The organism is Arenimonas oryziterrae DSM 21050 = YC6267 (genome assembly GCF_000420545.1).
Lineage (GTDB): Bacteria > Pseudomonadota > Gammaproteobacteria > Xanthomonadales > Xanthomonadaceae > Arenimonas > Arenimonas oryziterrae.
Genome location: NZ_ATVD01000004.1, coordinates 170482 through 213176, shown reverse-complemented (window position 1 = coordinate 213176; position 42695 = coordinate 170482). Strand labels below are relative to the sequence as shown.

43 protein-coding genes and 2 pseudogenes (1 of these 45 running past the window's edge) are annotated in these 42695 nt (G+C 64.6%); 27 read left to right on the top strand and 18 right to left on the bottom strand.

The window, feature by feature from the left end; genetic code table 11:
* The 4 genes and pseudogenes from G467_RS18185 to G467_RS18075 form a co-directional block, all read left to right on the top strand.
* Positions 1–376 (top strand): annotated as a pseudogene (locus G467_RS18185) (transposase); the annotation flags it as partial.
* 719 nt (positions 377–1095) lie between these two features.
* Positions 1096–1815 (top strand): transposase, encoded by a 720-nt coding sequence (locus tag G467_RS16635; protein WP_022969972.1) that lies wholly within the window; start codon positions 1096–1098, stop codon positions 1813–1815.
* Between the two features lie 205 nt (positions 1816–2020).
* Positions 2021–2353 (top strand): hypothetical protein, encoded by a 333-nt coding sequence (locus G467_RS0111930; protein WP_026802634.1) that lies wholly within the window; start codon positions 2021–2023, stop codon positions 2351–2353.
* 62 nt (positions 2354–2415) lie between these two features.
* Positions 2416–2874 (top strand): hypothetical protein, encoded by a 459-nt coding sequence (locus G467_RS18075; RefSeq protein ID WP_155844888.1) that lies wholly within the window; start codon positions 2416–2418, stop codon positions 2872–2874.
* Here G467_RS18075 and G467_RS18070 read toward each other — a convergent pair.
* A complete protein-coding gene (locus tag G467_RS18070) occupies positions 2871–3062 on the bottom strand; it encodes a hypothetical protein (protein WP_155844887.1) in 192 nt (63 codons plus the stop codon). The genes G467_RS18075 and G467_RS18070 overlap by 4 nt on opposite strands.
* 26 nt (positions 3063–3088) lie before the next feature.
* On the opposite strand from G467_RS18070, the gene G467_RS0111925 reads away from it, so the two are divergent.
* Positions 3089–3586 carry a hypothetical protein gene (locus tag G467_RS0111925; RefSeq protein ID WP_155844886.1) on the top strand — a complete coding sequence of 166 codons (498 nt, stop codon included), beginning with the start codon at positions 3089–3091 and terminating at the stop codon, positions 3584–3586.
* A gap of 90 nt (positions 3587–3676) precedes the next feature.
* Positions 3677–3925: pseudogene (locus G467_RS18515) on the top strand (hypothetical protein); the annotation flags it as partial.
* 870 nt (positions 3926–4795) lie between these two features.
* Here G467_RS18515 and G467_RS0111910 read toward each other — a convergent pair.
* Both G467_RS0111910 and G467_RS16630 read right to left on the bottom strand, forming a co-directional pair.
* The gene (locus G467_RS0111910) at positions 4796–5569 is read right to left on the bottom strand and encodes a LytR/AlgR family response regulator transcription factor (protein ID WP_022969966.1); all 774 of its coding nucleotides are present in this window, start codon (positions 5567–5569) and stop codon (positions 4796–4798) included.
* Positions 5566–6654, bottom strand: coding sequence for a sensor histidine kinase (locus G467_RS16630; RefSeq protein WP_022969965.1), 1089 nt, complete (start codon positions 6652–6654; stop codon positions 5566–5568). Before G467_RS16630 ends, G467_RS0111910 begins: the two co-directional genes overlap by 4 nt.
* Positions 6655–6860: 206 nt before the next feature.
* On the opposite strand from G467_RS16630, the gene G467_RS0111900 reads away from it, so the two are divergent.
* Complete coding sequence (locus tag G467_RS0111900; protein ID WP_022969964.1) at positions 6861–7820, top strand: nuclear transport factor 2 family protein; 960 nt, start codon at positions 6861–6863, stop codon at positions 7818–7820.
* Here G467_RS0111900 and G467_RS16625 read toward each other — a convergent pair.
* Positions 7795–8691, bottom strand: coding sequence for a sterol desaturase family protein (locus tag G467_RS16625; RefSeq protein ID WP_022969963.1), 897 nt, complete (start codon positions 8689–8691; stop codon positions 7795–7797). The two genes, G467_RS0111900 and G467_RS16625, sit on opposite strands and share 26 nt — an antisense overlap.
* The gene (locus tag G467_RS17600; protein WP_022969962.1) at positions 8691–9167 is read right to left on the bottom strand and encodes an SRPBCC family protein; all 477 of its coding nucleotides are present in this window, start codon (positions 9165–9167) and stop codon (positions 8691–8693) included. Before G467_RS17600 ends, G467_RS16625 begins: the two co-directional genes overlap by 1 nt.
* Positions 9168–9308: 141 nt before the next feature.
* Between G467_RS17600 and G467_RS0111885 the strand changes: the two genes are divergently transcribed.
* The 3 genes from G467_RS0111885 (at position 9309) to G467_RS16615 (ending at position 12600) form a co-directional block, all read left to right on the top strand.
* Entirely contained in the window at positions 9309–9812 is a 504-nt protein-coding gene (locus G467_RS0111885; RefSeq protein WP_022969961.1) for a hypothetical protein, read from the top strand.
* A gap of 84 nt (positions 9813–9896) precedes the next feature.
* Entirely contained in the window at positions 9897–10985 is a 1089-nt protein-coding gene (locus tag G467_RS0111880) for a helix-turn-helix domain-containing protein (RefSeq protein WP_026802633.1), read from the top strand.
* Between the two features lie 88 nt (positions 10986–11073).
* Positions 11074–12600 (top strand): S41 family peptidase, encoded by a 1527-nt coding sequence (locus G467_RS16615; RefSeq protein ID WP_022969959.1) that lies wholly within the window; start codon positions 11074–11076, stop codon positions 12598–12600.
* Here the strand turns inward: G467_RS16615 and G467_RS0111870 are convergent.
* From G467_RS0111870 to G467_RS0111855, 4 genes are all read right to left on the bottom strand, one after another.
* A complete protein-coding gene (locus G467_RS0111870) occupies positions 12572–13690 on the bottom strand; it encodes a TFIIB-type zinc ribbon-containing protein (protein WP_211214064.1) in 1119 nt (372 codons plus the stop codon). The two genes, G467_RS16615 and G467_RS0111870, sit on opposite strands and share 29 nt — an antisense overlap.
* An 85-nt stretch (positions 13691–13775) precedes the next feature.
* Positions 13776–14849, bottom strand: coding sequence for an SPFH and helix-turn-helix domain-containing protein (locus G467_RS0111865; protein WP_022969958.1), 1074 nt, complete (start codon positions 14847–14849; stop codon positions 13776–13778).
* A gap of 72 nt (positions 14850–14921) precedes the next feature.
* Positions 14922–15872, bottom strand: a complete 951-nt coding sequence (locus G467_RS0111860; protein WP_022969957.1) for a hypothetical protein — start codon at positions 15870–15872, stop codon at positions 14922–14924.
* 18 nt (positions 15873–15890) lie between these two features.
* Positions 15891–16328, bottom strand: a complete 438-nt coding sequence (locus G467_RS0111855) for an FKBP-type peptidyl-prolyl cis-trans isomerase (RefSeq protein ID WP_022969956.1) — start codon at positions 16326–16328, stop codon at positions 15891–15893.
* Between the two features lie 119 nt (positions 16329–16447).
* On the opposite strand from G467_RS0111855, the gene G467_RS0111850 reads away from it, so the two are divergent.
* Together G467_RS0111850 and G467_RS18425 are read left to right on the top strand one after the other, a co-directional pair.
* Positions 16448–16723, top strand: coding sequence for a GNAT family N-acetyltransferase (locus tag G467_RS0111850; protein WP_022969955.1), 276 nt, complete (start codon positions 16448–16450; stop codon positions 16721–16723).
* A gap of 102 nt (positions 16724–16825) precedes the next feature.
* A complete protein-coding gene (locus tag G467_RS18425; protein WP_051130469.1) occupies positions 16826–17167 on the top strand; it encodes an I78 family peptidase inhibitor in 342 nt (113 codons plus the stop codon).
* Between the two features lie 27 nt (positions 17168–17194).
* Here the strand turns inward: G467_RS18425 and G467_RS0111840 are convergent, their stop codons facing one another.
* Positions 17195–18325: a GGDEF domain-containing protein gene (locus G467_RS0111840; protein WP_026802631.1), complete on the bottom strand. Its 1131-nt coding sequence runs from the start codon at positions 18323–18325 to the stop codon at positions 17195–17197.
* Positions 18326–18504: 179 nt separating this feature from the next.
* Between G467_RS0111840 and G467_RS0111835 the strand changes: the two genes are divergently transcribed.
* Positions 18505–18918, top strand: a complete 414-nt coding sequence (locus tag G467_RS0111835) for an LIC_13387 family protein (protein ID WP_026802630.1) — start codon at positions 18505–18507, stop codon at positions 18916–18918.
* Between the two features lie 6 nt (positions 18919–18924).
* On the opposite strand, the gene G467_RS0111830 is transcribed toward G467_RS0111835, so the two are convergent.
* The 5 genes from G467_RS0111830 to G467_RS0111810 all read right to left on the bottom strand — a co-directional run bounded on the left by G467_RS0111830 (position 18925) and on the right by G467_RS0111810 (position 24778).
* Positions 18925–20910: an AsmA family protein gene (locus tag G467_RS0111830; RefSeq protein WP_022969951.1), complete on the bottom strand. Its 1986-nt coding sequence runs from the start codon at positions 20908–20910 to the stop codon at positions 18925–18927.
* 8 nt (positions 20911–20918) lie between these two features.
* Positions 20919–21149 carry a putative cation transport regulator ChaB gene (chaB, locus tag G467_RS0111825; RefSeq protein ID WP_022969950.1) on the bottom strand — a complete coding sequence of 77 codons (231 nt, stop codon included), beginning with the start codon at positions 21147–21149 and terminating at the stop codon, positions 20919–20921.
* A 59-nt stretch (positions 21150–21208) separates the two neighbouring features.
* Complete coding sequence (locus tag G467_RS0111820; protein WP_026802628.1) at positions 21209–21451, bottom strand: hypothetical protein; 243 nt, start codon at positions 21449–21451, stop codon at positions 21209–21211.
* Between the two features lie 162 nt (positions 21452–21613).
* Positions 21614–22597, bottom strand: coding sequence for an alpha/beta fold hydrolase (locus G467_RS16605; protein ID WP_022969948.1), 984 nt, complete (start codon positions 22595–22597; stop codon positions 21614–21616).
* Positions 22598–22864: 267 nt separating this feature from the next.
* Positions 22865–24778 (bottom strand): CASTOR/POLLUX-related putative ion channel, encoded by a 1914-nt coding sequence (locus G467_RS0111810; RefSeq protein ID WP_022969947.1) that lies wholly within the window; start codon positions 24776–24778, stop codon positions 22865–22867.
* Between the two features lie 170 nt (positions 24779–24948).
* Here G467_RS0111810 and G467_RS0111805 point away from each other — a divergent pair, with 170 nt between their 5' ends.
* From G467_RS0111805 to G467_RS0111775, 7 genes are all read left to right on the top strand, one after another.
* Entirely contained in the window at positions 24949–26724 is a 1776-nt protein-coding gene (locus G467_RS0111805) for a M1 family metallopeptidase (RefSeq protein WP_022969946.1), read from the top strand.
* Between the two features lie 9 nt (positions 26725–26733).
* Positions 26734–27339 carry a YdeI/OmpD-associated family protein gene (locus G467_RS0111800; protein ID WP_022969945.1) on the top strand — a complete coding sequence of 202 codons (606 nt, stop codon included), beginning with the start codon at positions 26734–26736 and terminating at the stop codon, positions 27337–27339.
* A gap of 41 nt (positions 27340–27380) precedes the next feature.
* The gene (locus G467_RS0111795) at positions 27381–29063 is read left to right on the top strand and encodes a hypothetical protein (protein ID WP_155844885.1); all 1683 of its coding nucleotides are present in this window, start codon (positions 27381–27383) and stop codon (positions 29061–29063) included.
* A 28-nt stretch (positions 29064–29091) separates the two neighbouring features.
* Entirely contained in the window at positions 29092–29784 is a 693-nt protein-coding gene (locus tag G467_RS0111790; protein WP_022969943.1) for an NAD-dependent epimerase/dehydratase family protein, read from the top strand.
* A complete protein-coding gene (locus G467_RS16600) occupies positions 29768–30751 on the top strand; it encodes a glycosyltransferase (protein ID WP_022969942.1) in 984 nt (327 codons plus the stop codon). The genes G467_RS0111790 and G467_RS16600 overlap by 17 nt, the downstream gene beginning before the upstream one ends.
* The gene (locus tag G467_RS0111780) at positions 30741–31133 is read left to right on the top strand and encodes a GtrA family protein (protein ID WP_034219296.1); all 393 of its coding nucleotides are present in this window, start codon (positions 30741–30743) and stop codon (positions 31131–31133) included. The genes G467_RS16600 and G467_RS0111780 overlap by 11 nt, the downstream gene beginning before the upstream one ends.
* 66 nt (positions 31134–31199) lie before the next feature.
* Positions 31200–32753: a POT-type proton-dependent oligopeptide transporter gene (locus G467_RS0111775; protein WP_022969940.1), complete on the top strand. Its 1554-nt coding sequence runs from the start codon at positions 31200–31202 to the stop codon at positions 32751–32753.
* A 16-nt stretch (positions 32754–32769) separates the two neighbouring features.
* On the opposite strand, the gene G467_RS17590 is transcribed toward G467_RS0111775, so the two are convergent.
* The 3 genes from G467_RS17590 to G467_RS16590 all read right to left on the bottom strand — a co-directional run bounded on the left by G467_RS17590 (position 32770) and on the right by G467_RS16590 (position 37317).
* Complete coding sequence (locus G467_RS17590; protein WP_022969939.1) at positions 32770–34446, bottom strand: serine/threonine-protein kinase; 1677 nt, start codon at positions 34444–34446, stop codon at positions 32770–32772.
* Positions 34447–34449: 3 nt separating this feature from the next.
* Positions 34450–36222: a M14 family metallopeptidase gene (locus G467_RS0111765; protein ID WP_022969938.1), complete on the bottom strand. Its 1773-nt coding sequence runs from the start codon at positions 36220–36222 to the stop codon at positions 34450–34452.
* Between the two features lie 111 nt (positions 36223–36333).
* Positions 36334–37317 carry an NAD(P)H-binding protein gene (locus G467_RS16590; protein WP_022969937.1) on the bottom strand — a complete coding sequence of 328 codons (984 nt, stop codon included), beginning with the start codon at positions 37315–37317 and terminating at the stop codon, positions 36334–36336.
* A gap of 97 nt (positions 37318–37414) precedes the next feature.
* Between G467_RS16590 and G467_RS16585 the strand changes: the two genes are divergently transcribed.
* From G467_RS16585 to G467_RS0111725, 7 genes are all read left to right on the top strand, one after another.
* Positions 37415–37981: a GbsR/MarR family transcriptional regulator gene (locus G467_RS16585; RefSeq protein WP_022969936.1), complete on the top strand. Its 567-nt coding sequence runs from the start codon at positions 37415–37417 to the stop codon at positions 37979–37981.
* The gene (locus G467_RS16580) at positions 37978–38445 is read left to right on the top strand and encodes a thiol-disulfide oxidoreductase DCC family protein (RefSeq protein ID WP_022969935.1); all 468 of its coding nucleotides are present in this window, start codon (positions 37978–37980) and stop codon (positions 38443–38445) included. Before G467_RS16585 ends, G467_RS16580 begins: the two co-directional genes overlap by 4 nt.
* 57 nt (positions 38446–38502) lie before the next feature.
* Positions 38503–39408, top strand: coding sequence for an acyltransferase (locus tag G467_RS0111745; protein WP_022969934.1), 906 nt, complete (start codon positions 38503–38505; stop codon positions 39406–39408).
* A 62-nt stretch (positions 39409–39470) separates the two neighbouring features.
* A complete protein-coding gene (locus G467_RS0111740) occupies positions 39471–40142 on the top strand; it encodes a glutathione S-transferase (protein ID WP_022969933.1) in 672 nt (223 codons plus the stop codon).
* A 50-nt stretch (positions 40143–40192) separates the two neighbouring features.
* Positions 40193–40804: a rhomboid family intramembrane serine protease gene (locus G467_RS0111735; RefSeq protein WP_022969932.1), complete on the top strand. Its 612-nt coding sequence runs from the start codon at positions 40193–40195 to the stop codon at positions 40802–40804.
* Between the two features lie 38 nt (positions 40805–40842).
* On the top strand, positions 40843–42219 hold the full coding sequence (gene dbpA / locus G467_RS0111730; protein WP_022969931.1) for an ATP-dependent RNA helicase DbpA: 1377 nt from the start codon (positions 40843–40845) through the stop codon (positions 42217–42219).
* A gap of 202 nt (positions 42220–42421) precedes the next feature.
* On the top strand, positions 42422–42695 hold the start of the coding sequence (locus G467_RS0111725; protein WP_022969930.1) for an FAD-dependent monooxygenase. It continues 1307 nt past the right edge of the window; only the first 274 of its 1581 coding nucleotides appear in the window; the start codon lies at positions 42422–42424; its stop codon lies off the right edge, out of view.

Below are 42695 nucleotides of genomic sequence, written 5' to 3'. Positions count from 1 at the left end.
CGCGTGTTATCGCTACATAGAACTCAACCCGGTGCGCGCCGGCATGGTGACGAGTCCCGCCGACTATCGCTGGTCGAGCTTTGCGTGCAACGGCCACGGCGTGTTCGATCCGCTAGTACGTCCGCATTCCGCCTACCAACAAATCGCCAGCGATGACGAGCAGCGACGCGTGCTCTACCGCGACCTGGTCTCGCAAGGCGTCAGCGAAGACGACCTGGCTGCCATCCGCCTGTACGCCCAGCGCCAACGTGCCTTGGGCTCCTCACGCTTCCAACAATCGATAGAAGGCATGCTTGGACGGCGCGCGGGACTTGGAAAGCCGGGTCGCCCATCAACAGGCAAGCCCTTTCCTCCAAGCGATGAAAGCGTTTCTTAGAAAAGGTACTCTGACCCCTGTTTTACAGCTGGAAATGTCGTGCGACAGTTTGATATCAATTGGGACAGCAACTGGACTCCGGAGTGACTATGAACAGGTTTCTTTGTCTATTGCCAATTGCTGTCTGCGGATTGACGAGTTGTGACTATCAATCTACTCGAAGTAGCCCTGCGGACACTGCTGATGCCATCGTTCTCGAAGTAAAGCGCCCATTTTTCTACTTTGGCGCTGTACAGGCTTGGACAAAGATCGTTGTCCGGAGCCCACGAGATAGTGTTCAAGTTTTCTATCTTGCAAACAAATCTGAATCGCAGGCTGTACCTGTCGTGGGGCAGCGCTGCGACTTCTACCATAGCAAGCAAGAGATACAGGATATGGTTGGGGATGATGTTGTGGAGAATCCAATCACTGAACTGGTCGTTACAAAATTCGACTGCCGGTAGCGCCTTCGAAGAAAAACAACGGACTTTCAGCTTGGATCGGGGAGCAGATGGGAACGGCACGGCTTTCTGGGACACGCGCTGCAGGCCCCGATCTTCCGACACCGCGTGACGCTTGGTAAGTTCAGGCGCGAAAACAGGGGTCAAAAACAGGGGTCGGAGTACATTTTCCGAGGGGATTGATCGGTGATGGCTGACCCGGGGTTTCCTGGGGTGCGGATGCGGTGGTGAGGGCGGGTGCGGGAGGCTGGTCTCTGGAAAAGTTTCCGAGATTGGACCATGCCGCGAACGCAACGACTCGACATCGCCGGGGTGGCGCAGCATGTCGTGCAACGCGGCAATGATCGCCAGCCCTGTTTCTTCCGGGAGATCGACTACCTGCGCTATCTGCAGGAGTTGCGCGAGGCATCGATCAAGCTCGATTGCCGCGTCCATGCTTATGTGCTGATGACCAATCACGTCCATCTGCTGGTCACGCCCGGTGCCGCCGGAGCGATCGGACGGTTGATGCAGACGTTGGGTCGACGCTACGTTGGCGCGCTCAACGACACCCTCGGGCGCACGGGCACGCTCTGGGAAGGGCGCTACAAGGCGAGTCTGGTCGACAGCGAGCGCTATGTCCTCGCGTGTTATCGCTACATCGAACTCAACCCGGTGCGCGCCGGCATGGTGGCAAGCCCCGCCGACTATCGCTGGTCGAGCTGTGCGTGCAACAGCCAGGGCGTGTCCAATCCGCTAGTGCGTCCGCATTCCGCCTACCAACAAATCGCCAGAGATGACGAGCAGCGCCGCGTGCTCTACCGCGACCTGGTCTCGCAAGGCATCAGCGAGGACGATCTGTCTGCCATCCGCCTGTACGCCCAGCGCCAACGCGCCTTGGGCTCCGCACGCTTCCAGCAATCGATAGAAGCCATGCTCGGACGCCGCGCGGGACTGGGAAAGCCGGGTCGACCGTCAACTGGCAAGCCCTTTCCTCCAAGCGATGAAAGCGTTTCTTAGAAAAGGTACTCTGACCCCTGTTTTCAAACGCTGATGGTTGGATAGAGACAATGCATTCCGCTTCCTTGCTTCTATTGTTGCTCCTAGCCACCGCCTCCGCCCAGACACAATCGGCCAGCGACTGGCTGCCGATGTCCGCCGAGCAACCTGACGGTCAGGATTGGCTAACGAATCGCCTTCACGCTTCTTGAGTGCGTATCTGGACATGGATGGCGATGACAGGCGCGACAGGGCGACCCTCGTCGCGCGCCGCGATGCCAGCCAGTCCGCCATTCAAGTCTGTTTCGGCGGCAAGTCGGGGGCCGGACGGTGCAGGGTCATCGCGGTGCAGGAGGGGCTCGCCATCGACATGGGCCTTTCCGCCATGCCCGCGGGTTGCCACTCCTACTTCGAGGACGACAAGGGCAAGTCGTCGAATGGCAAGGACCTCTGTGCGCGTACGGAAGCCCTGGCATATTTCAAGGTCGGAAGCGCCAGTTCGTTCTTCGTCTACGAGCCGCAGACGGGGAAATTCGGGCGGTATTGGGATTCGGATTGAGCTCAAAAAACGTGGACGCAGTACATTTTCCCATCCTTGTTCTCTCCTGAAGGTCTGATCGAATGAAGCAGCTTGCGATGGGGCTGGGATCACTGGTGCTGATGCTTCTCCAGTGCGCTTGCAGTTCTCTGGTCATCGAGGACTTGCCAGTCAGGAGTGTTGCCTATGTATCAGTTTGCAGAATCAATGAAGATCCCCAAGAATTTGAAAACAGGATTGTGAATATCAGAGCGAACTACTCCGTCGTAAAAGGCTATGCGTCTTTCTTCGAAGAAAGCTCTTGTGAGAGGGGAGGGGTTCTTCCAGAGGGATACAATACAAGTGCGGATGAAAGCGTCGCCGCATTCGATCGTGCAGGCGACAAGTTATGCGAGGAACACGGCAAGACGGGTTTGTGCACCTTGAGCGCAAAAGTTGACATTGAAGGTGAAGTGGCTAGAGATACGGAAGGGACACTGATGGTCAATGTTCGAAAGGTCTTCTCTTACAGCTATCTGACCATTGGCGGGAAAAAACCTTAGTGCAGGAATGAAACAAAGCCAGTGGCTAGACCCGTTTTCTGCCTCGGCGGATGAATTCCATCAAAGATCGCCTTCGCCAGGGGTCTTGGGCCGCATTTTCCCCCTTGTTCCATGCTGCTTTTTTCGAAGGTGACCAGTGAAAGCATTCCTTTCGATTTGTGCAATGATTTCACTTTGTTGCTGCGCATCGACTTCTGCCGGGCGCGGATCGTCAGTGGCCGAAAGCATTGCGAATTCGATGAAGCAATCCGTCGGCGCGCATCCTGTGCCCGGTGGCTGCGCCGAGTCCCTCGACGCGGAATTTCTGAGCCGAGTTTCGTCACTGGAAAGGGCAAGAGCCCAATTCGACCAGCCTTACCTGATCTATTTGGCGGTGGGCGGCGGCTATCTTCGTGTGGACGCCTATTTCATCGGGAAACTCGAGGACGGACGTGCAGTGATCGTCTCCGCGGAGTCCGGTCAAGTTGTCGACATTGATCGGCAGGACTACGAGGGAAATATTGTCGATGCCAAAGTGACGGCCTCCGTTTGGCGCACGCCGCAGGACGGATCATCACATGATGAGTGCAGATTTATCGTGGTCGGGAGTGGCGGCCGTACCGTCTCGGAGGCCTTGCTTCCTCTGAATGAAGAAGATGGCTTGCTGGACGCGTCCGAAGACGAGCTAAACGCCCAAGTCATGGACTTGTTGGACAAGTATTCCATTGAGTAGGGTTCAGAGCGAATGAGGGAAAACGTACTCTGACCCCGGTTTCGGGAAGAGGTTGGCGAGGAGGGTGGGGAAGAATTTTCTGCCTATCGGCTCGGCTACATCTATTTCAAGGGGCTCGGCGTCGAGGCGGATCCGCGCATCGCCTTCCGCTATTTCAGAAGCATAGGTCTGCGGGGGCATGCGCGCGCGCTGCTGATGGCGGGCGTCATGCTCCACAACGGTAACGGCGTCACCCGGAAGCGCCGCTCCGGAAGAGCCATCCTGTGGGCTTCTGTAAAGAACTCCGAGCTGGGCATCGCCAGCCGGGTCTGGCCCTTCTTCCTGTTGCTGTTCCCTTGAGGGAAAACGTACTCTGACCCCTGTTTCCCGATGCTCGGACGCCGCGCGGGACTGGGAAAGCCGGGTCGACCGTCAACAGGCAAGGCTTTGCCGCCAAGCGATGAAAGCATTTTGTAGAAAAGGTACTCTGACCCCTGTTTTGAAAACTATGCCCGGCATGACAAATAGCGACATCGTGAAAAAGGCGAGGGAGTATGACCAGAATTAGCTATGCAAGGCTGTGCTTCTCGGGCGTTTCTCTGCTATTTGTTTCTTATGCATCCTTTGCGACTAGCATTCTTCCTGCAAGTATCATTTCTTTAGTTTCCCGAGGCGCCGATTACGAAGGGAAAGTTGTTATTGTTGAAGGATATGTCTGCAAGAACAAAGATTCGAAGGGCGGCCTCTTCCTGACTTTGGATGATTGCCATAATTCCAACTACAGCAACGCGGTCGCAGTGGATGGCTTGTCGCACCATTCGGATGCACTAGTTTCTGTGAGGGGGGTGTATCGCGACAGATCAAATGTTGTTCTTACCGATGATCCGTATCAATGGGGAATGATTGAGACGGCTTACGAGCTGTGGCGAAGAGACGTTAAGAGATGCGAATAGTCTTCTCGAAGACGCGGGTCCGAGAGCGGGGAAAGATCGGTATTTTCCTAGTGCGGCACCGAACCCGCGGGCCTCGTTCGATCCGGCCAGAAATAGGTTCCTCAAAGACCGCCTTCATTGGCGGTCTTCGCTTTTGTGGCGAAAAACCTACTTGGGAAAGGCCTTGATTCTTTGTGTACACGCAGCAGGAAAATAGCTCCTGGTACTGAGCGTGCACTAGTCTCGCCGCGATGCTTTAGGGGCTGGTCGCGGTCATGCCCGCTCCTACGAGGGGCGGTTAGCCCTCGATCTTGAGGTATTCGCCCAAGGCCGCGCGGAAGTTGCGGCTGAGGGTCAGTTTGCCGCCATCGGCCATCATCACCAAGTAGTCCCCGCCGAACCAGGGCAGCAGTTTGCCGATGTGGTCGATGTTGACGATGCTGGAGCGGTGGATGCGGCGGAAGATCGCCGGGTCGAGGCGCGCTTCCATGCCGCGCATGCTTTCGCGCATGAGGTGGGCGCCGGTGCTGGTGTGCAGGCGGACGTAATTGCCTTCCGCGGTGACGTAGTGCAGGTCGGCGAGGCGTACGAGCTGGCGGGATTCGCCGGTGCGCACAAGCAGACGGTCGGGATACTTGCGGTCCTTGCTCAGGCCATCCAGCACATTGAGCAGCTGCGATTGCAGCGCGTCTTCGCGCTCGCGGCCGAGGCGCGCGCGCACGCGGCGCATCGTGCGCCGAAAACGGTCTTGGTCGAACGGCTTCAACAGATAATCGATCGCGTTCGCATCGAACGCAGGCAGGGCGTAGTGGTCGTACGCGGTCACGAACACCGTCGCCGGCATCGCGTCCGTGCCGATCGCCTGCACGACGCCGAAACCGTCCAGCTCCGGCATCTGAACATCGAGAAAGACCAGGTCGGGCTGCAGTTGTTCGATCGCTTCCACGGCGAGCAGCCCATTGCTCGCTTCGCCGACGATCTCGACATCCGCCTCTTCGGCAAGAAACTGCTGCAGCCGGCGCCGCGCCGGCACTTCGTCGTCGACGATGAGGGCACGGATGTTGCCGGTCATGCCGCGAGTTTCTTAGGCGTGTGCGTCAGCGGCATGCGCACGCGCGCGATGGTGCCGCGACCCTGGCGCAGCAGCTCGAAGCTCTGGTCGGCGCCGTACAGGGTTTCCAGGCGCGAGCGCGTATTGTTCAGGCCGATGCCCATGCCCGGCTGCGGCGCCTGCGTGCTCTGCGCGCCGGGGCCGTCGTCTTCGACTTCCAGCAGCAGCTCATTGGCCTGCGAATACGCACGAATGACGATGCCGCCGCCGTCGGCGCGCGGGGCGATGCCGTGTTTGATCGCGTTTTCGACCAGCGGCTGAAGCAGAAACGGCGGAATCGCGCTGTCGCCCAGATCCTCGGGAATCGCCCACTCGATCGACAGCCGGTGTTCGAAGCGCAGCTTCTCGATATCCAGGTAGGCCTCGAGAAACGCGACTTCCTGCCGCAAGGGCACGACCTGGGTGCCGAACTGCTGCAGGGACATGCGCAGCAGTTCGCTCAGGCGCGTGAGCATGCGGTCGGCGGTCGGCACGTCGTAATGCATCAGCGACGAGATCGCATGCAGGGTATTGAACAGGAAATGCGGCTGCAGCTGCGTGCGGAGCGACTGCAACTGCGCCTGCACGAGTTTGGCTTCCAGCTGCGAGGCCTGCACGGCGCGCTGTTTTGACAGGCGTTGTGCGTCGAGCCCCTGAATGACCGCGATCATCAGGCCGTAGGTCATCAGCCCTAGATGGAAGCAGGTCTGGAACGCGTAGATCGCGATCTCCAGCAGGCTTTTGCTCTTGACCATGCCCAGGCCGCGGAAGGTAATCCAGTGGCCGAGCGTGATGTCGGCGAGCGTAAACAGCGAACCCGCGAGCAGGTGCAGAATCCAGGGCCGCCAGTGCATGCGGATCGGATGGCGACGGATGAAGGGAATCGCGACCAGGCCCAGGCAGCCCCAGAGAAAAAAATGCGTACCGTTGAACACCACCAGAAACCCCAGCGGCGCATTGAACACGTCGCGCATGGTGTTGTAGAACGCGGCGGCGCCCCAGGCGGCCCAGTACCACGGGTTCGTGGCCAGGCGCAGATCGAGACGCGGGGGCGGAGCAGGGTTCATGCGGGGTGATTCCGGAAGCGAGGGCCAAGCTTGCAGGCTTTTCGCCTGATTTTCGATGGCGGCGGGCCCGGATTCGTCACGACTCGTCCCGATCCAGCGGCTTTTGCACGCCGGATTGGCAGATTGGCGGCGTCCCTGGCCCATCCGGCTGCGGGAAGGCCCCCGTTCCGATCTGCAACGCGGCCCCGCCGCATGGAGAACTCCCGATGCAACTCACGTCCCCGCACGCCCTGCGCGTCGCACTCGCCGCGGCCCTGTTCGCCGCCTTCGGCAACCGCGCCGCGGCCACCGAAGGCTTCAGCAACCACCCCACACCCGGCTACCAGGATCACGTCACCGAGCAACTCAACAAGACCCTGGTCACCCTGTTCAGCAACGCGATGCTCAGCCACACCGACATCGACAAGCTGCGCCTGTTCTTCGCGCGCGATCTGATCCAGCACGACCCGGCGATCGCCGACGGCCGCGACGCGATGATCCAGTGGATCAGCGCGCAGCGCGCCCTGACGCCCGCGCGCACGCTGACGATCAAGCACATCCTCGCCGACCGCGACCTGGTCTTCGTGCATTCGCAGCTCTCGCCGACGCCGGCGAACGAGAAGAGCGGCCGCAACCGCTACGACTTCTACCGGCTTGATCGCGGCGTCATCGTCGAGCATTGGGCCGTCAGCGCCGGTGTCGCCGCGCAGACCGCGAGCGGCAATTCGCAGTTCTCGAACCTGTATTCGTATCCCGGTACCGAACCGGTGGTCACCGAGGTCCGCGAGGAAGCGAACCGCCTGCTGGTGTCGGAGCTGTCGAACGAGGTCTTCGACCAGCGCCGGTTCGGCCTGCTGAACCGCTTCTGGTCGACGGGCTATCTGCAGCACAACCCGTACGTCGAGAACGGCCGCACCGCGCTGGCCGAGGTCATCGAATACATCGCGCCGGAAGGCTCGAACTACCGCATCGTGCGCTCGATGTCGGACGGTGATCTGAGCGTGGTTTGTTCGCAGAATACGGATCCGGGCGTGGATGCCACGAACGAATTCACGGGTGCGGCGGTTTGTGATTTGTATCGCGTCGCTGACTTCGAGTTGGTCGAACATTGGGACGTCGCGCAGGGCGTGCCGGCGACGACGGCCAACGGCCATTCCATGTTCAGCGATCTGTATCGCCGGCGTTGAGGGCAGGGCGTGGGTCCCGGAATTCGATCCGCGGCTCGCGCGGCGTTTCCGAATGCCCGCGCTCGGGCGGTCCGAACAGCTGTTTGAAGCGCGACCCCAGGCTTTGCTGGGGTCGCGCGGCATCGCGGAACATCGCGATCCACTCATGAAACGTCAGCGTGATCGGGTTGTGCGTGCGGATCGGCGTGACCACGCCGTACTCGCAGGGCACCGCCGGGTCTTCCTCGACGAAACTGCCGAACAGCTTGTCCCAGATGATCAGCACTCCGGCGTAATTGCGGTCGATGTACTTGGGATTGCGCGCATGGTGCACGCGGTGATGCGAGGGCGTGTTGAACACCCTTTCGATCCAGCCCAGCTTGCCGACGGCCTCGGTGTGCACGAAGAACTGGAAGCCGAGATTGATCGCGACGACCGCGATGATGTTCTTCGGCTCGAAGCCCAGCCAGGCCAGCGGCAGCCAGAACAGCCACATGCCCGAGATCGGATAGGTGAGGCTTTGCCGGAACGCCGTCGACAGGTTCAGGCGCTCGGACGAGTGATGGGTGACATGCGAGGCCCACATCCAGCGGATGCGGTGGTGCGCGCGATGGAACCAGTAATAGAAAAAATCCTGCGCGACAAACAGTCCGGCAATCGTCCAGGCCGACCCCGGCAGATCGAACAACCGATGCTGGTACACCGCGTAGTAGAGACCGATGACGAGCAGCCAGGCGATGGCATCGGCGCCCTGGTGCATCAGCGCGAGCGCGGCATTCGACAAGGTGTCGCGCAGGCTGTAGACGGGGCGGCGATCTTTCCAGTACCAGGCTTCGACCGCGATCAGGCCCAGGAATACTGGCGCCATCGCGAGCAGGATCCAGCTCTCCATCAGGCCTTGCCTTCCAGCGCCTGCGCCATCGCGTCGAGGCAGCGGCGCATCGCGCCCTGCATGAACAGTTTGAGCAGGGGCAGGCACAGGGGATACGCGAGCGGGGAGGTCAGGGTGAACGTGTACCGCCAAGTCACGTCGGACACGCCGGCGGTTTCGGTGATGCGCCAGTCGGCTTCGCCGAGCGTCACGAGCCAGGAGAACGGTGCGCTGAATCCGGTCAGCGCGTAGGCATGGCGGCTGGGTGCTTCCAGAGCGGTCACGCGCTCGCTGAGGATCGAGCCGTCGGCGTTGTACACGCGCCGGGTGCTGCCGACCGCGAGTGGGGCGTCGACGTCGAGCACGACGGCGCGGACCGCAGAAATCGGCCCGTAGCCGGGAAACACCGACGGAAAGCGCTCGGCATCGATGCACAGCGCGTACGCGGCAGTCGCCGGGGCGTGGATCTGGCGGTGGGCCTGGAGGTGGATCTGCATGGGACGAAGTCTCGCGCCGCGCGTCGCGGGCGTCCAGTTTTTCGCATGAACGGCAGCTCGCGCAAGCACGAACGGCCTGCACATTCGGCCGGCCCAGGGGCTATGCTCGCTCCCAGCTCCCCGCCGTTACAGGATGTCGCGATGCATGTGCTGTCGAAAACGCTGTTGCTGGGACTGTGCCTGACCGCGGCGGGACCGCTCGCTGCCCAGACCACCGTCGCCGGTGCTCGTAAGCCGGCACCGCCGGCCGTGGCCAAGGCCCCGGAGATCACCCAGTGCGGCCAGCAGACGCTGGAAATGTGCACGCAGCAGCGCGTGCAGGAACTCAAACGCTACCGCGATGCGATGCTGCGCGGCGCCGGCGTGATCACCACGACCGCGAATGTCGAAGAGGCCCGGCGCATCGCCGCCTACGACGCTTGGCTCACCGACATCGGTACGACTGCGGGCCATGTCGCCGATCGCGGCGAGACCGCTTTGCGCAGTCGCGGCGCGCTGGCCGAACGCGACCGCGTGCAGTTCAACCGCGACTACATCACCCTGATGACGCGTATGCGCACCGAGAACAAGAAGCACGACACCTCGGCGGGCGCGATGAAGCGCAAGGCCGAGATCGTGCGCACGACGCTCGGCAACGACCGCTGAGCCCGGCCGGCTAGACCTGGCCGTCACGGCCGTCTGCCTAGGCTGCATCGACCTCGGGGGCGGCGCAGCATGATCAAGTTCGGAATGTGGAGCACGCTGCTGCTGGCCGGCAGCCTGCACGGTTTGGTGGTTGCAGGCCTGCTGTGGGCCGCGCCGCGCAATCGTCTCGCGAACCGCTTCCTCGCCACCTTGCTGGTCACGGTAGTGCTGCTGATCACGCCGTACACGATCGGTTATGCCGGTTTTTACGATGCCTGGCCCTGGCTGAGTTTCGCGCCGCTGTATTGGCAGCTCGCGTTCGGGCCCTTGCTGTATTTCTACGTGCGTTCGCTGGGCGATCCGGTGTTGCCGGCCGGTTGGCGCTGGCATTTTTTGCCCGCCCTGGTGCAGGGTGCGTACTACGGCGTGGCCTTCTGTCTGCCGCTGCAAACCAAATGGGTCTGGAACGACAGCGGGCATCTGAGCTATGTGATGCCGGCCTTGAACGCACTGACCCTGGTGTCGGTAGCGACGTATTGGACGCTGGCCTTGCGTCGGCATCGCAACTATCAAGCCTGGCTCGAAGCCAACAGCGGCCAGCGCGAGGAACTGCGGCTCGGCTGGCTGCGCGGATTTCTCTGGGCGGTCGCGGTGGTCGTGGTCCTGAATCTGGGTTTCCAGGTCGTCGATACCGCCGTGACGCGCCTGGACTACTTCGACTACTTCCCGTTCTATCTCGTGCTGAGCTTGCTGGTGTATTACCTCGGCATCGAAGGCTGGCGGCATGCGGGCCTGCGCTTTCCGCCGATGCAGGCGGCGAGCGTCGAGCCGGCAGCCGACGCGGCCGGCGAACGCGACTGGCGCGCGCTCGGCGAACGCTGGGCTGCGCAGGTGGCGGCGGCCGGCTGGTGGCGCGAACCGGAACTGAGCCTGGCCGATCTCGCGCGGCATCTGGGCACGAACAGCAATTATCTGTCGCGCGCGCTCAACGAGGGCTTGGGCCAGAGCTTCAGCGATTTCATCAACCGCCTGCGTGTCGAGGAGGCCCAGCGCCGTTTGCTCGGGCCCGGCGAGGTGCTCGCGATCGCGCTCGATGTCGGCTTCGGCTCCAAGGCCAGCTTCAATCGCGCCTTTCGCGCCTGCACGGGCCAGACGCCAACGGCCTGGCGCGCTGAGGCGCGGCGTTCGATCTGAGCATCGCGGGGGCTCTCGCTATGGTCCTCCCCCAGACTTGGTCTTCACGGAGGCTTGCCTAGGCTGCGGCGGACTCAGGGGGTGGGCGATGATTCCGTGGAAAAAGTTCTGCAACGGCTGGCTGGAACGCGGCCTGCTCGTTTGTCTCCTGGTTGCCCCCGCGGCGTTCGCCGCCACGCCGGCCACGCCGCTATTGCGCAGCACCGACCTGCAGGCGGACGTCGACGTGCTCGAACGCGCGTATGCCGAGTTGCATCCCGGGCTCTATCGCTACAACACGCCGGCGCAGATGACGGAGCACTACCGGGTCCTGCGGGACAAGTTCGACCACGACCAGCCCCTGGCCGACGCGTATCTGGCCTTTTCGGAATTCGCGGCGACGCTCCAGTGCGGCCACACCTACGCCAATTTCTACAACCAGTCCAAGGCCGTACGCGAGGCCCTGCTGGAGAATGCCAACCGGGTGCCGTTCCAGTTCCGCTGGCTCGAGCGCCGCATGGTGATCACCCGCAATCTGTCGACGGAGGCGTCCCTGGTCCCCGGAACGCAGGTGCTGTCGATCAATGGCATCGCCACGGAAGCTATCCTCGCGCGTCTGCTGACGATCGCGCGCGCCGACGGCGGCAATGAAGCCAAACGCATCGCCTATTTGGAAGTGCAGGGCAACGACCGCTACGAGGCCTTCGACATCTATCTGCCGCTGTTCTTTCCGCAGATTGGCAGTACGCAGACGCTGCAAGTGCAGGTGCCCGGCGAAACCGCTGCCCGCACCGTGACCGTACCCGCGCTCTCGTATGCGCAACGATTGGCGGCACGACCGGTGTCCGACGAGGACGACGGCGCCCCTGCCTGGACCATTCGCTACCGCGATGACGACATCGCGGTGCTCGACATGCCGACCTGGGCCCTTTACGACAGCCCTTGGGACTGGAAGGCGTTTCTGCAAACGAACTTCGCCGAGCTTTCCCGTCGTGGCGTGCGCGCCCTGATCATCGATCTGCGCCGCAACGAGGGCGGGCTCAGTGTCGGCGATGAACTGCTCGCGCATCTGATCACAGAGGTCTTGCCGGTCCCCGGCTATCAACCGCGCGTGCGCTATCGCCAGGTGCCGGCCGATCTGCTGCCGTATCTCGATACCTGGGATGCCTCGTTCAAGGACTGGGGTGACCAGGTCGAGCCATTCGACGATCGCTTCTTCGTGCTGCATCGCTACGACACGGCGCCGGGCGGAGAGGCGATCACGCCGAAGGCGCCGTACTTCAACGGGAAGGTCTTCGTGCTCGTGGGAGCGACCAACAGCTCGGCGACGTTCGAGTTCGCCATCACCGCGCAACGCGCCAAGCGAGTGACCTTGGTCGGCCAGCCCACCGGCGGCAATCAACGGGGCATCAATGGCGGCGCGTTCTTCTTCCTGCGCCTGCCCAAGTCGGGCATCGAGCTGGACCTGCCACTGATCGGGCAATTTTCGACGGTGGCAAGACCCGATGCGGGCGTGACTCCCGATATCGTCGTCGCGGTACGTGCGGACGACATCTTCGCCGGGCACGATGCGGAAATGGACGCGGCCCTGTCCGCCGCGAACGACGCTATTCCGAGCCGCCAAACACGCCGATGAAGATCATCAGGACGATCAGTGCGGTCAGGCCGGCGAAGAAGATCTTGACCCAGCTCCATGGCCGTTCGCCGGCGATCGCGCCGGTGTAGCCGTTCGCGAGCACCTGGTAGCTGCGCGAGCCGTAGGTGTAGGTCACCAGCCAGACCGGCACGAGGATGTGCTTGAACGTGCGGCCCTGGTATTGCGCATTCACCTGCAGGTTGCGCTGCGTGTCGCCGGGCACGGCGGCTGAGCAAAGGGCCTCGACCTGGGACTGCATGCTCGCCATGTTCTGCGCCGAGGCTTTGTTCAGATCGACCTGGTAGCGCTCCACGGTCCAGCCGCGCACGAATTCGGGCGAATAGGGCTTGAGGTCGCTGACGGTGGGGAAGGGCTCGACTTTCGTCAGCAGTTCCGGATGCACACCCGCGGTACCCGCGACGAGTTCGTCGTCGAAAAAATGCGCGAGATCGCCGCTCGCGTCTTCCCAGCGCGTGTGCCGCACCTGACGCGTCTGCGTGCGGCCCTGGCCGTCGCGGTAGGTTTCGGTTTCGTAATAGTAGTAGCCGGCTTCCGCGGTCCAGTGCGCCTGCACCTGTGAGTCGAAAGTCCAGTAGGGCAAGTAGACGCCGTGCAGGGTGTCGGTGAGGGCGGCAGTTTTCAGCCGGTTCGGCGCGAACCAGCGCGAGCCGTACCACTTGCGGATGATGTCGCGCACCTGGCCGTCGCTGATCTTGAACGGCAGCAGGCTCTGCGGCGTGATCGCGTCGCGTTCGGCCTCATGCGCAATGATCGAGGGCGAGCCGCAGAACTCGCAGCGCGAGGCGACCTTGCCGTCGACGAAGACCGAGATCGCGTGACAGCTCTGGCACATGACCTCGCGACGGTCCCCGCCCCAGTCGCGGCTGACGAACGGATTCTTCAGCGCGGCGGCGAGGTCGTTCTCGACGATCGTCGCGCCCAGGTCCGCGGCCTGCGCCGGCGACCAGGGCACGATCGTGCCGCAGTACGGGCAGGCCAGCGATTGTTTCGCGGCATTCCACTGCAGATCCCCGCCGCATTCGGGGCAGGGATGTTTGCCGACCACGGCCGGATTTTTTTCCATGAGCACTTAGGTTCCTCGCATGCCCGGCCCGCCGGCCTGCATGCCGGCGGGCGTTCGCGGGCTCGCGGCTGGCGCCGCTCGAAAGCCCCGCTCACCCACGCAAGAATTCGTCCAGCGCGCCCTTGGCGATGCGATACGCGTTGCCGATCTTGCGGGCTTTCAGGTCGCCCGAGGTGATCGAGGCGAGCACGTCTTCCACCGAGACGCCGAGCACCTGCGCCGCCTGTTCGGGCGTGAGCACTTCCAGACCCGCGGCGGGTGCGGCGGCAGGCACCGGTGGTGGCGTCGCGCCACCTGGCGCCTGGCCCGGCTGCTGCATGCTGCGCATCATTTCCTGCGCCATGCCGAAGCCCATCGCCATCTGTGCGGGCATCGTCGCGGCCGAGCTGGCGTCGCCGCCGGCGGCCATCGCCTGGCCCATCTGGTATTTGACGTAGTCGTTGAGGTTGCCGATGACGCCCATGCTCGAGCGCTTGTCGATCGCCTGTTCGACTTCCGGCGGCACGGAAACGTTTTCCAGCAGGAAGCTGGTGATCTCGATGCCGTACTTGGCGCTGACCGCCGGGTTGATGATCGGCAGCAGGGCATCGCCCATTTCGGAATAGCGCGAGGCGACGTCGAGCGCGGGCACGTTCGCGGTGGCGAGCGCGTCGGTGAACACGCTGACGATGCGCGAACGCATCGTGTCGGCAAATTCGTCGAGGCGGAAATTCTGGTCGGTGCCGGCGACTTCGCGCAGGAACTTGGGCACGTCGACAATCTTGAAATCGTAGGTGCCGAACGCGCGCAGGCGCACGACGCCGAAATCCTTGTCGCGCATCATCACCGGGTTGGACGTGCCCCATTTGTTGCCGGTGAACAGTCGCGTGTTGACGTAGTAGACGTCGCATTTGAACGGCGACTTGAAGCCGTATTTCCAGCCGAGGATGTCGGACAGGATCGGGATGTTCTCGGTCGAGAGCGTGTGCTTGCCGGGGCCGAAGGCGTCGCCGTACTTGCCGGCCGCGACGAACTGCACCTGCTGCGATTCGCGCACGATGAGCTGGGCGCCGTTCTTGATTTCCTTGTCGTCGTCCGGATAGCGGAACGACAGCGTGTCGCGCGAGTCGTCGGTCCACTCGATGATTTCCAGCAACTGGCCTTTGACCAGATCGAGAATGCTCATGACTCGCTCCTTGAATGAATGGGCTGGCTCGCGGTGAAGCTGCCCGGGGAAACCGATTCTAGTCGGCGCAGCTTACGTTGCAATGCCCGGCCATTCGAAAGGCACGGCGATGCGTTCGAGGCGGCGCTGGCAGAATGGGCAATTCACCGCATTGCCGCCGCCATCGAGCAGCAGATGCGTGCCGCAGCCGTCGCAGGCCAGGCGCCGGTCGACGCGCAGCTGATGGCCGCAACTGTCACAGACCACGCGTTTGGCGCCCGGAAACACCTCGACGGCTGCCTTGCAATGGCCGCAGGCGGCGTTTTCGCCGTGCAGGGGCGGGGCGGTGACGTATTCCTGGGCCAGGCCCGTGCGTTCGAGCAGGGCCTTGGCATTGGCCTCGTCCAGATACGGCAACCAGCCCTGCACGAACATCGCCTGCGACATGCGTTTCTGCAGCGCGGGCGGCGCCATATCGGGATGCGGGGTGATCTGCGACTGCACGGCGTCCGACAGCGCGTACTCGAGCGAGGCCAGCACGGCGTCCAGCACGGGCGCGAAACTGTCGGGATGCACGCGCGGCGGCACGCCGGGCTTGCCGGTGATCCATTTGATCGCGACGGTCGCGGCATTCATGCGCTCGCTCAACGCGACCGACTGCGGATCGAAGGCCGCGACCGTGCCCGCGTCGGCGAGATTGGCGACATACGCCGCCTTGTACTCGGCATCGCGCACGCGCGGCGGCACGGCGTTCGGGCAGGCGTCGACCCAGGCTTCGTACAACTTCAGCTGCAGGTCGCGATAGGTCTTGCGGTCGCCAGCGGCGAGCGCGGCAGCAGTTTTCTTTTGCAGCGCGGCGACCAGGTTCTGATAGACGGGGCCGGGCATCTGCTGCGGAATTTCGCAGGCTTTGCGAAAATCGTAGTCGGCCAGTGAGCCGCAGAAATCGCAATACACGTACGCCGTTTGCGAGGGTCGCGATTTCGGCGCGCCGCAGGTGGGGCAGCGGCTGGCGAGGTAGCGGGTTTCGGCGTTGTGGGTCATGCCAGTCCGGTTCAGAGGCTATTTGCGTGGGCGGACATCGACGAGTTCGACGTCGAACACCAGCGAGGCCCCCGGCGGAATGACGCCGTTGCCGGCACCCTCATCGCCATAGGCCTTGTCGGGTGGAATCATCAGGGTGCGCCTGCCGCCGACGCGCATGCCCTCGATGCCTTCGTCCCAGCCGCGGATCACCTGGCGGCCACCGAGGAAGAACACGAAGGGCTCGCCACCGTGGTCGAAGGAACTGTCGAACTTCTCGCCATGCTTGTCCGCCGCCTTCTCGTCGTACAACCAGCCCGTGTATTGCACAACGACATCCATGCCCGGGCCGGCCACGGCCCCGGTGCCGACCTTCTCGTCGATGAGCATGAGCTCGGCGACGCGGCCGCCGGACGGGGTGGGGGCGGTGCAGGCGGCGAGGAGCAATGCGATCACAAAGGCAAAGAAGACGCGCATTCGTTGGGTTCCAAGCAGAAGAGTCGCAACGATATCAAGTTGCGCAGGCCCTGGCCTGCGTCTTCCTTGTCTGGTTCAAGCGCACTACCATGCTCTAACTCGCCTTCCCGGATATCTCCATGCCCCTCGACATCCACCACGATCGCGACCACCGCCGCTTCACCGCCGAGGTCGATGGCATCACCTGCGTGCTGGAATACCACTTGGCGGCGAACACGATGACGATCACCCATACCGGTGTGCCGCAGGCGGTCGGTGGGCGGGGCATTGCGGGCGAGATCACCCAGTTCGCGTTCGACACCGCGCGTTCGGAAGGCTGGAAGGTCGTGCCCGCCTGCGCTTATGCGGCGGCCTATGTGCGGCGGCACCCGGATGTTGCCGACCTACTGGCTTGAATCAGGGCGCGACAGGGGCGTTCACGTGGCTGACACCATGGCCATTGCATCGTGCCGGTTGAAAGCGTTGCCTTCAGACCACGCAAACTCAGGAGACAGGAAATGTCCCGTCATGCATTGTTCCCCGCCGCCCTCATGTTCAGCGTCGCTCTCGGCGCCTGTGCGATGAGCAACCAGCCCAACTCCTCCAGCGCCACCGCGCCGCCCAACGACATTCCGACCAATGGCCAGAGCGATGCGACCGCCTGCGATCCGGGCAAGGCCCAATGGACCCTCGGTCAGGCGGCGTCCGAATCCGTGCTCAACAAGGCGCGCGACGATGCCGGCGCCAAGTACGCCCGCGTGCTCAAGCCCGGCCAGATGGTCACGATGGAGTTCAACGCCACGCGCTTGAACCTGCGCGTCGACGACAAGAATCTCGTCACCAGCGCGACCTGCGGCTAGCGGGTCGGCCGACGACGGTGCCGGGGCCTAGACGGGTTCCCGGCAGACGCGGTCGCGGCCTTCGCTCTTGGCGCGATACAGCGCGCCATCGGCGGCGCGGTACAGACCGTCGCCGCCTGTTTGCCGGGCAGGATCCAGACTGGCGACGCCGATACTCACGCTCATGCGCAGGCGGCCTTCGCGCAGTGTCAGCGGATCCTCGGCCAGGCTCTTGCGGAAATCCTCGGCGGCCCGGAACGCTCGCGGGCCATCGCGGCCGGGCAACAGGACCGCGAATTCCTCGCCACCCACGCGCGCCAGATACCGGTCCGCGTCTGGAAACTGCTGGCGCATACGCTCGGCGAAACGCACCAGGCAGGCATCGCCCACGGCATGCCCGTATTCGTCGTTGATGCGCTTGAAGTGGTCGATGTCCATGAGCAGCAGCGACAGTGTTTCCTCACCCTCGCCGGGCGTGCACAGGCGGTCGAGCACATGGCTGAAGTGCCGGCGGTTGTCGAGGCCGGTCAGGCCGTCGGTGCGGCTGAGTTCTTCGTAGCGGTCGCGTTGCAGGCGCAGCTCGCTGTCGATGCCCAGGCGCCGCTGATATTCGGCATGGCTGCCGATCAGCGCGAGCACGACATAGATCAGATACACCGTCATCGCCGTCGCATTGATGCGCTGCTCGGGATCGCGCCACAGCCAGAACAGGGCGGGCAGGTAGATCAGCGCGATGCCGGCCAGTGCGCGGCCGCGGCGCATGCTGAAGGTATGCGCCATCGCGGTGGCGTAGGCGATCGTGCACAGCAGGGCGGCGGTGCGCGCCGGGGCGAAGCTCGCTTCGGCCAGGGTCCAGCCGAGCACGGCGCCCCACAGGCCGGCGGTGAGATAGACGATGAGCCAGCGCTGGTCCAACCAGCGTTGCTGTTTTTCCGGCACGGGCAGGGGCGTGGTGCGCAGGAAGCGCAGTGCGGCGAGCACCACGAACGCCGCCGCGATCAGCGCGCCGAGCAGGGGATTCCTGACGTAAACCGGGGCATTGGCCGCGATCAGCAGCCAGCCGGCGAGATAGAACAATCCGCCGAGCGCGATGCGCTCGCGCGTGTCCGCGACTTCCTGGGTCAAGCGCAGGTCCACGGTCGCGAGGACGGTCGGGACGGGCGGTGATGACGGGGACATGGAAGCGCGACTCTCCCGGAAACGCCGGTCTGCAGGCCGGTCTGCGCCGATTGTTGCATGGCTTTCGGGCCCCGGCGTGAGGGCGTCGCCGGCCGGTTCGCCGATCCGTGAGGCGCCGCACGTTCGGCAATTCCCGGTCCGCCGCGCATACTCGTGGCGACCGACCGGAGGCGATGCGCATGCTCGAACAAATCCTGCTGGTGACCGGCGCGGCGATCTTCGGCCTGCTGGGCACGCTGCATCTGCTGTACACGTTTTTCACCAACAAGTTCGACACGCGCAATCCGGCCGTCGGCGAGGCCATGAGGGCGACCTCGCCGGTGCTGACCGGGCACACGACGGTGTGGAAGGCGTGGATCGGCTTCAACGGCAGCCACAGCCTGGGCGCGATGATGTTCTCGGCCGTATACCTGCTGCTCGCGATCGGACACATGGATTGGCTGCGCGTGGCGCCGGTTTTCGTCTGGTTGGCCGTCGTGAACTGCCTGGCCTACCTGGTGCTCGCGATCAAATACTGGTTCCGCATTCCGCTGACCGGCATCGCGATCTCGACAGTCTGTTTCCTGATCGCGGCGCTTCGTCTGGGCGTCTGAGCGGGCCTACTTCTTCTGCGGCAGCGGTTCGCAGGCCGAATCCTTGCCCGGGCCGGTTTCGAACAGGGCGAGCAAGGCCGCCGGGGGCGCGAGGCTGGCGAGCGCCAGGGCACCGCCGCCGCGGAAAACCAGGGCCTTGGCATCGGGCCGGAACGAGGGATCCTTGAACGTGCCGCCGATGATCAGGGGCGAGCGCAGCGAGAACAGGCTGTGGTCCTTGGGCTTGGGCTTGAGATGCAGGTCGAGCGACTCGTCGTCGAGACTGATCGTGCCTTCGCCGAGAATCGCCGTATCGCTGGTATCGAAAACCAGGCGCTTGGACGTCATGAGCCCGTCGTCGACGTCGAAATCTGCGAACGCACAACGGATCGGGACCGTGCGGTCCTTGCCGATGAGGAATTTCAGCGACTCGTAGATATCCAGGCCCGCGAATTCCATGAGCAGGTTGCTGATCTGGCCCTTGCCCATCATCAGCCCGACCTCGCCATCGGACGACGCGAGCATGCGCGCGACCGAATTGCCGCGCGCCGTGAGCGCGATGCTGCCGCCGATGCGGCCGGTGCTCGATTCGGTGAGTTTGGCATCGGGAAAGAGCTTGGGCAGGGACAGGCCGCGCGCGGTGATCTGCGCGGAACTGCGGATGACGGGTTCGCGCGCGTCCAGACGAATGCGGCTCTCGATTTCGCCGCCGGCGGCACTGAAGTTGAGCGGGTCCAGACGCAGCACGCCGTCATCGACGAACAGATGCGCGGTCATCGCCTCCAGCGGCAGCGAGGGCGCGTGGAGATGCTCGGCCTTCAGGCTGACATCGGCGTCCATGTTGCGCAGCTTCTCGAGATGGAACTCATCATCGGGCAGGACGCGTGGACTGGCCCGCAAGGCGGCCGCCTGCTGTTTCTGTTCGGCGGATGCGGTTTCGTTGCCACCGGTCTGCGGCGGTGCGCCGACGAAGCCGCCGAGGTCGTCGAAGTCCAGGTTCTTCGATACCAGGTGTGCGCGCAGAAACGGACGGGCGCCGCCGGTTTCGACGCTGGCGTCGCCGGCCAGATCGCTGTCGCCGACGACACCCTTGAAGTTGTCGTACATCCAGGTGTGCGCCACGCGCCGCAGACGGCCGCGCAGGTGATACGGCGGCGTATTCGGAGTCGCGACGCCGATCAAGGGATACAGCAAGGCCATGTCCGGACCAGACAAGCCGAAATCGAGATCGAAGCCGGTGAGTTGCAGCGCGCCGATGAGTTCGCCGCGTGCGGTCGCGCGGGTCGCGCCGGCTTTCGCCTGCAGGTCGATGCGATACGGGCGCTCGGCATGCGCGAGCTCCAGCGGCGATTCGACCCGGCCCGTCATCGTGAACGGGTTCCCGCCGTACACCCCCTTGCCATCGATGAGCAGGGCCGCGATGCGCGAATCCGCTTCGGGCTCGCCGCTGTGCACGTCCAGCGCGACATTCGTGCGTGTCTTGGGGTTGCGATAGAAGAAGCGGCCGGCGCCCACCTGGAAATCGCGGATCAGCGGCCAGTCGAAGGGCTTCGTGTCGGCAACGTCGAAATCCCAGTTCGGATGGCCTTTTGCGTCGAGTTCGAGCAACAGCACCGGCTGGCGAAGCGTGACGCGGGGCAGCACGACATCGCCGTGCAGCAGCGCGCGCAGGTCGACGGTCATGTCCACGCGTTCGGCGCTGGCCATACGCGGTTCTTTCGCGCCGGGCGCGTTCGCGAGATAGACCCGGTCGGCCAGGATGCGCGGCTGCCAGCCGAGATCGACATCGAGATCGCCGAGAATGCGGAACTCGCGGCCGGTAGCGGCGGTGACGCGGCGCCCGATCGGGCCGCGAAGCATGTTCCAGTCGAACAGCATGACCGCGAGGATCACGAGCAGGATTGCAGCCAGCAGCAGCTCGCCGCGACGGATCCAGACATCGCGTGAGGTCGTCGGGCGGGGCGTGCCCGGTGCGGAGACGGCAACCAGAGCGGCGATCGACCGGGAAATCATGTCACGCCTCACGACTTCCGGTGCCAGCGGCCGTCGTCGCCCTTTTCATAGGTGTGCTTGACGGCGGCCCAGGCGATCTTGTGCGCGGTTTCCTCGCGACTGGCGCTGTCGCGCCGCTCTTCGGCATGCGCATGCTCGCGCCAGCCGCTGGCGAAGGCCTCCTTGTAGATTTCCTGCGCGTGGTCGGGCAGATGCTCGCGCACGCTGTCGGGCAGATCCTGGATGCTCTTGTAAGGCATGAGGGAAACTCCGTGGTCTGGAGGGCCGCCGCGGAGGCCGACGCAATGAAGGAAGGGAATCAGCGCGAGGAACGGAAGGAAGTGGGGCTCGATCGCGTCACGCTGCCGTGCAGCTGAGACGTCTTCCATTCGTTGCGCATGGGCGTGGCCGACCATGCGCTGCTCGGGAAGGTTTCGCCGAGCGTGCTGCCTGACCGCGCAAACGGGGAATGACCGAGGGCCGGCTTGCGCCCACGCAATACATGCCAGGCCGACACCAGGCGTGCCTTGAGCTTTTTCCATGTCGGGTTGGCCTTGCGCATGCTCGACTCCGGTCGTGATCCCGCAGAGAGCGTTGCAAGCATCGTGCCGGGCGGAAATCAGTCTGGAACGTGCATCAGGTCACGCGATAACGCCTTGATCCCGCGCACGGCCATGCACGATGCCCGGCGCATCGTTCGCATTGCACGACGGGTCGGTTGGATTTAGCTCGGCAGCAATTGTGTCTGCCAGGACTTCGGACCGGGCAGGCGCGTGGGAATGTCCTGCGCGCTCAGATCGCCGCGCAGGGTCTCGAACAGGTCCTTGGCGAAGCGTTGGTTGCCGAAAAACCAGGAGTGTTCGAAGGAGCCGGCTTCGGCGAGCTGTTCCTTCTTTTTCAGCACCGGATCGGTGTTCAATTTTTCGAAGTACGCGGAGCAGTCGACGTCGATCGCGCGCGGGTTCGGATCGTTCGGCAATCCGACGCGGCCGACGCGCGGTGCCACGCCCAGGCGTTTGGCATTGCTGAGCTTGAGCACGCCGTCGTTGCGGTTGTGATAGTTGGTCAGACGCACGCAGTGGCGGAACAGGGAGTCGCTGGTCGCGTTGTCGGCGGCCATCGAGCCCGAGGAAACATCGCCGGCGATGAAACACACCTGGCTGACCAGCCAGTCGTTGCGCGCGAGTTTGCTGTCATCGGCGTCGTCGAAGGCTTCGCGCACGACGAAGGCGCCCATGGAATGCGCGAGGATGTGGATGTTGATGCTGCAATCGGGCGTCTGCAGTTTCGCGAGCAGGGCGATGCCGTCGCTGACCAGACGCATGGCGGTGGATTTGGCGTCGTGGCGGTCTTCGAGGTAGTTGAAGGCGGAAGAGGCGCTGGGCCAGTCGTAGGACACGATGACGCCCTTGAAGCCGGCGGCTTTTAGGTCGGTGTCGAGGCGGCGATGGCGGTTAATGATGGTGTCGGGCGAGTTGTTGTAGCCGTGCACGAACACGAGCACATCGCCGCGCGGATGACCGGTGCGGGCATCGACGCCCCAGGTGGCGGCCTTGCGGACCTCGCGTGCCCAGGCATCGGGGCTGGGGGCTTCGTGGGCGGGTTCGGGAATCTTGCTGGGCGGGACGAAGAGGAAGCTGCTGGGACCGGGCTCGTCGCCGTATTGGCCGTTGCGCTTGCGACGGGTGGTGAGGACATAGTCGGTCATGACGATTCTCCGCTGGCTACTCTCCCTGCAACGCGATGTTGCCGTAAAACCGGCAGCCGCACATGACGCACCGCATTGTAGGAGCGGGCTTGTGGGAGCGGGCCTGACCGCGATAAGCCTCTGACCGCGCTGAACCAGAAAAAAGCATCGCGAGCAGCGACCTCACGCTCGCATTTCAAGTCGCCGCACGTTACCGGCTTGGTTGAAATGCGAGCGCGAGGTCGCTTGACTTGGTATCGCTGGTTGAATCAGACGAGCACTCGGCTCTCAGTCTTCCGCGAGGACGATGATGCGATCGCTCTGATCGAACACGATCTTCTCTGCCTTGTTTGGATTCACCTTCACGCCGAAGCCCTTGGTGGGGTCGCCGCTGAATTCGATTTGGCGGTAGCCGATCGCGGTTTCGCCGCGCTGGGCGGCGGCTTCGATGAGGGTGTAGAAGTCCACGGGTACGCCGGGTTTGACGTAGTCGGTGATGGGGCGGATGTAGACCTCGGAGCCTTCGGCGCTGAACAGTTGGCGGAAGACACGGTCGAGGTGTTTGTTCTCCGACAGCTGGGACAGCATGAGGCTGACGAGTTTGTCGCTGACGATGAAGTCGTCGGCGCGGGCGACCTGGGCGAGGGCGCGGTTGCGCAGGTCCATCATCTCGCTGACGATGCTCAGGTCCTTGTCGGCGGCTTCGGCGATGTTGCGCAGGTGCAGCAGGCAGATGAGGGTCTGCGCGTCGGCTTCCTGGATCGGCAGGTGCGTGTAGCTCATGACGATGATGTGGTCGAACTCGGTGACCTTGACCGCGTCGAGGATGCCGCGGCTGGTGATGTCGCCATCGGCCGCGCGCAGGCGCTGGCGCACGAGGCGCTTGGACAGGGTCTGCAGGGAGTCGCGCGCGCCTTCGCCGCGGCAGATCACGATGACTTCCGAGCCCGGCGCGACATAATTGTCGAGTTCGCGGATGACCGCCTCGGTCTTGCCGTTGTAGCCCAGGATCAGGGTGCGTTCGGGGCGGGCTTCGGCTTTGTCGCGGTGCGTGACCGCCGACAGGTCCGGCTCCGGTGCCGCCTTGCCCGACAGCACGAGGGTGTCGTCGTCTTCGCTGATCGCGATGAGCTGGTCGCCGCTGGCCACGCGCGTGGTCATCGGCGGGTTGATCAGCACTTCGCCGTCGGCGCGCATGAGGCCGATCAGCGCCGAATCCTCAAACGCCACCAGGGCTTGGCGGAAGGTCCGGCCGGCCAGCGGCGCGGCGTCGGTGAAATAGATTTCCGCACCGTCGAAATCCAGTAGCTCGGTGTAGACCACGCTCAGGCCCGACTGACGGCAGGTCTGCGCGGTGACGCGGGCGATGAGGTCGTCGCCCTGGATGAACACGGCCTCGTCGCCGCCGACCAGGGCCGCCGCTTCGAGATTCCGGTCTTCGCGGATCTCGGCGACGATGTGGTAGGCGCCTTCGCGGCGATCGGGATTGTTGGTCACCGCCAGCACCGACTTGATCACGTGGATGTCGGGTTTGTCGGTTTCCGGCGCGAGCACGATGATCGAGCGCGCCGCATGCGGATCGACGACGGCGAGATCGTCGAGATCGAGCGGGTCGCCGCTGCGGCAGATGACCCGCGTGTTCTTGGTGTCGGGGAATTTGGCGCGGATGTCGTCTTCCATCTCGACCTTGTCGCGGTCGGCGAGAATGACGATGCGCGGGTTCTTCTGGTTCTCGTTGGCGATGATGAGCTCGCCGATGATCGAGAAGACCTTGCTCGACCAGCCCAGGATCAGGGTGTGGTTCTTCTCGATGACGCGCGAGCGGCCCTTGCGCATTTCCTCGAGCCGCGATTCCAGGCCCGAGGTGATGGTGCCGATCAGCATGCTGACGATGAAGATGCCGCCGACGGTCACCAGCAGCATCGGGATGCGCAGCGGCCAGCCTTCGTCGCCGGCGAGGTTGCCGGCATCGAGCGTGCGCATGAGGCTTTGCCAGCCGCCCTCGATGATGTCCAGATGGCTGGCCGGGTCGCTCGGGTCGGTGCCGACGCCGAGTGCGGTCAGCGTGACTGCGGCTACGATGACGATGGCGGCGGAAATCAACGCCAGCCAGCCGATGATCGCGATGGGGCCCTTGGACAGGGTGTTTTCGAAGCGATAGCGCAGACGGTCGCGCCAGGTGACCTGCTGATGTGCGGACATGGGAAACCGATGGGCTGTGAAGGCCCGACTTTAGCGGGTCGTGCGCGACACTGGGAAGCCTGTCACAGGGCGGTCGGGCCTTCTGGCCCCTTTGGCCTATCGCCGCCGCCGGGGCACGGGGGTAGCATCGGGCCTTCGCCTCGGGGATCGAACAAGGGAAAGACCACCGCATGAACAAGACGCTTCCGCTGATGGCCGGCCTGCTGCTGGTCGGTTCCGCCTCCGACGTGCACGCGCAAGCGGCCGCCGCCACGTCGCCAGTCAAACCCGAGCAACCGGTCCTGACCGAACGCACGGTGTATTCCGGCGCACCGATGACGCCCGAGCAGAAGGCTGTCGTCTTCGAGAAGGCCGACCTGCAGTTCACCGTCGATCCGGCGAAGAAACATCTCGACGGCAACGCCGCGCTGACCTTTCGCGCGACTGCGCCGGTCGCGCGCATCGTCGTGGACCTGGACCAGAACCTGCCGATCTCGCGCGTCGAGGTCGATGGCCAGGTGCTCGCTGCGACGGCCTACAGCAATCCCGATGGCCAGGTCACGGTGACCTTGCCCAAACCGCTCGCCGTCGGCGAACGCACGACCGTGCGCCTCGTCTATGCCGGCAAGCCGCATGTCGCCGCGCGTGCGCCCTGGGACGGTGGTTTTGTCTGGGCAACGGCGCCGACCGGCGAACCCTGGATCGCCACGGCGGTGCAGGGCGAGGGCTGCGACCTGTTCTGGCCCTGCATCGATCATCCAATGGGCGAGCCGGAAATCGTCGACCAGCACATCACCGTGCCCGCGCCCCTGGTCGCGGCCGGCAATGGCGTGGCGATGGGCATGGAAGAGAAGAACGGCTGGCGCACGTATCACTGGCGCATCAAGAATCCGGACACGTATTCCATCGCGCTGAACATCGGGCCGTACGAATTGCTCTCGGCCGACTATCAAAGCCGTTTCGGCAATACGATTCCCCTGCGCTTCTGGTATCTGCGCGGTAACGAAGCCAAGGCCAAGGTGCTGTTCACGGAATTTCCGCAGCTGCTCGATTTCTTCGAGAGCACCATCGGCCCGTATCCGTTCGCCGACGAGAAGATGGGCGTGGTCGAAACCCCGCACAAAGGCATGGAACACCAGACGATCAATGCCTACGGCAACGAATACGTGAAAACCTCGTACGGCTACGACGAGTTGCTGCAGCACGAGTTTTCCCACGAGTGGTTCGGCAACCAGCTCACCAACAGCGATTGGGATGACATGTGGCTGCACGAGGGTTTCGGCAGCTACATGCAGCCGCTGTACATGGAGTACCTGCATGGCGACCTGCTGTACTACACGCAGCTCAACTCGCACCGCATCAAGATCCGCAACAAGTTCCCGGTCGTCTCCGGCCAGACCATGCGCGAGGAAGACGTGTACAGCGGAGAGCGCGGTCCGGGCGGCGATATCTATGCCAAGGGCTCGGTGATCCTGCATACGCTGCGCCAGTTGATCGGAGACGAGGCCTTCTTCACTTCCGTGCGCCGCCTGGTCTACGGCACGGCGACGCCGAAGCCGGGCAATTTCAAGCCGCGCTATGGCAGCACCAAGGAATTTCTGGCGATCATCAACGAGGTCACCGGCAAGGACTACACCTGGTTCTTCGACGTCTATCTGTACCAGGCGGCCTTGCCGCAGTTGCTGGTGCAGCGCGATGCGACCGGCCTGAACCTGAGCTGGAAGACGCAGGGCAACGGCCCGTTCCCGATGCCGGTGGACGTGCGTGTCGACGGTCGCGTGCAGACGCTGACGATGGCCGACGGTCGCGGTCGTGTTGCGCTGTCGGCGCATTCGGTCTATACGCTCGACCCGCATTCCAAGGTGTTGCGCCAGGAAGACTATATCGACGTCTACCAGCGTTTCGAGGCGGAGCGCATGAAGGCGATGGCGGAGCGCGCCGCCGCGGAAGCCGCGAAGAAGAAGTAGGAGGCCGCGATGGGTAGCCGGGACCCCCGCGTCGACGCGTACATCGAAAAATCGGCTGAGTTCGCCCGGCCGATCCTGCGGCATCTGCGCGAGGTCGTGCATGCGGCCTGTCCGGAGACCGAGGAGGCGATCAAGTGGGGCATGCCGCATTTTCTCTATCAGGGCGGGCTGCTGTGCGGGTTCGCGGCCTTCAAGAAACATTGCAGTTTCGGTTTCTGGAAGGGCGCGCAGGTCGTGGCGGATGCCGCCGATGAATCGGCGATGGGGCAGTTTGGCTGTCTGACGGAACTGTCCCAGCTGCCGTCGAAAAAAGTGCTGACCGCTTACATCCACAAGGCGATGAAGATCAAGCGCGACGGCGCTGCGCCGGCAGCCGCGAAAAAAGCCGCCAAGCCCAAGCCCGCGCCGCTGCCGCCGGCGGATTTCCTCGCGGCGATGGGCAAGAAGCGCAAGGCGCTCGCCTGTTTCGAGGCCTTCAGCCCAAGCCACAAGCGCGAATACATCGAGTGGATTACCGAAGCCAAGCGCGACGAGACCCGGCAGCGGCGCATCGCCCAGGCGGTCGAATGGCTGGCCGAAGGCAAGCCGCGCAACTGGAAGTACATGGATTGTTGACCGACGCGCATTGGGCTTTCCTGCGGAAGCGGTGGCCGATCGTGCTGCCGCTGCTGCTCGGGTTTGGATGGCTGCAGTGGTATGTGACCTGCGTGCATCCCGATGTCGCGTACATGGATACGCTGCGCTTGCTGCATCAGAACCAGGCCTATAGCGAAGGTCGTCTCAGCCTGTTCGACCTGTGGAATCAGGGGCAGCATCGCGGTCTGCTATTCCAGGCCTTGCTGGCCTTGAACGTGCGCTGGTTCGATCTCGATGTGCTGCTCGCCGATCGCCTCACGCCGCTGATGATCGTCTTGCAGGCAGGGCTGTTGTGTCTGGCGTTTCGTCGTGAGCTCCCGCGTCCGGGCGCCGGGGTTGCGTGGGCCGGGCCGGGGTTCTACCTCGTTTGCGCGGCGCTGTTGTGCAGTCTGGTCGGCTGGGAGCTCTACATCCTGGATCTGGGGCTCGCGCAGCATCTGAAGAATTTGCTGTTCGTCGGCTATTTCATCGGCTTCGATGCGTATTTGCGGCAGGCGCGTCCCGCGTTCGTCGCGGGTCTCGGATTGGCGATCGCGGGCATTGTCCTGGTGGGTTTCATCGGCATGGGCTGGTCGTATTCCTTCTTGCTGGCGACCACGGCGATGCTGGTGAGGCAGGCCCTGCACCGGCGTGCGCAGGGCTGGCGCTGGATTCTGCCGGCGATGTTGCCGTGGGTCGTCATGGCGACGGCGCTGGTCGTGTCCGTGCTCATCGCTGGTGGCATCGGCAACTCGGGAGAGTCGGGTCCGTCCTGGTTCGCTGAGCGCTTGCACGATGCCGGCATCGTCAAGGGACTGCTGCTGTCCCTGGGTACGTCGGTGCTTGGCGTCGAGACGGTCAGTGCCCGACCGACGTTGCTGCCGGTGGCGTTGACGATTGGTGCGGGCGTGCTCGTGGCGGCGCTGGTCGCGCTGCTGGCGCGTTGGCGGGATCGGCGCGATGACGTGTCTGCGGTGCCGGTGGCGCTCATCGTCTACGGGCTTTCGTTCGCGGTGTCGATTGCCTTGGCGCGTGGATTCGGCGATCCGTTCATGGCGGCGGCCTCGCGCTACTACATGGACAACGTGCTGACGCTGGTCGGGATCGCCTGGTGCGCTTTCGACCGGCTCGCGGTGTCGTCGCTGAATCTGCGTGCGCCACGGCAGGCTGCGTTGCTGATCGCGGGAGCGGTCTTGCTGCTCGGCGTGGCGGCGACCAATGCCGACGAGTGGCGCAAGGCGAAATGGCGCTTGGAAGCGTTTCAGCACATGCACGCTGTCGCACTGGCGGGCATCGAGACCCCCGAGCAGGCACAGACCTTGCAGGCCCCGTTTCCCGATGCCCAGGCCGGCGTGGCCTTGCAGCAGGCGCGCTTGTTGGGCGTGTATGCGCCGTTCGCGCGCGGCTGCGATGCGCCGAAGATCGAAAAACTTTCCGGCTGGTCCGGTGCCGGCGGCGATGAGATTGTCGACCGGGCGGTGTTACTGGCTTCGCCTTGCAACTGCGGTGTGCGCCTCGACGGCAACGTTTCGGCGGAGAGCCCCCCGCAGCAGGTCGTGATCGAACGGGACGGGCGGGTGTTGCAGACGCTGAGCTTGCGGCCAGGTGAGCCTTTCGCGGTGCGGGTGCCTGGCTGGGAGGCGGGCGCGGGTCGCATCGCGATCCGCCGGCTGGCGTCGACGCCGGGACGGCTGGTCGCACACATCACGGCGGGTTGCCCGTGACGCGCGCGGATGCCGGCGGGAGCCAGCGATGATCGTCGGCCACGGCATGCTCGCCCGCGCGTTTGCGTCGCGCTATGCGAAGGACACGCGGACGCTGATTTTTGCCTCGGGCGTCGCCGATTCCGACGAGCGGGCGCCGTCGGCCTTTGAACGCGAACAACGGCTGCTCGATGAGCACCTGACAACGCATGCCGGCCGCTTCGTGTATTTCGGCAGTTGCAGCGCCGCCGATGCCGATCGCTGCGAAACGCCGTATGTGCGGCACAAGCTCGCGATGGAAGCGCGGGTGCTCGACCATGCCGGCGGACTGATCCTGCGTCTGCCGCAGGTAGTCGGCCGCACGGACAATCCACATACCTTGGCCAATTTCCTCTATCGCGCGATCCGCGACGGCGAACATTTCACCGTCTGGCGCCGTGCCGAACGCAACCTCGTCGATGTCGACGATGTCGTCGCGATCGCCGCCGAGTTCATCGACGGCCGGCAGTCGGCCGGGGCGATCGTCACGATCGCCGCGGAAAAATCTCTGCCGGTGCCGGAAATCGTCGCGATATTCGAGCGCCTGCTTGGACGACGCGGCCACTACGATCTGCTGGAAAAAGGCGCGCCGCTGACCATCGATGCCGGTCCGGCGCTCGCGGTTGCGGCGGCGCTAGGACGACCGCTCACGGGAGACTATGTCGAGACCGTATTGGCCAAGTACCATGGCCGCGATGCCTGATCTCGCCCTTTCCATCGTCATTCCCGTCTACGGCAGTGCCGGCATCCTGCCGGCGTTGGCGAGCGCGCTACAGGCGGCGCTGGATCCGCAGGTCGGTGCGGGGCGCTACGAAGTGATCCTCGTGCACGACCAGGGGCCGGACGATGCCTGGCGCGTGATCTCCGATCTCGCCACGACCCGGCCCTGGCTGCGCGGCGTCGAACTGCGCAAGAACGCCGGTCAGCACAATGCGGTCATGGCCGGCCTGGCCTTCGCTCGCGGCGAATACATCGTCACCATGGACGACGACCTGCAGCACGATCCGCAGGACGTGCCGCGCATCCTGGCCTGCCTGCGCGAGGGCAGGGATGTCTGCTACGTGCAATTCGCTTCGCGCCGGCATGCCTTGTGGAAACGCCTGGGCAGTGCCTTCAACGATCTCGTCGCGGGCTGGCTGCTGCGCAAGCCGCGGGGGCTGTACCTGTCGCCGTTTCGCGGCCTGCATCATTCGATTCGCGACCTGATCGTGGTCTACACCGGTCCGTTCGTGTACGTCGACGGCCTGTTGCTGCAAAGCACGGCCAATATCGGCACCATCGAGGCGCAGCACCACGCGCGCAGCGATGGCCGCTCCGGCTACAGCCTGCGCAAGTCGATTTCCCTGTGGCTGCAGATGGCGACGAGTTTCTCGATCATGCCCCTGCGTGCCGCCTCGCTCGCGGGCATGGCCTGTTCTTTGTTCGGCTTCGCGCTGGCGCTGTTCGTGATCGTGGAAAAATTCCTGCATCCGGATACGCCGGTCGGCTGGACCTCGCTGATCGTCGCGATCCTCATGATGGGCGGCATCCAGCTGATCGCGCTGGGCATGATCGGCGAGTACGTCGGACGGGTCCTGCTCAATGTCAGCTACCGGCCGCAGTACGTGCTCGGTCGGCGCGTGAATCTGCCCGATGCCGACCTCGGCACGACGCCGCGCGATGATCACTAGCGACAACGATCTGGGGCGCCTGCTGCGCTTCGGACTGGTCGGCGGGCTGAGTACCCTGGCCAGTGCCGTCCTGGTCTGGACGCAGGTCGACGTCCTGAACGCGGATCCGCGCCTGGCGGCGGTGATCGCCTATCTGTTGCTGGTGCCGGTGAATTTCCTGGCGCAGCGTCGTTTCACCTTCGCCTCGTCCGGGCGGCTGACCCGCGAGGCGCTGCGCTTCATCCTCGTGCATGTCTCGAACCTGATCCTGTCGCTGCTGGGCATGGTGGTCGTGGTCGACCTGCTGCGGGCGGATTACCGCTGGGGCATCGTTTTTTCCATGATCGCCGTGCCGCTGGCGACCTTCCTGGCGATGCAGCACTGGGTGTTCCGGCGCGCCTGAGCGTTCAGTCGCACCGCGCGCACTTGCTGGTAGCATCGGGAAAACCACAGCGCGCGGAACCAACGCATGAGCCAGGCAGTCGCCGACGGCACGGGGCCGATGCCCCGGCAGATCCCCTACATCATCGCCAATGAAGGCTGCGAACGCTTCAGCTTCTACGGCATGCGCAACATCCTCACGCAGTTCCTGGTCGTCAGCCTGTTGCTGTACCTGCCCGAGGCGGACCGGGAAAGCGAAGCCAAGCATGTCTTCCACACCTTCGTCATCGGTGTGTACTTCTTCCCCTTGCTTGGCGGCTGGATCGCCGACCGCTTCTGGGGCAAGTACCAGACCGTTATCTGGTTCAGCCTGGTCTACTGCCTCGGCCATGCCTGCCTGGCGTATTTCGAGGATAACCGCACGGGATTCTTCGCCGGGTTGTTCCTGATCGCGTTCGGCTCCGGCGGCATCAAGCCACTCGTGGTGTCCTTCGTCGGCGACCAGTTCGACCAGACCAACAAGCAGCGCGCCAAGGTCGTGTTCGACGCGTTTTATTGGATCATCAATTTCGGGTCGTTCTTCGCATCCCTGCTGATGCCGATTTTCCTGCGCGACTATGGCGCCGCCGTGGCCTTCGGCATTCCCGGCATCCTGATGTTCATCGCGACCTTCGTGTTCTGGCTCGGACGCAAGAAGTACGTGATGGTGCCGCCGGAATCGGCGAACCCGCATTCTTTTCTCAATGTCGCGCGCACGGCCTTGTTCGCGCAGGCGCCCGGCAAGGCGCGCACGGGGCTAGCGCTGGCGGGGTTCGGCGCGACCCTCGCGGTGATCTCGATCCTGCTCACCCCACAGATCGGTTTCGTGATCGCCTTCTGTTCGGCGCTGGCCTTGTTGCTGGCCTTCGGCGGCATGGGCACGTGGATGCAGCTCGAGCGCGCCCGCGGCGTGCATCCCGACGAGGCCGTCGAAGGCGTGCGCGCGGTGCTGCGCATCCTCATCGTGTTCGCGTTCACCACGCCGTTCTGGTCGTTGTTCGATCAGAAGGCCTCGACCTGGGTCCTGCAGGCGAACGACATGGTCAAACCCGACTGGTTCCAGCCTTCGCAGATGCAGGCGCTGAATCCGGCCCTGGTGATGCTGCTGATTCCGTTCAACAACTTCGTGCTTTTCCCGCTGGTCCGGGGCCTGGGCGTGGAACTGACGGCGCTGCGCCGCATGACCACGGGCATCGCCTTCTCGGGTCTGGCCTGGGTCGCGATCGGTTGCATCCAGCTGGCGATGGACGGCGGCAGTCCGACCTCGATGCTCTGGCAGATGCTGCCGTATGTGTTGCTGACCTTCGGCGAGGTGCTGGTCTCGGCCACGGGCCTTGAGTTCGCCTACAGCCAGGCGCCGAAGTCGATGAAGGGCGTGATCATGAGTTTCTGGTACCTGGCGGTGACCATGGGCAATCTGTGGGTGCTCATCGTCAATTCCACGGTGCGCAACGATGCCGTGCTCGGACACATCGCCAGCACCGGTTTGAGCGTGACGGCCTTCCAGATGTTCTTCTTCGCGGCGTTCGCGTTCGCGGCCGCGCTGGCGTTCGGGTGGTACGCGCTGCGTTACCGCATGGTCGACAACTACCGGGCCGCGTGAGCGCCGGCCCAGGCCGCTATTTCTTTTCCACGTAGGCGGCGCGCACGGCCGCGGTGTCGAGCGCTTTCGATTGCGCGGCGTCGTAGGTCAGTCCGACGCCGTCGCCGCCCAATCCCGGCAGGTACAGCTCGATCGCCATCGTGTTCTGCGGATAGCGGCGGCGCATCACCAGCATCACGTAGTCGCCGCCGTTGTGCTGGAAATAGTAATCCTTGCCTTCGTAGGCGGCGGCGCGCACCTGGGTGCGGATGACCTGGCCATCCAGCGGGTTGTTGACGCCTTCGACCTTGATGTAGACCACGTCGCTGCCCAGCGCCTGCGCGACGGAGACGGTTTCGTTGTGTTCGCCGACGTAGACGCTGCCGTATTTTTCCATCGCTTCCGCCGGTGCGGCGGGTGCGGCTGACGGGGTTTCGGGCTTGGCTCTTGCTGGCGGAGCCGCAGCAGCAGGTTGTTCTGCTGGCGGCGTCACGGCGGTCGGGGGCGAGGCATCGGCAACGGCCGGCGGGTTTTCTGCGACCGTCGGCGTCGAAGTCGCTGTCGACGTTACGGGGCTTGCCGTAGCGGCGGTATCCGGCGCCGTCGTCTCTGCGGGCATCGGTGTTGCCGGCGGCGGAACCGCCGTGTCGTCGTTCGAACGCCACTGCGGCCACGCAAGAAATCCGCCGACGATCGCGACCGGTGCCAGCCACAGCAGATGACGTGCGGGCGAGGGCGGTCGCGCGTCTGCGGTCGCGATCGCGGCCGGCGTCGCGGCGCCGCTGGGCGTGGCGATCGAGGTCGGCGGCAGCGGCGCGCGACCCACGCCGGGCGTTGCGAGCATCGTGGCAGCCGCGCTCGTCTGTCGTGCCTTGACCTGCAGATCGCCGCCTTGCTGGATCAGCGGATGCATGGCGAGCGCGGCCAGCAACTCGCGTGCTGTCTGATAACGCGCGTCCGGTTCCTTGGCGAGCAGCTTGCCGAGGATTCCGGCGGTCTGGGCATCGACCTGGTCGTTGAGCGTGCGGATATCCGGAATGTCGGACTCGACGACGCTGAGCATGAGCTTGAACGGGCTTTCCGAATTGAACGGCAAGCGGCCGCTGAGCATTTCGAACAGCACCACGCCCAGCGCAAACAGGTCGGAGCGTTCGTCGACGGGCTTGCCCAGGCACACTTCCGGCGACAGATACCCGGGCGTGCCGACGACATCGCCGGTCGCGGTGAGTTTCTTGCTGGTGTCGCGCTGGGTCAGGGCGATGCCGAAGTCGGCGATCTTCAACTGGCCGCGTTTGCCGAGCAGCAGATTGCCGGGCTTGATGTCGCGATGGATAACGCCGTGCTCGTGCGCGGTCGCCAGGCCGAGCGCCGCCTGGCGCAGCAGGTTCAGCGCGTCGGCGGTCGCCAACGGGCCTTCGCGCTCGATGAGGGTCGACAGGCTTTCGCCATCGACGAATTCCATCGCGAACCAGGCCTGTTCGCCTTCCTGGCCGATGTAATGGATCTGGATGATGTGCGGGTCGTTGAGCGCGGCCATCGAGCGCGCTTCGCGCACGAAGCGTTCGACCAGGGCTGGGTCATGCGACAGCGCCGGCGACAGCTCCTTGATCGCGACATAACGGTCGAGCGCCGGCTCGAAGGCTTTGTAGACCACGCCCATGCCGCCGCGGCCGAGCTCGGCGACGATGCCGTAATGCCCCAGTTGCGTCTTCATGCCTCAGCGCGGCGCCGTGTCGGTGCGCAGCACGGGATAGAGATTGAAACGCTCATCCCAGGACGAATGCCGGCGTGCGAAGAACTGCAGGCGGGCGGCGGAATTCTTGGCGAAATCGGTATCGCTTTCGAGTCGTGCCTTGAATTCCGCGGCCAGCGCAGGATCGGCGGCGAGCTGAGCGCGCGCGACGTCCTCGGCGACGTAATCCTCCATGTATTCCTTCTGCTCGAAGGCATTGTTGAATTCGCCCCAGGCCGCGAGCGAGTCGCTGGACTGCGGTTCGAGCAAGGCCATGACCAGCCGTGCCTTGGGCTGGGCGATCGGCACGAACAGCGACCCCGCGGCGAGGTCGCGGACCTCGGCCTTCCATTCGCCCTGCGCGTTCAGCCGCTGGTGACCTTCGACCGACTGGCCGCCGAAACTCGCCTTGGTGGCGCGGAAGGTTTCGACAGCCGCCTGCTTCTGCGCGCTGCCGACGACGCGGAAGCGGATGCCGTGCAGCTTGAGTTTTTCCGCGACCCAGGCCGCGTGCGCCGCCGGCACGACATAACCGGCTTTGGGCGCGACCACCTGCGTGCCGGGCTGGATATCGTCCGCGAGTGGGACATGCCAGACCTGCGGCTTGCTTTCATCGTAGCGGGTCATCAGCGCGCCGGAAATGTCCGAGAGCGTGCGCGTGTATTCGTAGCCGAGGAAATCAATCTCGCGCTTCTTCGCGGACGCGGCATAGTCCAGCGCGACCGTCTGGCCACCGAGCGCCTGTGCGCGCTGATCGGCGGCCTGCGCATCCTTGAGCCAGCTGGCGCCGTGCGCGGCCATCTGGTCGAGCAAGGACACGATGGTGTTGCGGGTGATGCGCACGCGCGTCGGATAGTCCTTCCACGAATGCGTTTCGACCAGCATCGCCATGCGGTTGCGCATCGGGAAATAGCCGGTCGAGAAGCGCGGCGGCGCGACGCTGTCGGTGAAGCCCGAGGCGGGGTCGTCGTTGACGTTGAACGAGGGATAGAAGGACACGGGCAGCGAACCCTGCGCGGTGAGGTCGGCGATCACCCCGGTGCGCAGCGCCAGGCCGTCCTTGCGGAAGTCGCCGTCGCCGGAATTGACCGGCTCGACCTGCACCGCGACGTCATGGCGGAACTTTGCGCCGTCGGTGACGTGCAGATCGACGTAGGCGAGCGGGTCCCATTCGTTGACCAGGCGCAGCATCGCCTGCATTTCCGGCGCGTCGGCTTTGACGTAGTCGCGATTGAGGTTGTAGTTCTGCGCCGTTGTGCGCCAGCCCATCTGTTCGGGCCCGCGCTGATTCGGACGGTTCCAGGCGCCGAAGCGTTCGTGGCCATCGACATTGAACACCGGCACGAACACCAGCACCTGTTTGTCGAGCGCGCCTTTCGCGGCCTTGCCGGCGAGCACCTCGCGCAGCGCGAGGAAACCCGCGTCCTTGCCGTCGATTTCGCCGGCATGGATGCCGCCCTGGATCAGCATCACCGGCAGCCCGCGCTGATGCGCGGCAGCGGCCGTGAGCGCGCCGGTGCGTGTGACGATCAGGGCCTTCATCGGCCGGCCTTCGGGCGTGCGGCCGAAATCGATGCAGCGCACGACGCCGGGGTAGGCATTCTGGAACGACTGGCACAGCGCGATGACTTCGTCGTAGCGACCGGTTTGCAGGAAGCCCGAGCGTTCGGACATCGTGCTCAGGGGCGGCAGATCGGCGGAGGCAGTCGCGCAGACGCCGAGGGCGAGGGTCAGCGCAAGGCACAGGGGACGGATCATGGGCGGCTTCGCTTTGGGAAAGCGCGATGATGCCTGTGCCCGGTGACGGCGAATAGTGAGCAAAGTTGGGACGACGCCCCCGATGGTGGCGCGCTCATGAGCGCGATGCCTTCAGTTGGCGACAGCCACCGGGCCTGTTGCGGTCAGACCCGCGCCGACAGGCGGGGCACCGATGGGGCGGGGCGCACGACCGAGCAGTTCCGGCAGCCGGTTGTGTTGCGGGCAGTTGTCGTTGCGCAACAGCTCCCAATGACCGAAAGAAAACGGCGTCCAATGCAGGAGATCGCAGACGTGGCTGCCGAGGCGGGCGAGCACGCCCGGAATGCGCAGGCAGCGGACCGGGTGCGGCGTGTGCAATCGGCGAATCGAGGCGATGTAGTCGGCGAGTCCGATTTGGTCCGGACCGCCAAGATCGTATTCGCGCTGCGCGGCGTCGGTGTTGGTCGGCAGCGGTTGCATCGCGAGGTTCGCGAGCGCCTCGCCGAGTTCGCCGACATCGAGCGCGGCGATGCGGCCGATGGCGTCCGCCGGCAGCACCAGCAGGGGCCAGCGCGCGACGCGGCGGATCCATTTCGCGCCGTAGCCACCGTCGCCGTCGAGCAGGGACGGCCGCACGATGTGCCAGTCCGCGCCGCTTGCGCGCAGCGCGGCTTCGGCATCGCGCTTGGAACGCAGGAAGCGGCTGCGTGCGGGGAACTGCAAACCCAGGGCCGAGACATGGATCAGGCGCAGTCCGCGCTGTCGGCAGGTTTCGGCCAGCGCGGTTACCGCTTCGCAGTGCACGCGCCGGTAAGTCTCGCGGCCGCGCTGGCGCAGGATGCCGACGCAATTGAGCACCACGTCCACGCCATCGGTGGCATCCCGCCACTGGTCGGGGTCAAGCAGGTCCTCCATGTGCACCTGCCGGCGCGGCGCGGCGGTGGCATTGCCGGGCAACTTGCCGTCGATGCGGGCCGGATGGCGACTGCCGATGATCACCGGGCAGCCGGCGGCGATCAGGGCGGCGACGGCGTGCCGGCCGATGAAACCCGAGCCGCCGAGCACCAGAACGGTGGGTTTGGCTGGGGGTGGCGGTTTGTCCTGAGCCCTGTCCATGCTGTTTTCCGATCTTCGTGTCAGTAATTTCTGTCTTGACAGAAATATATGACCAAAATAGTCTGGCGGCAAGCCAGATGCGACGCCGGAGCCTGCCATGGACACCCCCGACACCGACACCCCGACCGCGGACCGCCTGACGCCGGTCAGCCGCCGCTTTGTCCTGCACTGGGGCGAGATGGGCTCGCGCTGGGGCGTGAACCGGACGGTGGCGCAGATCCACGCGCTGCTGTTCCTGTCCGGGCGACCCATGCATGCCGAGGAAATCGCGGACATCCTCGTGGTCGCGCGCTCGAACGTCAGCAACAGCCTCAAGGAATTGCTCAACTACAACCTCGTGCGCGTCGTGCACCTGCTCGGCGAACGCCGCGACCACTACGACACCAGCAAGGATGTCTGGGAGCTGTTCCGGACAGTGACGCGCGAACGCAAGGCGCGCGAGTTCGATCCGACCGTTGCCGTGCTCAAGGACTGCGTCGCCGACGCCGCCTTTGCGCAGGAGGATCGCGATGCCCAGACGCGCATCCGCGAAACCCTGGCGCTGATGACGACGATGTCGGCCTGGGGCGAGGAAATGCTGCGCCTGGAGCCGGCCACGCTGATGAAGGTCATGAAGCTCGGCAGCCGTATCCAGAAACTGCTGCGCGACGGCGAGAACAAATGACACCTGTCGTGCACTACCCGCTGACGATCTACTACGACGCGCACTGCCCGCTGTGCGTCAAGGAACTGGGCGCGATCAAGGACTACGACCGCCACGACCGCCTGCGCCTGGTCGATTGCTCGGGCGCGGAATTCGATGATCCGTTCGCGCGGCGTGCGGGCATCGGCGCCGAGCAGATGATGCGGTCGATCCACGCCCGCGACGAAGCGGGGCAGTGGTTTACCGGGGTCGATGTCTTCGTGCTCGCCTATCGCCAGGCCGGCATCGAAAGCATGGCGCGGCTGTGGTCGCATCCGTGGCTGCGTCCGTTGTGGGACCGGCTGTATCCGTGGGTGGCGCGGCATCGCATGTTCCTGTCCCGGCTGGGCTTCACCGAGGCTTTCGACCGGCTGGTGCGCTGGGCTGCGCGGCGTTCCGAGCGCCAGGCGGCGGCCTGCCGCGACGGCCGCTGCGAGCTGCCCTGAGCGTCAAAACGGCGGGCTTCGGGCGATAATCGCCGTCCCGCACGTTCCTCTGATCCCATGCTCGCCTTCCTGCCCCTGTTTCTGCGCGTTCCGCTGGCCGCGCTGCTGATCGCCCTCAATACCGTGCTGCATACGACGCCGCTGTTTGTCGTGGCCCTGCTGAAGTGGCTGCTGCCGATTCCCGCGTTCCGGCGCGGCTGCAATCACGTGCTGGTCGGCTTGGCGGAAAGCTGGATCGCCGTGAACAGCGGCTTGTTCGCGGTATTTACCCGCACGACCTTCCATGTCGAAGGCCTGGAAGGGCTGCAGAAGGACGGCCACTACCTCGTGCTGAGCAATCACCAGAGCTGGGTCGACATTCCGGTGCTGCAGAAGGTCTTCAACCGGCGCATTCCGTTCCTGCGCTTTTTCCTCAAGAGTCAGCTGATCTGGGTGCCCTTGCTGGGTTTGGCGTGGTGGGCGCTCGATTTCCCCTTCATGAAGCGCTACACGAAGAGCCAGCTGGCGAAGAATCCGCAGCTCGCCGGTCAGGACATCGCCGCCACGCGCCGCGCCTGCGAGAAATTCCGCGACATGCCGGTCTCGGTCATGAACTTCGTCGAAGGCACGCGCTTCACCGTCGACAAGCATGCACGGCAGTCCTCGCCGTACACGCATCTGCTTAAGCCCAAAGCCGGCGGCGTGGCCTTCGTGCTCGATGCGATGGGCCAGGCTTTGCATTCGGTCGTGGACGTAACCCTGGTCTATCCGGGCGGCAAGCCGACCTTGCTCGATCTGATGGCCAATCGCGTGCCGGCGGTGCGCGTGCATGTGCGGCAGCGGGCGATTCCGGCCGAGTTCCTGACCGGCGACTACGAAAACGATCGCGCGTTCCGTGCGCGCTTCCAGCAATGGATGAACGCGGTGTGGACCGACAAGGACGCCGAACTGGCGCGTCAGCTGGCCGCGGCCGGTTCCGACTGAGCCTGCGTCCGCGAGCCGCTCCGGGCCCGTACACTGGCGACAGACCGACCGAAGGCCCACGCATGATCATCGTCCACCACCTCAACAACTCCCGCTCGCAGCGCGTGCTGTGGCTGCTCGAGGAGCTTGGCCTGCCGTACGAGGTGCAACGCTACGAACGCGACGCGCAGACCATGCTGGCGCCGCCGTCGCTGCGCAAGGTGCACCCGCTGGGCAAGTCGCCAGTGATCGGCGACGGCGATGTCGTCGTGGCCGAGTCGGGCGCGATCGTCGAATATCTCGTCGAGACCTATGGGCAGGGTCGTCTGGTGCCGCCGCCGGGGACCGCGGAAAAGCGCCGGTACACCTACTGGCTGCATTTCGCCGAAGGCTCGGCGATGTCGCCCTTGCTCATGAGCCTGGTGTTTTCGCGCGTGCGCAGCGCGCCGGCGCCGTTTTTCGTGCGGCCGGTCGCGCGCGCGATCGCCGACAAGGTGATGACGTCGTTCGTGACGCCGCAGATCAACGCGCATCTGGATTTCATGGAGAGCGAGCTGAAGACGCGCGACTGGTTCGCCGGCGACGCGTTTACGGCCGCCGATATCCAGATGAGCTTCCCGCTCGAAGCGGCGGCCTCGCGCGGCGGCCTCGCCGCCGATCGCCCGCGGCTCACCGACTGGCTGGCGCGCATCCACGCCCGCCCGGCCTACCAGCGTGCGCTGGCCAGCGGCGGACCGTACGAGCTGTTGCGCTGATACGATTCCGCCCGCGCCACTGACGGCCGACGACACCGGCAAGGACCCCGATGCTCTCGCATACCCTGATCATTATCGCGATCACCTGCGTGGTGTCGTTTCTCGCCTTCAATAATCAGAAGCTCATGGACCGGCTGATCCTGTGGCCGCCGGCGATCGCGCGCGACAACGACTGGTACCGGCTGGTGAGCTACGGCCTGCTACATGCCGATTTCACCCACCTGCTGTTCAACATGATCACCCTGTATTTTTTCGGTCGGGTGATGGAGTCGTTCTACATCACGCGCCTCGGTCCCTGGGGCTTCGTGTTTTTCTACGTGCTGGGACTGATTTTTTCGATACTGCCGACGTATCTGCGCAATCGCGACAACGCCAAGTACTTCAGCCTGGGCGCCTCGGGCGCAGTATCGGCGGTGTTGTTCGCCTATATCCTCATCGACCCGTGGGCGAAGATTTACGTGTATTTCGCCATCGGCATCCCGGCGATCGTGTTCGCGGTGCTCTACACCGTCTATTCGATCTACATGGACCGGCGCGGCAAGGACAGCGTCAATCACAGCGCGCATCTGTGGGGCGCCGCGTACGGGGTGGTCTTCACCCTGCTCGTCGATTCGGACGTCCTGGGGCATTTCCTGCGCGAGTTGAGCCACCCCCGCTTCTAGGCGGGCGGGGCGGGCGGCTCGCCGTGCGATAATTGCGCATGACCGACTTTTCCGCACTTTCCCTCAGCCCGGCCCTGCTGCAGGGCCTCGAAGCGCTGGGTTACGCCAGCATGACCCCGATCCAGGCCGGCAGCCTGCCACCGATCCTGGAAGGCAAGGACGTGATCGCGCAGGCGCGCACCGGCAGCGGCAAGACGGCCGCTTTCGGCCTGGGCCTGCTCGCCCGCATCGATCCGCTGCTCGCGCGTGTGCAGACCCTGGTGCTGTGCCCGACGCGCGAACTCGCCGATCAGGTAACCAAGGAATTGCGCCGCCTCGCGCGTCCGATTCCCAACATCAAGATCTCGACCTTCTGCGGCGGCATCCCGCTGCGTCCGCACCTGGCGTCGCTGGTGCATGAGCCGCACATCGTGGTCGGCACGCCCGGCCGCGTGCAGGAGCTGATCGACCACGGCGCACTCAAGCTCGATGCCTTGCTGGTGCTGGTGCTCGACGAAGCCGACCGCATGCTCGACATGGGCTTTGAAGCCGCGATCGCCGGCATCGCCTCACAGGCGCCGAAAGCGCGGCAGACGCTGCTGTTCTCGGCGACCTATCCCGAGGAAATCCGCGACATCAGCAAGAAGTTCCAGCGCACGCCGATCGAAGTAACGGTCGACACCGAACACGGCGCCGACGAGATCGAGCAGCTGTTCTTCGAAGTCGACGTGCCGCGCAAGCTCGATGCGTTGTCGCAGTTGCTGGCCGAGCATCGTCCGGAATCGGCGGTGGTGTTCTGCAATACCAAACGCGATGCCCAGGACGTTGCCGATCAGCTGGCGCAACGCGGGACGTCGGTGCTGGCCCTGCATGGCGACCTCGAACAGCGCGATCGCGACGAAGTGCTGGTTCGCTTCGCCAACCGCAGTTGTGCGGTGCTGGTGGCGACCGACGTCGCCGCGCGCGGGCTGGATATCAAGGATCTGCCGGCGGTGATCAGCTACGAACTCGCCAACGACGCCGACACGCATACGCACCGCATCGGCCGCACCGGCCGGGCAGGGCAGAAGGGCCTCGCCTTGAGCCTGGTCGCGCCGCGCGAGATCGGGCGCGTCGCGAAGATCGAAGAGAATCTCGGCGGCAAGGTGCGCTGGGTGCGCATCAATCTGTCCGACCGGTCCGCGAAAGAACCGGTCAAGGCCGCGATGGCCACGCTGATCGTCGATGGCGGCCGCAAGGACAAGGTGCGTCCCGGCGACATCCTCGGCGCGCTGACCGGCGCGGCCGGCATCCCCGGCGATGCGGTCGGCAAGATCGACACCTTCGACACCCGCACCTACGTCGCGATCCGTCGCGACCTCGCCAAGAAAGCGCTCGAGCGCCTGCGCGCGGGCAAGATCAAGGGCCGCACCCTGCGCGTGCGCACCCTCGGCTGAGCACGGGCGCCCGCGTGCCGGACGGGGCCGTCGCCCCGGTCTTCGGCAGGTTCATCAATAAATAGGCAATAAGTAGCCCTGCCGCCACGACGATGTCTCCCACACGGTGGAGCACGACGATCCCGTCTGTGCTCGCGACGGAGCGGCCTGGCCGCTTGCGTCGGACCGGCACTTCGCCCCCGTTTCGTCGCTGGAGACAAAGATGGATACCGATGTCCTGATCGTGGGAGCCGGCCCGACCGGCCTCATGCTCGCCAACCAACTCGCACGCCGCGGTGTGCGCGCGCTCATCATCGACCGCCATGCCGGTCCTTCGCAGCAGACGCGTGCACTCGGCGTGCAGGCGCGCACGCTGGAAATCTACGCCAAGATGGGACTGGCCGAACGCGCGATCGGGCAGGGCAAGATCGGCACCGGCGCCAATCTCTGGGCGAACGGCCAGCGCAAAGGCCGCGTGCCCTTGGGCGACGCCGGTA

Excerpts from the sequence above, each read along its gene's own strand:
- G467_RS16635 (WP_022969972.1), top strand. The coding sequence starts at position 1,096 with ATGCCGCGAACGCAACGACTCGACATCGCCGGGGTGGCGCAGCATGTC.
- G467_RS0111930 (WP_026802634.1), top strand. The coding sequence starts at position 2,021 with ATGGATGGCGATGACAGGCGCGACAGGGCGACCCTCGTCGCGCGCCGC.
- G467_RS18075 (WP_155844888.1), top strand. The coding sequence starts at position 2,416 with ATGAAGCAGCTTGCGATGGGGCTGGGATCACTGGTGCTGATGCTTCTC.
- G467_RS18070 (WP_155844887.1), bottom strand. The coding sequence starts at position 3,062 with ATGCGCAGCAACAAAGTGAAATCATTGCACAAATCGAAAGGAATGCTT.
- G467_RS0111910 (WP_022969966.1), bottom strand. The coding sequence starts at position 5,569 with ATGACCGGCAACATCCGTGCCCTCATCGTCGACGACGAAGTGCCGGCG.
- G467_RS16630 (WP_022969965.1), bottom strand. The coding sequence starts at position 6,654 with ATGAACCCTGCTCCGCCCCCGCGTCTCGATCTGCGCCTGGCCACGAAC.
- G467_RS0111900 (WP_022969964.1), top strand. The coding sequence starts at position 6,861 with ATGCAACTCACGTCCCCGCACGCCCTGCGCGTCGCACTCGCCGCGGCC.
- G467_RS16625 (WP_022969963.1), bottom strand. The coding sequence starts at position 8,691 with ATGGAGAGCTGGATCCTGCTCGCGATGGCGCCAGTATTCCTGGGCCTG.
- G467_RS17600 (WP_022969962.1), bottom strand. The coding sequence starts at position 9,167 with ATGCAGATCCACCTCCAGGCCCACCGCCAGATCCACGCCCCGGCGACT.
- G467_RS0111885 (WP_022969961.1), top strand. The coding sequence starts at position 9,309 with ATGCATGTGCTGTCGAAAACGCTGTTGCTGGGACTGTGCCTGACCGCG.
- G467_RS0111880 (WP_026802633.1), top strand. The coding sequence starts at position 9,897 with ATGTGGAGCACGCTGCTGCTGGCCGGCAGCCTGCACGGTTTGGTGGTT.
- G467_RS16615 (WP_022969959.1), top strand. The coding sequence starts at position 11,074 with ATGATTCCGTGGAAAAAGTTCTGCAACGGCTGGCTGGAACGCGGCCTG.
- G467_RS0111865 (WP_022969958.1), bottom strand. The coding sequence starts at position 14,849 with ATGAGCATTCTCGATCTGGTCAAAGGCCAGTTGCTGGAAATCATCGAG.
- G467_RS0111860 (WP_022969957.1), bottom strand. The coding sequence starts at position 15,872 with ATGACCCACAACGCCGAAACCCGCTACCTCGCCAGCCGCTGCCCCACC.
- G467_RS0111855 (WP_022969956.1), bottom strand. The coding sequence starts at position 16,328 with ATGCGCGTCTTCTTTGCCTTTGTGATCGCATTGCTCCTCGCCGCCTGC.
- G467_RS0111850 (WP_022969955.1), top strand. The coding sequence starts at position 16,448 with ATGCCCCTCGACATCCACCACGATCGCGACCACCGCCGCTTCACCGCC.
- G467_RS18425 (WP_051130469.1), top strand. The coding sequence starts at position 16,826 with ATGTCCCGTCATGCATTGTTCCCCGCCGCCCTCATGTTCAGCGTCGCT.
- G467_RS0111840 (WP_026802631.1), bottom strand. The coding sequence starts at position 18,325 with ATGTCCCCGTCATCACCGCCCGTCCCGACCGTCCTCGCGACCGTGGAC.
- G467_RS0111835 (WP_026802630.1), top strand. The coding sequence starts at position 18,505 with ATGCTCGAACAAATCCTGCTGGTGACCGGCGCGGCGATCTTCGGCCTG.
- G467_RS0111830 (WP_022969951.1), bottom strand. The coding sequence starts at position 20,910 with ATGATTTCCCGGTCGATCGCCGCTCTGGTTGCCGTCTCCGCACCGGGC.
- chaB (WP_022969950.1), bottom strand. The coding sequence starts at position 21,149 with ATGCCTTACAAGAGCATCCAGGATCTGCCCGACAGCGTGCGCGAGCAT.
- G467_RS0111820 (WP_026802628.1), bottom strand. The coding sequence starts at position 21,451 with ATGCGCAAGGCCAACCCGACATGGAAAAAGCTCAAGGCACGCCTGGTG.
- G467_RS16605 (WP_022969948.1), bottom strand. The coding sequence starts at position 22,597 with ATGACCGACTATGTCCTCACCACCCGTCGCAAGCGCAACGGCCAATAC.
- G467_RS0111810 (WP_022969947.1), bottom strand. The coding sequence starts at position 24,778 with ATGTCCGCACATCAGCAGGTCACCTGGCGCGACCGTCTGCGCTATCGC.
- G467_RS0111805 (WP_022969946.1), top strand. The coding sequence starts at position 24,949 with ATGAACAAGACGCTTCCGCTGATGGCCGGCCTGCTGCTGGTCGGTTCC.
- G467_RS0111800 (WP_022969945.1), top strand. The coding sequence starts at position 26,734 with ATGGGTAGCCGGGACCCCCGCGTCGACGCGTACATCGAAAAATCGGCT.
- G467_RS0111790 (WP_022969943.1), top strand. The coding sequence starts at position 29,092 with ATGATCGTCGGCCACGGCATGCTCGCCCGCGCGTTTGCGTCGCGCTAT.
- G467_RS16600 (WP_022969942.1), top strand. The coding sequence starts at position 29,768 with ATGGCCGCGATGCCTGATCTCGCCCTTTCCATCGTCATTCCCGTCTAC.
- G467_RS0111780 (WP_034219296.1), top strand. The coding sequence starts at position 30,741 with ATGATCACTAGCGACAACGATCTGGGGCGCCTGCTGCGCTTCGGACTG.
- G467_RS0111775 (WP_022969940.1), top strand. The coding sequence starts at position 31,200 with ATGAGCCAGGCAGTCGCCGACGGCACGGGGCCGATGCCCCGGCAGATC.
- G467_RS17590 (WP_022969939.1), bottom strand. The coding sequence starts at position 34,446 with ATGAAGACGCAACTGGGGCATTACGGCATCGTCGCCGAGCTCGGCCGC.
- G467_RS0111765 (WP_022969938.1), bottom strand. The coding sequence starts at position 36,222 with ATGATCCGTCCCCTGTGCCTTGCGCTGACCCTCGCCCTCGGCGTCTGC.
- G467_RS16590 (WP_022969937.1), bottom strand. The coding sequence starts at position 37,317 with ATGGACAGGGCTCAGGACAAACCGCCACCCCCAGCCAAACCCACCGTT.
- G467_RS16585 (WP_022969936.1), top strand. The coding sequence starts at position 37,415 with ATGGACACCCCCGACACCGACACCCCGACCGCGGACCGCCTGACGCCG.
- G467_RS16580 (WP_022969935.1), top strand. The coding sequence starts at position 37,978 with ATGACACCTGTCGTGCACTACCCGCTGACGATCTACTACGACGCGCAC.
- G467_RS0111745 (WP_022969934.1), top strand. The coding sequence starts at position 38,503 with ATGCTCGCCTTCCTGCCCCTGTTTCTGCGCGTTCCGCTGGCCGCGCTG.
- G467_RS0111740 (WP_022969933.1), top strand. The coding sequence starts at position 39,471 with ATGATCATCGTCCACCACCTCAACAACTCCCGCTCGCAGCGCGTGCTG.
- G467_RS0111735 (WP_022969932.1), top strand. The coding sequence starts at position 40,193 with ATGCTCTCGCATACCCTGATCATTATCGCGATCACCTGCGTGGTGTCG.
- dbpA (WP_022969931.1), top strand. The coding sequence starts at position 40,843 with ATGACCGACTTTTCCGCACTTTCCCTCAGCCCGGCCCTGCTGCAGGGC.